The 56181-nt window shown below is 66.0% G+C and carries 55 protein-coding genes (2 of these 55 cut by a window edge); 26 read left to right on the forward strand and 29 right to left on the reverse strand.

Features of this window, described 5'->3' with window-relative positions:
- Positions 1-947 carry the 5' portion of a C4-dicarboxylic acid transporter DauA gene (dauA, locus tag C7443_RS03250; RefSeq protein WP_110017144.1) on the reverse strand. Its footprint begins 820 nt before the window's first position, so only the first 947 of its 1767 coding nucleotides appear in the window; its start codon is at positions 945-947; its stop codon lies off the left edge, out of view.
- A gap of 422 nt (positions 948-1369) precedes the next feature.
- Here dauA and C7443_RS03255 point away from each other — a divergent pair, with 422 nt between their 5' ends.
- The 4 genes from C7443_RS03255 to C7443_RS03270 all read left to right on the forward strand — a co-directional run bounded on the left by C7443_RS03255 (position 1370) and on the right by C7443_RS03270 (position 5578).
- Complete coding sequence (locus C7443_RS03255) at positions 1370-2392, forward strand: amino acid ABC transporter substrate-binding protein (RefSeq protein ID WP_110017145.1); 1023 nt, start codon at positions 1370-1372, stop codon at positions 2390-2392.
- A gap of 91 nt (positions 2393-2483) precedes the next feature.
- Positions 2484-3671 carry an amino acid ABC transporter permease gene (locus C7443_RS03260; RefSeq protein ID WP_110017146.1) on the forward strand — a complete coding sequence of 396 codons (1188 nt, stop codon included), beginning with the start codon at positions 2484-2486 and terminating at the stop codon, positions 3669-3671.
- A 1-nt stretch (position 3672) separates the two neighbouring features.
- The gene (locus C7443_RS03265) at positions 3673-4776 is read left to right on the forward strand and encodes an amino acid ABC transporter permease (RefSeq protein WP_110017147.1); all 1104 of its coding nucleotides are present in this window, start codon (positions 3673-3675) and stop codon (positions 4774-4776) included.
- Between the two features lie 28 nt (positions 4777-4804).
- On the forward strand, positions 4805-5578 hold the full coding sequence (locus C7443_RS03270; RefSeq protein WP_281279373.1) for an amino acid ABC transporter ATP-binding protein: 774 nt from the start codon (positions 4805-4807) through the stop codon (positions 5576-5578).
- A gap of 57 nt (positions 5579-5635) precedes the next feature.
- Here the strand turns inward: C7443_RS03270 and C7443_RS03275 are convergent, their stop codons facing one another.
- The 6 genes from C7443_RS03275 to C7443_RS03300 form a co-directional block, all read right to left on the reverse strand.
- The gene (locus tag C7443_RS03275; RefSeq protein ID WP_110017148.1) at positions 5636-6250 is read right to left on the reverse strand and encodes a trimeric intracellular cation channel family protein; all 615 of its coding nucleotides are present in this window, start codon (positions 6248-6250) and stop codon (positions 5636-5638) included.
- A 12-nt stretch (positions 6251-6262) separates the two neighbouring features.
- Positions 6263-7852 (reverse strand): ABC-F family ATPase, encoded by a 1590-nt coding sequence (locus C7443_RS03280; protein ID WP_110017149.1) that lies wholly within the window; start codon positions 7850-7852, stop codon positions 6263-6265.
- Between the two features lie 114 nt (positions 7853-7966).
- Positions 7967-10231: an arginine/lysine/ornithine decarboxylase gene (locus C7443_RS03285; protein WP_110017150.1), complete on the reverse strand. Its 2265-nt coding sequence runs from the start codon at positions 10229-10231 to the stop codon at positions 7967-7969.
- A gap of 195 nt (positions 10232-10426) precedes the next feature.
- Positions 10427-10969, reverse strand: coding sequence for a phosphatase PAP2 family protein (locus C7443_RS03290; RefSeq protein ID WP_110017151.1), 543 nt, complete (start codon positions 10967-10969; stop codon positions 10427-10429).
- The gene (locus tag C7443_RS03295; protein WP_110017152.1) at positions 10923-12155 is read right to left on the reverse strand and encodes a glycosyltransferase family 4 protein; all 1233 of its coding nucleotides are present in this window, start codon (positions 12153-12155) and stop codon (positions 10923-10925) included. The genes C7443_RS03290 and C7443_RS03295 overlap by 47 nt, the downstream gene beginning before the upstream one ends.
- 84 nt (positions 12156-12239) lie before the next feature.
- Complete coding sequence (locus tag C7443_RS03300) at positions 12240-12782, reverse strand: MarR family winged helix-turn-helix transcriptional regulator (RefSeq protein ID WP_110017153.1); 543 nt, start codon at positions 12780-12782, stop codon at positions 12240-12242.
- 92 nt (positions 12783-12874) lie between these two features.
- Between C7443_RS03300 and C7443_RS03305 the strand changes: the two genes are divergently transcribed.
- Entirely contained in the window at positions 12875-13789 is a 915-nt protein-coding gene (locus C7443_RS03305) for a DMT family transporter (protein ID WP_110017154.1), read from the forward strand.
- Between the two features lie 55 nt (positions 13790-13844).
- Here C7443_RS03305 and sodC read toward each other — a convergent pair whose 3' ends face one another.
- Positions 13845-14369 (reverse strand): superoxide dismutase family protein, encoded by a 525-nt coding sequence (gene sodC / locus C7443_RS03310; protein ID WP_110017155.1) that lies wholly within the window; start codon positions 14367-14369, stop codon positions 13845-13847.
- 219 nt (positions 14370-14588) lie between these two features.
- On the opposite strand from sodC, the gene C7443_RS03315 reads away from it, so the two are divergent.
- Both C7443_RS03315 and C7443_RS03320 read left to right on the forward strand, forming a co-directional pair.
- A complete protein-coding gene (locus C7443_RS03315) occupies positions 14589-15269 on the forward strand; it encodes a DUF2076 domain-containing protein (RefSeq protein ID WP_110017156.1) in 681 nt (226 codons plus the stop codon).
- Positions 15270-15399: 130 nt separating this feature from the next.
- Positions 15400-16689 carry an AmpG family muropeptide MFS transporter gene (locus C7443_RS03320; protein WP_110017157.1) on the forward strand — a complete coding sequence of 430 codons (1290 nt, stop codon included), beginning with the start codon at positions 15400-15402 and terminating at the stop codon, positions 16687-16689.
- Positions 16690-16692: 3 nt separating this feature from the next.
- Here the strand turns inward: C7443_RS03320 and dapA are convergent, their stop codons facing one another.
- The 4 genes from dapA to C7443_RS03335 form a co-directional block, all read right to left on the reverse strand.
- Positions 16693-17586 (reverse strand): 4-hydroxy-tetrahydrodipicolinate synthase, encoded by an 894-nt coding sequence (gene dapA / locus C7443_RS03325; RefSeq protein WP_110017158.1) that lies wholly within the window; start codon positions 17584-17586, stop codon positions 16693-16695.
- A gap of 145 nt (positions 17587-17731) precedes the next feature.
- Complete coding sequence (locus C7443_RS20055; protein WP_170123471.1) at positions 17732-17869, reverse strand: hypothetical protein; 138 nt, start codon at positions 17867-17869, stop codon at positions 17732-17734.
- 24 nt (positions 17870-17893) lie between these two features.
- Positions 17894-18688, reverse strand: coding sequence for an exodeoxyribonuclease III (locus C7443_RS03330; protein WP_110017159.1), 795 nt, complete (start codon positions 18686-18688; stop codon positions 17894-17896).
- 71 nt (positions 18689-18759) lie between these two features.
- On the reverse strand, positions 18760-20766 hold the full coding sequence (locus C7443_RS03335) for a bifunctional metallophosphatase/5'-nucleotidase (protein ID WP_110017160.1): 2007 nt from the start codon (positions 20764-20766) through the stop codon (positions 18760-18762).
- A 138-nt stretch (positions 20767-20904) separates the two neighbouring features.
- On the opposite strand from C7443_RS03335, the gene pyrE reads away from it, so the two are divergent.
- Together pyrE and C7443_RS03345 are read left to right on the forward strand one after the other, a co-directional pair.
- The gene (gene pyrE, locus C7443_RS03340) at positions 20905-21546 is read left to right on the forward strand and encodes an orotate phosphoribosyltransferase (RefSeq protein ID WP_110017161.1); all 642 of its coding nucleotides are present in this window, start codon (positions 20905-20907) and stop codon (positions 21544-21546) included.
- Between the two features lie 113 nt (positions 21547-21659).
- Complete coding sequence (locus tag C7443_RS03345) at positions 21660-22553, forward strand: UDP-2,3-diacylglucosamine diphosphatase (protein ID WP_110017162.1); 894 nt, start codon at positions 21660-21662, stop codon at positions 22551-22553.
- 58 nt (positions 22554-22611) lie between these two features.
- Here C7443_RS03345 and ilvA read toward each other — a convergent pair whose 3' ends face one another.
- Positions 22612-23853: a threonine ammonia-lyase gene (gene ilvA / locus C7443_RS03350; protein ID WP_246004527.1), complete on the reverse strand. Its 1242-nt coding sequence runs from the start codon at positions 23851-23853 to the stop codon at positions 22612-22614.
- 324 nt (positions 23854-24177) lie between these two features.
- Here ilvA and phbB point away from each other — a divergent pair, with 324 nt between their 5' ends.
- Complete coding sequence (phbB, locus tag C7443_RS03355) at positions 24178-24918, forward strand: acetoacetyl-CoA reductase (protein ID WP_110017163.1); 741 nt, start codon at positions 24178-24180, stop codon at positions 24916-24918.
- A 66-nt stretch (positions 24919-24984) separates the two neighbouring features.
- Here the strand turns inward: phbB and C7443_RS03360 are convergent, their stop codons facing one another.
- Positions 24985-25785 (reverse strand): NAD-dependent protein deacylase, encoded by an 801-nt coding sequence (locus C7443_RS03360; RefSeq protein ID WP_425467065.1) that lies wholly within the window; start codon positions 25783-25785, stop codon positions 24985-24987.
- 93 nt (positions 25786-25878) lie between these two features.
- Here C7443_RS03360 and C7443_RS03365 point away from each other — a divergent pair, with 93 nt between their 5' ends.
- Together C7443_RS03365 and C7443_RS03370 are read left to right on the forward strand one after the other, a co-directional pair.
- Entirely contained in the window at positions 25879-27057 is a 1179-nt protein-coding gene (locus tag C7443_RS03365) for a glycosyltransferase (RefSeq protein ID WP_110017164.1), read from the forward strand.
- 52 nt (positions 27058-27109) lie between these two features.
- Complete coding sequence (locus C7443_RS03370; RefSeq protein WP_110017165.1) at positions 27110-27520, forward strand: VOC family protein; 411 nt, start codon at positions 27110-27112, stop codon at positions 27518-27520.
- A gap of 129 nt (positions 27521-27649) precedes the next feature.
- Here the strand turns inward: C7443_RS03370 and C7443_RS03375 are convergent, their stop codons facing one another.
- Entirely contained in the window at positions 27650-28174 is a 525-nt protein-coding gene (locus C7443_RS03375) for a cysteine hydrolase family protein (RefSeq protein ID WP_110017166.1), read from the reverse strand.
- A gap of 117 nt (positions 28175-28291) precedes the next feature.
- Between C7443_RS03375 and C7443_RS03380 the strand changes: the two genes are divergently transcribed.
- On the forward strand, positions 28292-29263 hold the full coding sequence (locus C7443_RS03380; protein ID WP_110017167.1) for a helix-turn-helix domain-containing protein: 972 nt from the start codon (positions 28292-28294) through the stop codon (positions 29261-29263).
- A 137-nt stretch (positions 29264-29400) separates the two neighbouring features.
- On the opposite strand, the gene C7443_RS03385 is transcribed toward C7443_RS03380, so the two are convergent.
- From C7443_RS03385 to C7443_RS03425, 9 genes are all read right to left on the reverse strand, one after another.
- Positions 29401-33255: a DUF3683 domain-containing protein gene (locus C7443_RS03385; protein WP_110017168.1), complete on the reverse strand. Its 3855-nt coding sequence runs from the start codon at positions 33253-33255 to the stop codon at positions 29401-29403.
- Between the two features lie 194 nt (positions 33256-33449).
- Positions 33450-34463 carry a porin gene (locus C7443_RS03390; protein WP_110017169.1) on the reverse strand — a complete coding sequence of 338 codons (1014 nt, stop codon included), beginning with the start codon at positions 34461-34463 and terminating at the stop codon, positions 33450-33452.
- Positions 34464-34684: 221 nt separating this feature from the next.
- On the reverse strand, positions 34685-35698 hold the full coding sequence (locus C7443_RS03395) for a porin (RefSeq protein WP_170123472.1): 1014 nt from the start codon (positions 35696-35698) through the stop codon (positions 34685-34687).
- Between the two features lie 235 nt (positions 35699-35933).
- Positions 35934-36956, reverse strand: coding sequence for a porin (locus C7443_RS03400; protein ID WP_110017171.1), 1023 nt, complete (start codon positions 36954-36956; stop codon positions 35934-35936).
- A gap of 208 nt (positions 36957-37164) precedes the next feature.
- Entirely contained in the window at positions 37165-38058 is an 894-nt protein-coding gene (argB, locus tag C7443_RS03405; protein ID WP_110017172.1) for an acetylglutamate kinase, read from the reverse strand.
- Positions 38059-38076: 18 nt separating this feature from the next.
- A complete protein-coding gene (locus C7443_RS03410) occupies positions 38077-39432 on the reverse strand; it encodes a phosphomannomutase/phosphoglucomutase (RefSeq protein ID WP_110017173.1) in 1356 nt (451 codons plus the stop codon).
- Positions 39432-39887: a dUTP diphosphatase gene (gene dut, locus C7443_RS03415; protein WP_110017174.1), complete on the reverse strand. Its 456-nt coding sequence runs from the start codon at positions 39885-39887 to the stop codon at positions 39432-39434. Before dut ends, C7443_RS03410 begins: the two co-directional genes overlap by 1 nt.
- Positions 39888-39899: 12 nt before the next feature.
- Positions 39900-41111 carry a bifunctional phosphopantothenoylcysteine decarboxylase/phosphopantothenate--cysteine ligase CoaBC gene (gene coaBC, locus C7443_RS03420; protein WP_110017175.1) on the reverse strand — a complete coding sequence of 404 codons (1212 nt, stop codon included), beginning with the start codon at positions 41109-41111 and terminating at the stop codon, positions 39900-39902.
- 39 nt (positions 41112-41150) lie between these two features.
- Positions 41151-41708, reverse strand: coding sequence for an acyloxyacyl hydrolase (locus tag C7443_RS03425; RefSeq protein ID WP_170123473.1), 558 nt, complete (start codon positions 41706-41708; stop codon positions 41151-41153).
- 88 nt (positions 41709-41796) lie between these two features.
- On the opposite strand from C7443_RS03425, the gene radC reads away from it, so the two are divergent.
- The 9 genes from radC to C7443_RS03470 all read left to right on the forward strand — a co-directional run bounded on the left by radC (position 41797) and on the right by C7443_RS03470 (position 49189).
- Positions 41797-42471 carry a RadC family protein gene (gene radC / locus C7443_RS03430; RefSeq protein WP_110017177.1) on the forward strand — a complete coding sequence of 225 codons (675 nt, stop codon included), beginning with the start codon at positions 41797-41799 and terminating at the stop codon, positions 42469-42471.
- A 244-nt stretch (positions 42472-42715) separates the two neighbouring features.
- Positions 42716-42952 carry a 50S ribosomal protein L28 gene (gene rpmB, locus C7443_RS03435; RefSeq protein WP_110017178.1) on the forward strand — a complete coding sequence of 79 codons (237 nt, stop codon included), beginning with the start codon at positions 42716-42718 and terminating at the stop codon, positions 42950-42952.
- A gap of 13 nt (positions 42953-42965) precedes the next feature.
- Entirely contained in the window at positions 42966-43121 is a 156-nt protein-coding gene (gene rpmG / locus C7443_RS03440) for a 50S ribosomal protein L33 (RefSeq protein ID WP_110017179.1), read from the forward strand.
- A 92-nt stretch (positions 43122-43213) separates the two neighbouring features.
- On the forward strand, positions 43214-44029 hold the full coding sequence (gene mutM / locus C7443_RS03445) for a bifunctional DNA-formamidopyrimidine glycosylase/DNA-(apurinic or apyrimidinic site) lyase (RefSeq protein WP_110017180.1): 816 nt from the start codon (positions 43214-43216) through the stop codon (positions 44027-44029).
- Between the two features lie 215 nt (positions 44030-44244).
- Entirely contained in the window at positions 44245-45357 is a 1113-nt protein-coding gene (gene potA / locus C7443_RS03450) for a spermidine/putrescine ABC transporter ATP-binding protein PotA (protein ID WP_110017181.1), read from the forward strand.
- On the forward strand, positions 45350-46204 hold the full coding sequence (gene potB, locus C7443_RS03455; RefSeq protein WP_110017182.1) for a spermidine/putrescine ABC transporter permease PotB: 855 nt from the start codon (positions 45350-45352) through the stop codon (positions 46202-46204). Before potA ends, potB begins: the two co-directional genes overlap by 8 nt.
- A 1-nt stretch (position 46205) precedes the next feature.
- Positions 46206-46973 (forward strand): spermidine/putrescine ABC transporter permease PotC, encoded by a 768-nt coding sequence (potC, locus tag C7443_RS03460; RefSeq protein ID WP_110017183.1) that lies wholly within the window; start codon positions 46206-46208, stop codon positions 46971-46973.
- Positions 46970-48004, forward strand: coding sequence for an ABC transporter substrate-binding protein (locus C7443_RS03465; protein ID WP_110017184.1), 1035 nt, complete (start codon positions 46970-46972; stop codon positions 48002-48004). Before potC ends, C7443_RS03465 begins: the two co-directional genes overlap by 4 nt.
- 150 nt (positions 48005-48154) lie before the next feature.
- On the forward strand, positions 48155-49189 hold the full coding sequence (locus C7443_RS03470; RefSeq protein WP_110017185.1) for a polyamine ABC transporter substrate-binding protein: 1035 nt from the start codon (positions 48155-48157) through the stop codon (positions 49187-49189).
- Between the two features lie 47 nt (positions 49190-49236).
- Here the strand turns inward: C7443_RS03470 and C7443_RS03475 are convergent, their stop codons facing one another.
- From C7443_RS03475 to rsmD, 4 genes are all read right to left on the reverse strand, one after another.
- Positions 49237-49740: a TIGR00645 family protein gene (locus tag C7443_RS03475; RefSeq protein ID WP_110017186.1), complete on the reverse strand. Its 504-nt coding sequence runs from the start codon at positions 49738-49740 to the stop codon at positions 49237-49239.
- Between the two features lie 82 nt (positions 49741-49822).
- Entirely contained in the window at positions 49823-50077 is a 255-nt protein-coding gene (locus C7443_RS03480) for a YfhL family 4Fe-4S dicluster ferredoxin (protein ID WP_110017187.1), read from the reverse strand.
- A gap of 50 nt (positions 50078-50127) precedes the next feature.
- Complete coding sequence (coaD, locus tag C7443_RS03485; RefSeq protein ID WP_110017188.1) at positions 50128-50613, reverse strand: pantetheine-phosphate adenylyltransferase; 486 nt, start codon at positions 50611-50613, stop codon at positions 50128-50130.
- 59 nt (positions 50614-50672) lie between these two features.
- Positions 50673-51236: a 16S rRNA (guanine(966)-N(2))-methyltransferase RsmD gene (gene rsmD / locus C7443_RS03490; protein WP_110017189.1), complete on the reverse strand. Its 564-nt coding sequence runs from the start codon at positions 51234-51236 to the stop codon at positions 50673-50675.
- Between the two features lie 41 nt (positions 51237-51277).
- Between rsmD and ftsY the strand changes: the two genes are divergently transcribed.
- From ftsY to C7443_RS03510, 4 genes are all read left to right on the forward strand, one after another.
- Positions 51278-52258, forward strand: a complete 981-nt coding sequence (gene ftsY / locus C7443_RS03495; RefSeq protein WP_110017190.1) for a signal recognition particle-docking protein FtsY — start codon at positions 51278-51280, stop codon at positions 52256-52258.
- 102 nt (positions 52259-52360) lie between these two features.
- Positions 52361-53224 (forward strand): RNA polymerase sigma factor RpoH, encoded by an 864-nt coding sequence (gene rpoH / locus C7443_RS03500; RefSeq protein ID WP_170123474.1) that lies wholly within the window; start codon positions 52361-52363, stop codon positions 53222-53224.
- 147 nt (positions 53225-53371) lie between these two features.
- On the forward strand, positions 53372-54985 hold the full coding sequence (locus tag C7443_RS03505) for a potassium channel family protein (protein ID WP_110017192.1): 1614 nt from the start codon (positions 53372-53374) through the stop codon (positions 54983-54985).
- Positions 54982-55698, forward strand: a complete 717-nt coding sequence (locus C7443_RS03510; RefSeq protein ID WP_110017193.1) for a potassium channel family protein — start codon at positions 54982-54984, stop codon at positions 55696-55698. Before C7443_RS03505 ends, C7443_RS03510 begins: the two co-directional genes overlap by 4 nt.
- 6 nt (positions 55699-55704) lie before the next feature.
- Here C7443_RS03510 and C7443_RS03515 read toward each other — a convergent pair whose 3' ends face one another.
- Positions 55705-56181: the 3' portion of a hypothetical protein gene (locus C7443_RS03515; protein WP_110017194.1), read on the reverse strand. The gene runs 105 nt beyond the window's last position; 477 of the gene's 582 nt are visible here — the last part of the coding sequence; its start codon lies beyond the right edge, outside the window; its stop codon occupies positions 55705-55707.

The raw sequence follows: 56181 nt of genomic DNA on the forward strand, positions 1-56181 counted from the left end.
TCGGCATCGGGATTGTGCTTGGTGCCGGTCATGCCATCGGCGACCACCGCGCACAGCAGCGATTCGATGGCGCCGAGCAGCGCGATCGCCATCGCCGGGCCGATCAGTTCCTTGATCACGCCGAGCGACAGGCCGAGCGGTGCGCCATCCGGTCCCGGCAGCTGCCAGGGCCAGACGAACTGCGGCGGCAGCGGCGGAATGCCACCGTGCAACACGCCATCGAGGCTGTAGGAAAAGCGCGAGGCGATCGTCGCCACCTGGAAGCCATCGACCGTCTGGCTCAGTCCCCAGGCCAGCAGCGTGGCGATGGCGAGCGCGGCGAGGTGCTGCGGTATCGGCGTGCGCAACCGCGGCCACAGCAGCAGCACTGCCAGCGTCAGCACGCCGATCAGCAGATCCGGACCGTGGAAGCCCGGCAGCGCGGCGACGACGGCCTGCATGCGTTCGAAAAAGCTTTCTGGCGAATGCGCGAGCGTCAGCCCGAAGAAATCCTTGAACTGCAGACTGGCGATGACCACGCCGATGCCCGCGGTAAAGCCGGTGGTCACCGGGTAAGGGATGAACTGGATCAGCCGGCCCATGCGCGCCAGCCCCATCGACAGCAGCATCAGTCCCGACAGCAGGCTGGCCAGCACCAGCCCGCCCATGCCGAACTGGGCCGCGATCGGGTGCAGGATGACGATGAACGCCGCCGTCGGCCCCGAGACGCTGAAACGCGCACCGCCGCAGATCGCGATCAGCAGGCCGGCGACGATGGTCGTGTACAAGCCGTACTGCGGCGGCACGCCGGCGCCGATCGCCAGCGCCATCGCCAGCGGCACGGCGACGATGCCGACGGTGATGCCGGCCAGCAGGTCGGCGCGCAGATCGGCGCCGCGGTAGCCGCGCCGCAAAGTCTCCCGCAAGGCGGTGGCGAACGGCACGCCGCCCCGCTGCTCCGTGGTCATTTTCATCCTCTGTCCCGTCTTTTGGTGGCGAGGCCGTGTGCGCCTTGCCTTGGTGCAGCCGCCCGGTCTTCGCGCCGGGATGGGCGGCGCGATCGTAGCACGCACAGTCGGGCACCTCCGCTGCACTGCCGCAAAGCGCTGGTATGCCGCTGATTTGCAGCCCTGACGCTATTCATGGCATGCATGATGCTTAAATCAGTGGATTGCCGGCCTTCCAGTCAAACCGGCAGTTGTCACGCTGAATTGCCGTCGACTTGATCGGCCGCCACTGTCCACGGATTTGCCGCCGACTAGACTTTGTCGTCGGCAGGCTTCGCAAATCCGATAGTTGCGGTTGTGAACTGCCATTCAGCGTTCCGTCGGCCAGCGTCGTCGTCAAGCTTTCATGACAACGTGAGCCGACTCATTCTCCGGAGGTATTCATGAGCAAGCTCCAACACTGCGCACTCAGCGCCGCCATCCTGCTGGCCGTGGCCGGCACTGCCCACGCAGGCGCCACGCTCGACGCCATCAAGCAGAAGGGATTCGTCCAATGTGGCGTCAGTGACGGCTTGCCGGGCTTCTCCTACACCGATGACAAGGGCAACGTCATCGGTATCGACGCCGACTTCTGCCGTGCCGTTGCCGCCGCGGTGTTCGGCGACGCGACCAAGGTCAAGTTCACCCCGCTGACCGCCAAGGAGCGCTTCACCGCGCTGCAGTCCGGTGAAATCGACGTGCTCTCGCGCAATTCGACCTGGACCTCCTCGCGCGACAGCGCGCTGGGCCTGAACTTCACCGGCGTCACCTACTACGACGGTCAGGGCTTCCTGGTGAACAAGAAGCTCGGCGTGAAGAGCGCCAAGGAACTCGACGGCGCCGCGGTCTGCATCCAGGCCGGCACCACCACCGAGCTCAACCTCGCCGACTACTTCCGCACCCACAACATGAAGTTCACGCCGATCACCTACGACAAGTCCGACGAGTCGGCGAAGTCGCTGGAGGCCGGCCGCTGCGACGTGCTCACCTCCGACCAGTCGCAGCTCTATGCCCAGCGCATCAAGCTGGCCGCACCGGACGACTACATCGTGCTGCCGGAAGTCATCTCCAAAGAGCCGCTGGGTCCGGTGGTTCGCCACGGCGACGACGAGTGGTTCGACATCGTCAAGTGGACGCTGTTTGCCCAGGTCAATGCCGAAGAGCTCGGTGTGACCTCGAAGAACGTCGAGCAGATGGTCAAGACCTCGACCAACCCGGACGTCAAGCGCCTGCTCGGCGTCGAGGGCGACAAGGGCAAGGATCTCGGCCTGCCCAATGACTGGGTGGTGAAGATCGTCAAGCAGGTCGGCAACTACGGCGAGATGTTCGACCGCAACGTCGGCGAAGGCAGCCCGCTGAAGATCGCCCGCGGCCTCAACGCCCTGTGGAATCAGGGCGGCCTGCAGTACGCGCCGCCGATCCGCTGACCCGCGGCCCTGGCACGCTTGCGGTCGCGTACGCCTGCGCGGCCGCAAGCGTTGGTGCTCCGTCTCGCGCTGACTTTCTGCAGGAGCGGTCATGAACAATCCCAACAAGGGGCTCACCCCGACCAAGCCGCCGCTCTGGAACGACCCCACGGTTCGTGCCGTGGTGTTCCAGGTCATCACCCTGCTCGCGGTGATCGCCTTCGGCTGGTACCTCTTCGAAAACACCCGCCACAACCTGGAAAGTCGCGGTATCGCCTCAGGATTCGGCTTCCTCGATTCAACCGCCGGTTTCGGCATCGTCCAGTCGCTGATTCCCTACGGGGCCTCGGACACCTACGGCTACGTGTTCTGGGTCGGCCTGCTCAACACGCTGCTGGTCACAGTGCTCGGCATCGCGCTGGCCACCGCCATCGGCTTCACGCTCGGCATCGCCCGTCTGTCGAAGAACTGGCTGATCTCGCGGCTGGCGATGATCTACGTCGAGACCTTCCGCAACATCCCGCTGCTGCTGCAGATCTTCTTCTGGTATTTCGCGGTGCTGCGCAACATGCCGGCGCCGCGCGACTCGATGAGCCTCGGTGACAGCGTGTTCCTCAACATCCGCGGCCTGTACGTGCCGCGGCCGATCTTCGGCGAGCACTTCAGCTGGGTCGTCGTCGCGCTCGGCGTGGCCATCGTCGCCGCACTGCTGGTGCGACGCTGGGCACAGCGCCGCCAGGAGGCCACCGGGCAGCCGTTCCACACCCTCTGGGCGATGCTCGGGCTGATCGTCGGCCTGCCGCTGATCGTTTATTTCCTCTCCGGCCAGCCGCTGAGCTGGGAGGTGCCGCACCTCGCCGGCTTCAACTTCCGCGGCGGCTGGGTGGTGATCCCCGAGCTGGCGGCACTGCTGACAGCGCTGAGCATCTACACCGCGGCGTTCATCGCCGAGACGGTGCGCGCCGGCATCCTCGCCGTCAGCCACGGCCAGACCGAGGCCGCCGGCGCGCTCGGCCTGCGTCCGGGCCTGACGCTGCGTCTGATCATCATCCCGCAGGCAATGCGCGTGATCATTCCGCCGCTGACCAGCCAGTACCTGAATCTGGCGAAGAACTCGACGCTCGCCGCCGCGATCGGCTACCCGGACCTGGTCTCCACCTTCGCCGGCACCGTGCTCAACCAGACCGGCCAGGCGATCGAGACCATTGCCATCACCATGTCGGTGTACCTGGCGCTGTCGCTGGCGATCTCGACGCTGATGAACTGGTACAACAAGCGCATGGCGCTGGTGGAGCGCTGAGATGAGCCAGAGCACGCATGTTCCGCATCCCGACCTGCCACCGCCGAGCGCCTCGACCGGCGTCATCGGCTGGCTGCGCGCCAATCTGTTCTCCTCGCCGCTGAACAGCGCGCTGACGCTGCTCGGCCTGTACCTGATCTGGCTGCTGCTGCCGCCGGCACTGAACTGGCTGCTGTTCAAGGCCGACTGGAGCGGCAGCGACCGCAGCGCCTGCCACGGCGAAGGCGCCTGCTGGGTGTTCATCAAGGTGCGCCTCGATCAGTTCCTGTATGGCTTCTTCCCGGCCGAGGAACGCTGGCGCATCCAGCTGTCGTGGCTGCTCGCCGTCGTCGGCGCCGCACCGCTGTTCATGAAGCGCAATCCGCTGCGCATGCCCTCGGCGCTGTTCATGCTCTTCGCCTATCCGCTGATCGCCTACGGCCTCTACACCGGTCCGCTGTTCGGCCTGCCGCTGGTCGAAACCTCGCAGTGGGGCGGCCTGATGCTGACGCTGACGATCGCCGTCGTCGGCATCGCCGGCAGCCTGCCCGGCGGCATCCTGCTGGCGCTCGGCCGGCGCTCGAAGATGCCGATCATCCGCAGCGTCTGCGTGGTCATCATCGAGTTCTGGCGCGGCGTGCCGCTGATCACCGTGCTGTTCATGTCCTCGGTGATGCTGCCGCTGTTCCTGCCCGAGGGCATGAACTTCGACAAGCTGCTGCGCGCGCTGATCGGCGTGGTGCTGTTCGAGTCGGCCTACATCGCCGAGGTGGTGCGCGGCGGCCTGCAGGCGATTCCGAAGGGGCAGTACGAAGCGGCCGATGCGCTCGGCCTCAACTACCCCAAGGCGATGGGGCTGATCATCCTGCCGCAGGCGCTGAAGCTGGTGATCCCCGGCATCGTCAACACCATGATCGCGCTGTTCAAGGACACTTCGCTGGTCATCATCATCGGCCTCTACGACCTGCTCAACAGCATCCAGGCCGCCGCCGTCGACCCCAACTGGCTCGGCTTCGCCACCGAGGGTTACGTCTTTGCGGCGCTGATGTACTGGGTGTTCTGCTTCAGCATGTCGCGCTACAGCCAGGCACTGGAGCGTCGTCTGCACACCGGCCACAAGCGCTGAGCCGCTTCACTTTCAGGAGACTCCGACCATGACCGCAAGCGCAGTCACGCCGGGCATCACCGACAAGGTGATGATCGAAATGAAGGGCGTACACAAGTGGTACGGCCAGTTCCACGTCCTCAAGGACATCAACCTCACCGTGCAGCAGGGCGAGCGCATCGTGCTCTGCGGCCCCTCGGGTTCGGGCAAGTCGACGACGATCCGCTGCATCAACCGCCTCGAAGAACACCAGCAGGGGCAGATCATCGTCGACGGCACCGAGCTGACCAGCAACGTCAAGCACATCGAGGCGATCCGCCGCGAAGTCGGCATGGTGTTCCAGCACTTCAACCTGTTCCCGCATCTGACGGTGCTGGAAAACTGCGTGCTGGCGCCCATCTGGGTGCGCAAGATGCCGCGCCGAGAGGCCGAGGCGCTCGGCATGAAATACCTTGAACGGGTCAAGATCCCCGATCAGGCGAAGAAGTACCCCGGCCAGCTCTCCGGCGGCCAGCAGCAGCGCGTGGCGATCGCCCGCAGCCTGTGCATGCAGCCGAAGATCATGCTGTTCGACGAGCCGACCTCGGCGCTCGACCCGGAAATGGTCAAGGAAGTGCTCGACACCATGGTCAGTCTGGCCGAGGACGGCATGACCATGCTCTGCGTGACCCACGAGATGGGCTTCGCCAAGCAGGTCGCCAACCGCGTGATCTTCATGGACCGCGGCGAGATCATCGAACAGAACGACCCGCAGACCTTCTTCAACCATCCGCAGAACGAGCGCACCAAGCTGTTCCTCAGCCAGATCATCAGCAATCACTGAGGCGCGGAGCATTCGTCGCAAAAAAAGCCGGCGCAAGCCGGCTTTTTCATTGGCGTATCAGTCATCCTCGCCGCGCAGCACGAAGCGCGGCAGATGCCAGTCGCAGAAGATCGCGCCGAGGCGCAGCACCACGATCAACCCGCCGCCGGCGAGCAGACCGATACCCGGCGCCACCGCCAGACGGTCCATCGCCAGCAGCAGCGTGCAGCCGGCGGCCGCAGCCGTGGCATAGACATCCTGACGCAGCACCATCGGCACCTCGGCGCAAAGCACGTCGCGGATCAGGCCGCCGCAGGCACCGCTCATCACGCCGAGGATCACCGCAATCACCCCGCTCTGCCCGGCTTCGAGCGCGATACGCGTGCCGACGACGCAGAACACGCCGAGGCCGATGGCGTCGGCGACGGCCAGCGCATGCCGCGGCAACGGCCGCCAGCGGCACCACAGTACACTGAGCAGCACCGCGGCGAGCACCGCCAGCAGCGGCGTGGCATCGCCGAACCAGCCGAGCGGATGACGGTCGAGCAGCACGTCGCGCAGGGTACCGCCCCCGAGCGCCGTCACCGTCGCCAGCACCAGCGCGCCGAACAGATCCAGCTGCTTGCGCGCCGCCACCGCGGCGCCGCTGATGGCGAAGACGAACACGCCGAACAGATCGAGCACCTGCAGCACGGCGGCCGGCCGTCAGTTGATGCCCTGGCTGCGCAGGTAATCCTCGTAGCTGCCGGTGAAGTCGACCAGGCCGTCGGCGGTGAACTCGATGATGCGCGTCGCCAGCGAGGAGACGAACTCGCGGTCGTGGCTGACGAAGACCAGCGTGCCCGGGTAGTTCTCCAGCGCCAGGTTCAGCGCCTCGATCGATTCCATGTCGAGGTGGTTGGTCGGCTCGTCGAGCAGCATGACGTTGGGTCGCGTCAGCGTCAGCTTGCCGAACAGCATGCGGCCCTGCTCGCCACCGGAGAGCACCTTCACCGACTTGCCGATCTCGTCGCCGGAAAACAGCATGCGGCCGAGTGCGCCGCGCACGATCTGATCGTCACCACGGGTCCAGAGCGCCATCCACTCGAACAGCGTCGCCTCCTCGGCGAAGTCATCGGCGTGGTCCTGCGCGTAGTAACCGATATCCGCGCCCTCGGCCCATTTGACCTCGCCGGCATCCGGTGTCAGCTCGCCCACCAGGCAGCGCAACAGCGTGGTCTTGCCGGCGCCGTTGGGGCCGATGACCGCCACCCGCTCGCCGGCGTCGATGCGCAGGCTGAGCTTCTCGAACAGCGGCCGCCCCGGCTCGTAACCCTTGCTGACGGACTCCAGCGTCACCGCCTGGCGGTGCAGCTTCTTGTGCTGCTCGAAGCGGATGAACGGGCTGACACGGCTCGACGGCTTGACCTCTTCGAGCTTGATCTTTTCGATCTGCCGCGCCCGCGAGGTGGCCTGACGCGCCTTCGAGGCGTTCGCCGAGAAGCGGCTGACGAAGGACTGCAGCTCGGCGATCTGCGCCTTCTTCTTGGCGTTGTCGGCGAGCAGGCGTTCGCGCGCCTGCGTCGAGGCGGTCATGTAGTCGTCGTAGTTGCCGGGGTAGATGCGCAGCTCGCCGTAATCGAGATCCGCCATGTGCGTGCACACGCTGTTGAGGAAGTGGCGGTCGTGGGAAATGATGATCATCGTGCTGTTGCGGGCATTGATGACGCCCTCCAGCCAGCGGATGGTATTGATGTCGAGGTGGTTGGTCGGCTCGTCGAGCAGCAGCACGTCGGGGTCGGCGAACAGCGCCTGCGCCAGCAGCACGCGCAGCTTCCAGCCCGGCGCGACCGCGCTCATCGGCCCGCAGTGCAGATCCTCGCTGATGCCGACACCGAGCAGCAGCTCGCCGGCGCGCGCCTCGGCGGTATAGCCGTCCATCTCGGCGAACTGCACCTCCAGCTCGGCGACGGCCATGCCGTCTTCCTCGCTCATCTCGGGCAGCGCGTAGATGCGGTCGCGCTCGGCTTTGACCCGTGCCAGCTCGGCATGCCCCATGATCACCGTGTCGATGACGGTCTGCTCTTCATAGGCGAACTGGTCCTGGCGCAGTTTGCCGAGGCGCACATTGGGTTCGAGCATGACGATGCCGGCGCTGGGGTCGAGGTCGCCGCCGAGGATCTTCATGAACGTCGACTTGCCGCAGCCGTTGGCCCCGATCAGGCCATAGCGGTTGCCATTGCCGAATTTGACACTGACGTTCTCGAACAGCGGCTTGGCGCCGAACTGCATCGTGATGTTGGCGGTGGAAATCATCTACGGGTCCCGCAATCAGGTTGGATCTGAAGAATGCGCCGGACGCGGCCGGCCCCAAAAAAACAGACCGGCCCGCAGGCTGCGGGCCGGTCGAAAAAACGGCTGCGAACAGCGTCAGCGCTGGGCGACGCAGTCGACGAAGTAGTGCTTCTCGCCGTCGATCTCCTCGACGACGAGGCCGTGGATATCGGTCTCGAAGCCGGGGAAGCGGGCGTTGAAATCCCGCGCGAACTGCAGGTAGCGCATGATCGTGCGGTTGAAGCGCTCACCGGGAATCAGCAGCGGAATGCCCGGCGGATACGGCGTCAGCAGGATGCTGGTGATGCGGTCTTCGAGCTCGTCGATCGGCACGCGGTCGATTTCCTCGTGCACCTGGGCGGCGAAGGCATCGGTCGGCTTCATCGCCGGCTCGATCGCCGAGACGTACATCTCGGTGGTCAGACGAGCGATGTCGTGCTCGTGGTAGACACCGTGGATCTGCCGGCAGAGATCGCGCAGGCCGATGCGCTCGTATTTCGGGAAACGGGCGACGAATTCCGGCAGCACGCGCCACAGCGGCTGGTTGTTGTCGTAGTCGTCCTTGAACTGCTGCAGCTCGGTGACCAGCGTGTTCCAGCGGCCCTTGGTGATGCCGATGGTGAACATGATGAAGAACGAGTACAGCCCGGTCTTCTCGACGATGATGCCGTGCTCGGCGAGGTACTTGGTGACGATGCCGGCCGGGATGCCGCGCTCGGCGAAACTGCCGTCGACGTCGAGTCCGGGCGTGATGATCGTCGCCTTGATCGGATCGAGCATGTTGTAGCCGTCGGTCAGCTTGTCGAAGCCGTGCCAGCGGTCCTCGGGCCGCAGCACCCAGTCCTCGCGCGTGCCGATGCCCTCCTCGGCCAGCCGATCCGGCCCCCACACCTTGAACCACCAGGAGTCGGCGCCGAATTCATCCTCGACGGCACGCATCGCGCGACGGAACTCCAGCGCCTCGGAGATCGACTCCTCGACCAGCGCGGTGCCGCCGGGCGGCTCCATCATCGCCGCGGCGACGTCGCAGCTGGCGATGATCGCGTACTGCGGCGAGGTCGAGGTGTGCATCAGATAGGCTTCGTTGAAGCGATGGCGGTCAAGCTTTCGCGTCATCGAATCCTGCACGACGATCTGCGAGGCCTGCGACAGGCCGGCGAGCAGCTTGTGCGTCGAATGCGTGGCGAACACCATCGCGTTTTCCGGCCGCGGCCGGTCGGTGCCGATGGCATGCATGTCGCGGTAGAAGGAATGGAAGGCCGCGTGCGGCAGCCAGGCTTCGTCGAAATGCAGATTGTCGACCGAGTCGCCGAGCATCTCCTTGATCATCTCGACGTTGTAGAGCACGCCGTCATAGGTCGACTGCGTCAGCGTCAGGATGCGCGGCTTGCGCTCCGGGTGTTTGGCCTGCGCCTCGCGGGCGAAGGGATTGGCCTCGATCTTCTTGCGGATGTTGTCCGGCTTGAAGGCCTTGAGCGGAATCGGGCCGATGATGCCGTAGTGATTGCGCGTCGGTGTCAGGAACACCGGGATCGCCCCGGTCATCGTGATCGCATGCAGGATCGACTTGTGGCAGTTGCGGTCGACGACGACGATGTCGCCCGGCGCGACGGTGGCGTGCCAGACGATCTTGTTCGAGGTCGAAGTGCCGTTGGTGACGAAGAACAGGTGATCGGCATTGAAGATGCGCGCGGCATTGCGCTCGCTCGCCGCCACCGGGCCGGTGTGATCGAGCAGCTGGCCGAGCTCATCGACGGCATTGCAGACGTCGGCGCGCAGCATGTTCTCGCCGAAGAACTGGTGGAACATCTGGCCGACCGGGCTCTTGAGGAAAGCCACGCCGCCGGAGTGCCCCGGGCAGTGCCAGGAATACGAACCGTCCTGCGCGTAGTGCGTCAGCGCGCGGAAGAACGGCGGCGCCAGCGAGTCGAGGTAGTTCTTCGCCTCGCGGATGATGTAGCGGGCGACGAACTCCGGCGTGTCCTCGAACATGTGGATGAAGCCGTGCAGCTCGCGCAGCACGCTGTTGGGAATATGCCGCGTGGTCCGCGTCTCGCCGTAGAGGAAGATCGGTATATCACTGTTACGAAAGCGGATTTCCTCGACGAACGTGCTCAGCTGGCCGACCGCCTTCCCGGCGGCCTCCGGCGAGCTGAACTCCTCGTCATCGATCGACAGGATGAACGCGCTGGCGCGCGACTGCTGCTGCGCGAAGCTCGACAGATCGCCGTAGCTGGTCACACCGAGCACTTCCATTCCCTCGTCCTCGATCGCCTTGGCGAGCGCGCGGATACCGAGGCCGCTGGCGTTCTCCGAGCGGAAGTCTTCGTCGATGATGACGACGGGAAAGCGAAATCTCATGGGCGTCTCCTGAAGACGACAGGGAGAGGAAGACGGGATGCGGGGACGCTGCGGGCCGGCGCGCGAAGCGGCGCAATTTAGCACGATGCCCCCCCCGCTGCGCGGTTTCCGTAAGAGTGCGGCAAAGCCTTGCAGAACAGTCCCTTGCACAGGGACCGTGAGATCCCTCCGAGGTTCGCCGGGGGGCGCCGTGATTCAGGCGAGGCCGAGCACCAGCGAGGCCAGGCCGCCACCGAGCAGGGCGCCGGCCAGCACATCGCTCGGGTAATGCAGACCGAGCACCAGCCGCGACACCGCCACCAGCACGGTGAACGGCAGCAGCAGCCACAGCAGCCCCGGATAGTGGGCGACGGCGACCACGGTGAAGGCCACCGCGTGCAGCGTGTGCCCGGACGGGAAGCTGAACTCGTCGAGCGGGGCGACGGTGACACGGATCGCCGGCGAGCGCGTGCACGGCCGCGGCCGCAGCGTGCGCCGCTTCAGCCATTTGTACAGCGCCAGGCCGAGGCCGCCGGCGAGCAGCATGCGCGCCACCGCCATCAGCGCCGGCAGGCCCTCCCAGGCCAGGATCACCGCCATCAGCGAATACCAGAACACGCCGTCGCCGAGGCGCGAGACCACGGCGAACAGGCGTTCGATGACACGGCGCTCGCCGGCCGAGTTGAAGCACCGGCAGACCGCCAGATCGAGATCACTCAGGCGCGCGATCCGCGCCGGCGACGGCAGTTGTGCGCTCATTGCCCACCTCCTGCGGCAGCAATAGGTCGAAGTAGGTGCTCTCCACGCTGAGCACGACGGCATCCCAGCCGCGCGCCTGCACACTGCCGGCCGCCGCCGCGCCGAGCCGCCGGCGCAGGTCCGCATCGGCGGCCAGCCGCACCGCGGCAGCAACGAACGCCGTCTCGTCGGCCGGCGCCACGGTCAGGCCGTTGCACCCGGACTCGATCACCTCGCCGGCGGCGGCACAGGCGTAGGCGAGCACCGCCACGCCGCTGGCCATCGCCTCCAGCGTGACGTTGCCGAAGGTCTCGGTCAGGCTCGGGAACAGGAACAGATCGGCGCTGGCATAACAGGCCGCCAGCCGCGTGGGGGGCAGTTCGCCGCAGAACAGGGCATCGGGCAGCGCGGCGCGCAGGCGCTCGTGCTCCGGCCCCTCACCGGCGATCACCATGCGCGCCTGCGGCACGGCGGCGCGGATCGCGTGGAATGCCCGCACGGCGAGCCCCCAGTTCTTCTCCGGTGCCAGGCGGCCGACGCCGAGCACCACCGGCGTGTCATCGCTCACGCCCCAGTCGGCGCGCAGCGCGGCATCGCGCCGCCCCGGATGAAACAGCGCGGTATCGATGCCGCGTGACATCACTTCGGTACGGCCAAAGCCGTCGGCAGCCAGCCGCGCCGCCAGCGCCGCGGTCGGCACCAGCGTCACGTCACAGCGGCGATGAAAGTGTCGCAGCCAGGCATTGATCGGTGCCGTCAGCCAGCGAAAACCGTAATAGCGGCTGTAGGCGTGAAAGTTGGTGTGGAAACCGCTCGCCACCGGCAGGCCGAGGCGGCGGGCGACCTGCAGCGCCGAAGCGCCGAGCGGCCCCTCGGTGGCGATGTGCACCAGGTCCGGACGCTGCTCGCCCCACAGGGCCTGCAACCGCCGCGCCGCCGGCAGCCCGAACTGCAGCTGGCGGTAGATCGGTAGGCGCCAGCCGGGCAGCGGCACGACGTGGATGTCATCGGCGGCGTGCTGCACAGCGGCCTCGCCGGGGCGGCGCGGCCGGATCAGCTGCACGCGATGACCACGGCGCAGCAGGCCGTCGACCAGGCGCGACAGCGTCATCGCCACCCCGTTGACTTCGGGTGGCCAGGTTTCGGTGACCAGCGCGACCGCCAGCGGGCGGGCGGCGGTCGCGGATAGGGCGGCGGCAGTTTGCATGCCGCGCACTATCAAACGCGGCGGCGACGCTTTGATGACTGGCCGATGAGCGAACGATGACGCCCCGGCGACAGGCGCCCGGCCTCAGTCGCCGCCGTCGTCCGCCCCCGTCGGCGCGGGCGCGTGCAGCCCCGCCAGCAGCTTCGCCAGCAGGGCGTTCAGCATCTGCTGTTCGGCGGCACTGAGCACCGCGAGGATGCTGCGCTGGTTGTCAACGTGTACCGGCAGAGCCGCGTCGATCAGCTGCTTACCGGCCTCGCTGAGCACCACCAGCGTGCCGCGGCGATCGCTCGGATGCTTATGGCGCTCGATCAGCCCGGCCTTTTCCAGACGGTCGATGCGCGCGGTCATGCCGCCGGACGACATCATCATCGCCTCGTACAGCGCCGTCGGCGTCAGCGCGTAGGGCGTACCGGCGCGACGCAGCGTTGCCAGCACGTCGAAGTCGCCACTCTGCAGGCCGAAGCGCGCGAACAGCGGCGCGAGGCGGTCGCGGGTGATCAGCAGGGCCAGTTCGCCGAGGCGGCCCAGCACTTCCATCGGAAAGGGATCGACGTCAGGACGTTCGCTCCGCCACTGGCGGGCGGCCAGCGCGGCGCGATCTTCGGGGATCAGGGATTCGGTCATTGTCTTGATATAAAGATACTTGATGTATAGATTGTTGCCGGGGTGCCCCACCAACACTCACCCATGATCTGAGCTGCTTTCAAGGAAATCCGATGAACGCACACGCCCCCGGCGTGGCCGCCCGCAGCGGGCCGGCCGCGCTGTCCTCCCTGTTTTGCCTGCTCGCCACCGGCAGCCTGCTCGGCATCAGCACGCTGCTGGCCGGGCTCGCCATCCGCAGCGGCTGGGAGCCGCTCACGTTTCTGTTCTGGTCGACCCTCGGCGGCGGGCTGCTGCTGCTTGTCGGCAGCCGGCTGCGCGGTCAGCGCCTGCAGGTGTCGCGCGCGCTGCTGCCTTACGCCGTCATCGCCGGCCTGCTCAGCTTCGCCCTGCCCAATCTGCTGTCGTTCAGCGCCATCCCGCACGTCGGCGCCGGCTTCATCGCGCTGTGCCTGGCGTTTCCGCCGCTGCTGACCTACGCCATCGCCGTGCCCATCGGCATGGACCGCCTCTCGCTGGCCGGCATCGCCGGCATGGCCTGCGGCCTCGGCGGTGCGCTGCTGCTGGCGCGCTCGGCGCCGCTCGCCGCCACCGACCCCCAGTTCTGGACCGCGCTGGCGATGGCCGCGCCGCTGATCATCGCGCTGGGCAACATCTATCGCAGTCTGGCGTGGCCGCGCGGCGCCTCGCCCGGCGTACTGGCGCCGGCAATGCTGTTGGCCTCGGCCGGTCTCATCGCGATCGCCAGCGCCGCCGTCGGCAGCTCGCTGGCCACGCCACTGCTGCTCGGTACGGCCGGTCTGCTGCTCGGCGCCCAGGCCGTAGTGATCGCCGCCACCTACGTGCTTTATTTCCTGCTCCAGCAATTGAGCGGCCCGGTCGGCCTCAGCCAGATCGGCTGGATCGCCGCCGGCGTCGGCAAGGCGCTCGCCGTCATCATCCTCGGCGAGGCCATTCCGGGCATCCTGCTGCCGGCCTGCGCCGCAATCCTCGCCGGTATCGCGCTGCTGAGCCGCCGGCCGCGCTGAGCGCGCAGGCGCAGGGATGGCCGGCGCAGGCGCCGCCATCCCCCTCCCTCCCCGGCTACGGCACCACGCCGCAGGCCACGCGTGCGCCGCCACCGCCGAGCGGTGCCGGATGATCGCTGTGATTGTCACCACCGGCGTGGATCATCAGCGAGCGGCCCTTGAGATCGGCCAGCTTGAGGCGCGGCGCCAGCACCGGCTGCGTGGCCTTGCCATCGGCGCCCACGTACAGCGCCGGCAGGTCGCCGAGATGACCGGCACCGTACGGACCTTCATGCTTGCCGGTCTTTTCCGGGTCGTAATGACCACCGGCGGCACCGCCCGGCACCGTCTTGCCGTCCTTCTCGCTCGGCCCGCAGTCGGGCTTTTCGTGGACGTGGAAACCATGGATGCCGGGCGCGAGCCCGCTCAGCTCGGGGGTGAAGATGACGCCATAAGGGCTGCTGCTCGCGCTGATCGAACCGATCGGCGCCGACGCCCCGCTGGCATCGAGGGCATTCATCGGGATCTTCAGCGCTTCCTCAGCATGAGCGGCGAAGCTGCCGGTGCACAGCGCGAGCAGCAGAGCGAGTCGATGCTTCATCGGGGAGTCCTCCTTGGGTGGATTGAGCAGACGACACCCCGGCGCTGACCACGTCACGAGGCTGGCGTTCAGCGTAGCTGCGGGTATTGAACCCGGGGTGTCGATTACGAGTCTCAGCGACAAGTACGCTATCGCGTATTGACTTACATGTAATACATCAAGCGAAATAGAGCCACCCCATCCAGTGATGGACCGTCGACCCGAAGAGGACACCCAGACGTGGACGTGAACGAAAAAGCGATGATCGATGATCTGTTCAGCCGCCTGCAGCAGGCCGAGACCAAGACCGGTCCGCGCGATGCACAGGCCGAAGGCGCGATCCGCGAAGCGCTGGCCAAGCAGCCGGCTGCGCCGTACTACATGGCGCAGGCGATGCTGGTGCAGGAACACGCCCTCAAGCAGCTCAACGAGCGCGTGCGCCAGCTCGAAACCGAAATGGCCAACCGCCCGGCCGGCGGCGGCGGTTTTCTCTCCGGCCTGTTCGGCGGCGGCCAGCAGCAGCAGGCAATGCCCTCGCGCATGCAGCCGCAGCCGGGACCGTTTCAGCAGGCGCCGCGTTCGAGCTTCCTCGGCGGCGCGCTGCAGACCGCGGCCGGCGTCGCCGGCGGCATGCTGCTCGGCCATGCGCTGATGGGCATGTTCTCCGACGTGTTCGGTGACGCCGGCAGCGAAGCGGTCGCCGCCGCGGTACCGGAAGCCGCCAGCGATGCGCTCGGCGGGGACGCGCTGGCCGCGGCCGTGCCCGACATGTCGGCCGCCGACTCCAGCTTCCTCAGCGGCGCCGATGCCAACCCCTTCGGCAGTGTCGGCAGCTTCAGTGACGACCAGCAGGCCAGCTCCGGCGGCTTCTTCGACGGCGGCAGCGACTTCGGCGGCGATGACGACGACAGCTTCGTCTAAGCCCCGCGACTGAAGCCGTCAGCCGACGGCAACTGCGCGCCCCGCGTGTGCTCCGGCCGCGCGGGGCACGCCGCGTGACGGCCCGGAATTTGCGGTTAAGCTAGCCGCTCGCCTGTATCCGGAGACCCTCATGAGCCAAGACTGGCGCGCCGCCTGCACTGTCTACCTGCGCCCGCGCCTGCTCGCCATCCTGGCGATGGGCTTTGCCAGCGGCCTGCCGCAGCTGCTGACGCTGTCGACCCTCTCCTACTGGCTGCGCAAGCTCGGGGTCGACAAGACCACCATCGGTCTCGCCGCCCTGCTCGGCCTGCCGTACACGCTGAAGTTTCTCTGGGCGCCGCTGCTCGACCAGACACCGCCGCCGGGCCTGCGCCGCCTCGGCCGCCGGCGCGGCTGGCTGCTGCCGATCCAGCTGGCGCTGGCGGGTGCCGTCTACGCCCTCGGCCACACCGACCCGCTGGCCGCGCCGCTGGCCACCGGCCTGGTCGCCCTGCTGATCGCCTTCCTCTCGGCCAGTCAGGACATCGTCATCGATGCCTACCGCATCGAGATTCTCGCGGAGGATGAACAGGGTGCCGGTGCCGGCGCCACCCAGCTCGGCTACCGCATCGGCCTGCTCGCCGCCGGCGCCGGCGCCATCGCGCTGTCGGACTTCCTGCCATGGGCCACGGTGTTCGCCAGCCTGGCGGCGCTGAGCGCGGTCAACGTCGTCGTCACCCTGCTCGCCCCGGAGCCCGCACGGGCACCGGCACCGAGCGTGCGCCTGAGTTTCAGCACCCGCCTGCAGGCGGCGGTGATCGAGCCGTTCCGCGATTTCGCCCGTCGCGCGCACTGGCCGGCGATCATCGCCTTCGTGCTGCTGTACAAGTTCGGTGATGCGCTGTCCGGCGGCATGGCCAATCCGTTCTACGTCGAGATGGGCTTCTCCGGCAGCGAGATCGCGGCGATCGCCAAGGTGTTCGGCATCTGGGCGACGATCGCCGGCGGCCTGCTCGGCGGCATCATCGTCGCCCGCCTCGGCGTGGTGCCGACGCTCGCGCTCGGCGGCGTCCTGCAGGCGCTGACCAATCTGCTGTTCGCGGCGCTGGCGCTGCGCGGCCACGACCTGCTGTGGCTGACGCTGGCGATCGGCGCCGACAACCTCGCCGGCGGCCTGGCCTCGGCGGCCTTCGTCGCCTACCTCTCCGGCCTGTGCGCCGCCGCTTATACCGCCACCCAGTACGCGCTGCTGACCTCGCTGATGGCGGTCGGCATGCGTCTGTTCGCCGCCGGCGGCGGCTGGCTCGCCGAGCAGCTCGGCTGGGTGTGGTTCTGGAGCGGCTCGGCGCTGCTGGCCGTGCCCGGCCTGCTGCTGCTGTGGTGGCTGCAGCGCGCGCCGCTCACGCCAGTCCCGCTGCACGGCGCGCGCGAGCGGGCCTGAACCTCAGACAGCGGCGTCGAGCTCGGCCAGCGCCGCCACCAGCCGCGCCTGCAGCGCCGCGCTGGCCGGCGTCATCGGCAGGCGCAGCGCACCATCGGCGATCAGCCCCTGATGGGCCAGCAGGGCCTTGACCGGCGCCGGGTTGGGCTCGGCGAACAGCAGGCGGATCAGCGGCAGCATCGCGTAGAACAGCGTATTCGCCGCCGCCTGCTCGCCGGCTTCGAGCAGCCGCCACAGCCGCACCCACAGCTCGGGGCGGATGTGCACCGCCGCGGCGATGGCACCGGCGCCGCCGAGCGCGTGGTTGACGCCGATGTGCGCATCCTCGCCGGCGAGGATCGCCAGCGGCGTGTGGGCGATCAGGTCCATCGTCAGCAGCAGGCTGCCGCCGCAGTCCTTCACCGCCTGGATGCGCGGGTGCTCGGCCAGCGCGCGGAAGGTATCGAACTCGATGGCCACGCCGGTGCGGTACGGAATGTTGTAAACCACGATCGGCACCGCCGCGGCCTCGGCCAGCGCCAGGAAGTGCTGGCGCAGCCCTTCCTGCGACGGACGCACGTAGTACGGCGCGGCGATCAGCAGCCCGGCGATGGCGCGCTGCTGCACGCTGTCGAGCCCGGCGCACATGCCGCGCGTGTCGTTGCCGCTGACGCCCATCACCACCGGGCAGCCGGCGGCGACTTCGAGCACGGCATCGAGCACGCCGAGACGCTCGGCCGGACTCAGCGTCGCCGGCTCGCCGGTGGTGCCGCAGACCACCAGGCCATCGACGCCGGCGTCGATGTAATGACGTGCCAGGCGCTGCACGCCGGCATAGTCGACGGCCTCGCCGGCAAACGGCGTGACCAGGGGCACCCAGATTCCATGAAACGGACTGGCGGTAGGGTTGGCAATCATCTCCTGCACCTCGAAATCGCATTCAGGCCGGCATGCGGCCGCTAGATCCGCCGGATTCGTCAGCAGGAGGGGCGCGAGGCGTGGGAGAGGGTTGACTGCGCTTCGTGTCCCGCCGGCTTCTCATCCGGACGGGACGACAGCCCGTTCAGATGAGCGGCTGCTTCTTCGCTTTTTTGCCGAACGCGCACGCGCGCGCCTGCGGTGCAGAGACCGCAATGGACGAGGCGCTGGAACGGGTACGGGTCGGATTCATGATCGGCGGGACAGCGAAGAAGGCGACCATTGTCGACAGTCATGCGGCAGCGCGTCAACTGGCCGGCGCATCGGCTTGCGCATAGTCGACACTCAACGGTGCATGGTCGGAAAAGCGCTGCTCCTTGTAGACACTGGCGGCGCGGATGCACTCGGCGATGCCCGGCGTGAGCACCTGATAATCCAGGCGCCAGCCGACGTTCTTCGCCCAGGCCTGGCCGCGGTTGGACCACCACGTGTAGCAGGCGTCGCCGTCGTCGGTGTACAGCCGCCGCCAGGCATCGACCCAGCCGGCCTCACCGAACAATTTATCCATCCAGGCGCGCTCCTCGGGCAGGAAGCCGGAGTTCTTCTGGTTGCCACGCCAGTTCTTCAGATCGGCGGCGGTGTGGGCGATGTTCCAGTCGCCGCAGACGACGTACTCGCGGCCGCTCGCCCGCCACTCGCCGAGCCGCTGCAGGAAGCGCTCCATGAACGAGAACTTCACCTGCTGGCGCTCCTCGCTGCTCGAACCCGACGGCAGATACAGCGACACCACCGACAGCGCGCCGAAGCGCGCCTCGATGTAACGGCCCTCGGCATCCATGTCGGCGAAGCCGTCGCCGAGCGCCGTCAGCACCTGCTCCGGCTCACGCTTCGACAGAATCGCCACGCCGCTGTAGCCGGGCTTGAGCGCATCGACGTAATGGCAGTGCCAGCCCGCGGGGCGGAACTCGGCCCCGCGCTGATGCTCCTGCGACTTGGTCTCCTGCAGACAGACGACATCGGCCTGCTGCGTAGCGAGCCATTCGAAAAAACCCTTGCGGGCGGCGGCGCGGATGCCGTTGCAGTTGAGCGAAATGATGCGCATGGCGAAAGCGCTCGGCGGCGGAATGGGGTCACGATTGTCCCCGCTGCCGCCACCGTGGCGAAAGCCCTGACTCAGGCGGCGCGGCGGCGGCCGACGTAGCCGGCCAGCAGGCCGAACGGCAGCAGCCACAGTGCCGACGGCGCCGGCACCGCCACCGCCAGGTCGACCAGCCGGCCCTCGCGGTCGTAAGGGTTGGCAACGCCGTAGCGGTCGGCACTGATGACGCCGCCGAGGCCGCCGTCGGCGGTCGCCGCGGTGATGTAGTTCAGCAGCGCCTCCTGATAGATGAGGGTGTCGACCAGCGCTTCGGGCTTGAGGCCGAGCAGCGCGAACGGGTAGCCGTCACCGCCGTTGGCGGTGAAGTCGATGGTGCCGAGCGAAACCCGGCGGGCGCTGGCGTTGACCACGCCGTTTTCGACCAGCCTGGTGCCGTCATCGAGCGTGATCGACAGAATGCGGCCACCGCTGACGGCGTTGCCGTCGGCATCGAGCACCAGCGCGTCACGGCGCGTGTCGTAGACGATGCTCATGCCGGAGACCTGCGCGAAGCGGCCGTTGGCGGCGCCGTCGGGCGAGGCGGTGGCCAGCGAATACTCCATCAGCTTCCACACCTGCTCGGCGCTGAGGTCCTTGAGCTGCACCACCAGATTGGTGAACGGCAGCACGTTGAAGGTATCGCCGACGGAAACGTCGCCGGCGTTGATCGAGGCGCGGATGCCGCCGCCGTTCTGGATGGCGATGTCAGTCTTGGCGGTAAAGCGCACGGCGTCGGCGACCAGATCGCCGAGGTTGGTCTCACTGTTGCGCACGCCGAACTGGATCGCCGCCGCTGCGGTCGGCGCCGAGCCGCGGGTACCGTCGAGCACCATGTCGCTGTGACCGATGATCTGCTGGTTGAGCGCGGCGATGTACTCGCGCACCGGCGTCACCACCTGCGCATCGATCACCGGATCGGGGGCGACGAAGTCGGGATCGGCCGGGTTGCCGCTGACGCGCAGCATGCCGCTGCCATCGCCGACCACCGGCACGCCGGCGGCATCGCGCACGACGCGGCCCTGATCGTCGAGCGACAAGTTGAGCTCGCCGAGGTAGCGATTGCCGAAGTTCGAGGTCACGCCGAGCACCTTGCTGCCGTCATCGAGCGTGACCACCTGCGGGTAGCCGTCGATCACCGGCAGCTCGCCGCGGATCGTCGGCTCACCGGGGTCGCTCATCAGCTCGTGGCCGCCGCCGGAGACGAAGACGTCGAGACCGCTCAGCTTCGGCACCAGCTTGAGTTCGTTCTGGTAGTTCTGCAGGTGGCTGACCAGCACCACCGCGGTGGCACCATCGGCGCGTGCCTGGTCGATCTGAGCCTGCAGCAGCGGCACCATCGCCAGCAGATTGCTGTCGGCATCGGCGGCCGGGTCGAGGTTCTTGACGCTGACGCCATCGGGCGAGGAGATCGTCGGCAGCAGCGGCGTGGTGGCTCCGACGATGGCGATCTTGTTGCCCTTGCTGGTCTCGACGATGAGGCTCGGCGCGATCTTCTGCTGGTCGACCAGCGCCTGCAGCGCGGCGTTGCCGGAAAAGTCGAGGTTGGCCGACAGATAAGGCGTGTTCGCGGCGGCGACGAACTGCGCGGTGACGCTGGAGCCGAGGTCGAATTCGTGGTTGCCGAAGGTCACGCTGTCGAAGCCGAGCTGGCGCAGCACGATGGCATCGTAGAAGTCCTGGCCGCCGCCCGGCGCGGCGTTGGCGAGATTGGCGAAACTCGCCGTCAACCGCGGCCCCGGCAGGAAGGCGTCGCCGGCGTTGACCGCCAGCACGCTGCGCCCGGCGGCCAGCGCTTCGCTGCGCTCGTTCTGCATCAGCGTCGCCAGCCGCGCGGCACCGCCGTAGTAGCTCAGCGCATCGCTCGGCGCGTCATACAGATTGCCCTGCGCGCTGATCAGCCAGGACTCCTGATCGCCGACGTGAAACAGCGTGATGTCCTCGGCGGTCGGCACCGCATACGCCGGCCAGGCCAGCGCCAGGGATACGGCGAGGGCGAGGCGGCATCGCCAGCGGTCAGTCGTCGGCAACAGCTTGAACGTCATGATTAGCCTCCAGAAAGTAAATATTTGTTAGGGTGTGGAGGCAGCATGTCGGCTGACGATGAAACCGCCGTTGCAATCCGGTGACAGGGCTTGCGGCATAATGCGCCGCCCGATTCCTCGCCCGTGCGGAGCATCCACATGCAGGCTTATCAACGCGAATTCCTCGACTTCGCCATTGCGCAGGGCGTGCTGCGCTTTGGCGAGTTCACCCTGAAATCCGGCCGCCAGAGCCCGTATTTCTTCAACGCCGGCCTGTTCAACGGCGGCGCCGCCCTCGCCCGCCTCGGGCGTGCCTACGCCCAGGCGATCCGTGAATCCGGCATCGGCTTCGAGCTGCTGTTCGGCCCGGCCTACAAGGGCATTCCGCTGGCCGCGGCCACTGCCGTGCAGCTGTTCGAACAGCATGGCCTCGATACGCCGTGGTGCTTCAACCGCAAAGAGGCCAAGGACCACGGCGAAGGCGGCAACACCGTCGGCGCACCGCTCGCCGGGCGCGTGCTGATCATCGACGACGTCATCACCGCCGGCACGGCGATCCGCGAGTCGATGCGGCTGATCGAGGCGCACGGCGCGCAGGCCGCCGGCGTGGTCATCGCGCTCAATCGTCAGGAGCGCGGCCAGGGTGCGCTGTCGGCGATCCAGGAAGTCGAGCGCGACTACGGCATCCCGGTGGTCAGCATCATCCGTCTCGCCGAGCTGATCGAGTACGTCGGCGAGCACGCCGAGTTCGCCCGCCACGCCGGGGCGATCGCCGCCTACCGCGCGCAGTACGGTATCTGAGTCACCGGAACGCCATCGTGCCGACATGCGCGCGCAGTGCGCGCGTCATGCCGGTTTCATCCACGCCCCGGAAACTCGCGCCGACCTTTCAAGACCCTGTTTGAGGCGGCGCGATGCGCGAGCGCACTTTTCGGAGCATCTGGATCTCCGACATCCATCTCGGTTTCAAGGACTGCCAGGCCGGCTTCCTGCTCGACTTTCTGCAGCACTGCCAGTGCGAGCAGCTGTACCTGGTCGGCGACGTCATCGATTTCTGGGACCTCGGCAAGCGCCAGCGCTGGCCGGCGGCGCACAGTGGTGTGCTGCAGCGGCTGATCGGCCTCGCCGCCGAGGGCACCCGCGTGGTCTACGTGCCGGGCAATCACGACGAGCTGGTGCGCGCCTACGCCGGGCAGTTCTTCGGCGGCATCGAGGTGTGCAACGAGACCGTCCACACCACCGCCGACGGCCGCCGCCTGCTGGTGATGCACGGTGACGGCTTCGATACGCAGGTGCGCGGCGGGCGCTGGCTGGAGCTGATCGGCGATGGCGCCTACGACCTGCTGCTGTTCCTCAACCGCTGGTTCAACCGCGCCCGCCGGCTGGCCGGCCTGCCGTACTGGTCGCTGGCGACCCGGCTGAAGACCGGCATCGAGCTGGCGGCGCGCGCCATCGACCGCTTCGAGCAGGCCGCCGCGCAGGAAGCCCGCCACCGCGAGCTCGACGGCATCATCTGCGGCCACATCCACAAGGCCGAGATGCGCGAGATCGACGGCACGCTCTACTGCAACGACGGCGACTGGGTCGAAAGCTGCACGGCGCTGGTCGAGCACCTCGACGGCCGTCTGGAAATCCTGCACTGGGCCGATGCCCGCCAGGTCACCCACCGTGAGCCCGGCGTGGTCCCCGAGCCACTGCCGCTGCCGGCGGCGGCCTGCGAGGCGGTCGAGCCGGTCGCCGGCGTGCCGGCCTGGGCCATGCACACTGCCAGCGCCCGCCTCGGCGCCTTCGCGCCCTCGCGCAGCTGACGCCGCCCGCGCGGCACCGCTTTCCTGCTCCCCGCTGCGGCGGGGTTCTTTTTGCGCCTCACTTGACGCGCAGCCCCTGCGCCCGCAGCGCCGCGACGATTTCCTCGACGTGATCGCGGCCGCGCGTTTCCAGCGCGAGTTCGAGCTCCGCCTCGCGCAGGCCGACTTCGGCCGCGTCGCGGCGCTGGCTGATCTGCAGGATGTTGGCGCGGGCGCGGGCAACGATCGCGGCCACCTCGGCCACCGCGCCGGGGCGGTCGCCGACCAGCACCCGCAGATGCGCGAGGCGGCCGTCCTGCTCCAGGCCGCGGCCGATCAGCTTGGCCAGCTCGATCGGGTCGATGTTGCCACCGCTGAGCACGGCGACCACGCGCTTGCCGGCCAGGTCTTCGACGGCGCCTTCGAGCAGAGCAGCGACGCCGACGGCCCCGGCGCCTTCGGCGAGCAGTTTTTCCTGCTCCAGCAGCGCCAGGATGGCGCGGGCGATGGCCTCTTCATCGACGCTGACGACCTCGTCGAGGAAGGCTTCGGCCTGGGCGAAGGTGTACTGGCCGACGCGCGCCACGGCGATGCCGTCGGCCAGCGTCGCCGCCGGCTCGATCGCCGTCAGCGCCCCGGCGCGCAGGCTGGCGAGCATGCCGGGCACGCGCGCGGTCTGCACGCCGATGACGCGCACGCCCGGACGCACCTGCTTGATCACCGTCGCGATGCCGCCGACCAGTCCGCCGCCGCCGACCGGCACCAGCACCGCGTCGAAATCGGCGAGCTGTTCGAGCAGCTCCAGCGCCACCGAGCCCTGCCCGGCCATCACGCCGGGATCGTCGAAGGCATGGATGAAGGTCGCCCCGCTCTCGCGCTGCAACTCGACGGCACGGGCGTAGGCGGCATCGTAGTTGTTGCCGACCAGCACGATGCGCGCACCGAACGCCGCGGTGCCGCGCACCTTGGCGAGCGGTGCGGTTTCCGGCATGACGATGGTCGCCGGGATGCCGAGCCGCTGCGCGGCGTAGGCCACGCCCTGCGCATGATTGCCGGCCGAGGCGGCGATGACGCCGGCGGCCTGTTCAGCGGCGGTCAGCTGCAGCATGCGCGCCAGTGCGCCGCGCACTTTGAACGAGCCGGTCATCTGCAGATTTTCGCATTTGAGGAACAGCTCGCAGCCGCTGCGCGCCGACAACTGCACGGCGCGGGCACAGGGCGTGACCGGCAAAGTGTCGCGGATGCGACGCTGGGCACGGACGATGTCATCGAGCGTCACCGGCACGTTTTCAATAGGTGAACGGCGTACCGAATCGCGCAAAAATACCTTTTCTATCATTTGCTTGAAAAAAAAGTAACGTTCTCGAAACAATTTGCGCGGTGTGCCGTGGCAGCCGGCGACAGGGGCGACCATACTAGCTCGGTCGCCATGATCGGGGAGGCGGTGCCGTTCTCTACGGCGTAATAGTGGGTATGTCCTATCGCTTCAGCAGCGCCGGGCCACCGGCCGTTCGCCTCCCCGTGCGACTTCAGTCTAAACACAACGTGCCACCGCCGTGGACGGCCTCGCAGGCGTCCGCCGGACAAGACCGCCACAGGCGGCAGGCGCGACATCCCTGAATCGAGCTTAAGTGAGGAGCAGACAATGGCACGATTGGCAGTAGTGACCGGCGGCATGGGCGGCCTTGGGGAGGCGATCTGCCTCAAGCTGGCGGCGCTGGGCGACACGGTTGTCGCGACCTACTCGCCTGGCAACAACAAGGCTGCCGACTGGCTGGAGAAGATGAAGGCTCAGGGCTACAACTTCTACGCCTATCCGGTCGATGTCACCGACTTCGACTCCTGCGTCAGCTGCGTCAAGCAGATCACCGAAGAAGTCGGTCCGATCGATGTCCTGGTCAACAACGCGGGCATCACCCGTGACATGACCTTCAAGAAGATGACGAAGGCAGACTGGGACGCCGTCATCCACACCAACCTCGACTCCGTGTTCAACATGACCAAGCAGGTCATGGACGACATGATGGCGCGCGGCTGGGGACGGATCGTCAATATCTCCTCGGTCAACGGCAGCAAGGGTGCCTTCGGCCAGACCAACTACGCGGCCGCCAAGGCCGGCATGCACGGCTTCACCAAGTCGCTGGCGCTGGAGGTCTGCAAGAAGGGCGTGACCGTCAACACCATCTCGCCGGGCTACATCGGCACCAAGATGGTCCGCGCGATCCCGCAGGAAGTGCTCGACTCGAAGATCCTGCCGCAGATCCCGATGGGCCGCCTCGGCGAGCCGAACGAAGTCGCCGGCCTGGTCGCCTACCTGTGCTCCGAGGAAGCTGCCTTCCTGACCGGCGCCAACATCGCGATCAACGGCGGTCAGCACATGTTCTGAGGCTGGCGATCGCCGCTGAAAACGGCCGGCGCGGGTGGCTGCGCCGGCTTTTTTGCGCCTGTGGAATCAGGCGAACAGGCGATCGTGCAGCGTCGACAGCGCCAGCGCCGCGCCGCTGCGGATGCGGATGTCGACGATGCCGGAGACGCGCGTATCACCGGGATTGATCTCGATGGTCGGCACGCCGGACTGCGCGGCGATCAGCACCGGCCCGGCGATATACGGGAACACGCTGGTGGTGCCGATGCTGAACACGGCATCGAAGCCGTCGTCGAGCTCGCGGTAGTAATGGGCGATGGCGTGATCCGGCAGGTTCTCGCCGAACAGCACCACGCGCGGGCGCACCAGTGCCGCACAGCGCGGACAGCTCGGCGGAATCCCCGGCAGCTCACTGAAGTCGCGGATGGTGGCGTTCCACTCGCACTCGGTGCAGTAGACGTCGTGGATGTCGCCGTGGATCTCGATCAGGTTGCGACTGCCGGCGGCGCGGTGGAAACCGTCGATGTTCTGCGTCAGCACGCACACATGCGCGAAATGCCGCTCGAAGGCCGCGATCGCCGCGTGCGCGGCATTGAACTTCGCGCCACGGCAGGCACCCTCGATCTCGGCGAGGTACTTCCAGGTGATCTCCGGCCGGCGATACAGCATCGGCCCCGACAGGGCCCGCTCGATCGGGATGTCGTCGTCGGTGTGGCGATCGTCGTAGAGCCCGCCGATGCCGCGGTAGGTCGGCAGCCCGGAGTCGGCGGAAATGCCGGCACCGGTGATGAACAGCAGGCGCCGCGCGCCCGACAGCACCTCGATGGTCGCCGCGATCGCCGCCTCGAAGGCGTCATTCGCTGCATTGTCCTGTTGATCGTCGGCCACGCTCCCTCCCCCGTCGTCGCCGCTTCGCGAAACGGCAACCTTGCGGTCATACGCTGGACGCGCATCCACACTCTGCGAGCACGCGCCTTACCCATGAAGATCCTGATGCTTTCGGACGTGTACTTTCCGCGCGTCAACGGCGTATCGACGTCGATCCGCACCTTTCGCCGCGCACTGATCGCCCAGGGGCATGAAGTCTGCCTGATCGCACCGCGCTACAGCGAGGATGATACGGTCGAAGACGACCTGCTGCGCATCCCCGCGCGCCGCGTCATCGTCGACCCCGAAGACCGCATGATGCGCGTCGGCGCCGTGCTGGCGCTGACCGAAACCCTGCGCGCGCGCCGCTTCGACCTGATCCACGTGCAGACGCCCTTCGTCGCCCACTGGCTCGGCGTGCGCCTCGGCCGCCGCCTCGGCCTGCCGGTGGTCGAGAGCTACCACACCTTCTTCGAGGAATACCTGTTCCACTACCTGCCGTGGCTGCCGCGCGAGTGGTCACGGGCCGCCGCCCGGCGTTTTTCGCGCACGCAGTGCAATGAACTCGACGCGCTGGTGGTGCCCTCGCAGGCAATGCTCGACGTGCTGCGCGGCTACGGCGTCGCCGCCGCCGCGCAGGTGATCCCGACCGGACTCGAACCCGGCGCACTGCGCCCCGGCGACGGCGCCGCCTTCCGCCGCCGCCACGGCATCGCCACCGAACGCCCGCTGCTGGTACACATCGGCCGCGTCGCCCATGAAAAGAACATCGACTTCCTGCTGCACATGCTCGCCGTGCTGCGTCGCCAGCTCAGCGAGGTGCTGCTGGTGATCGCCGGCGAGGGGCCGGCACGCGAGCACCTGCGCCGGCTGAGCAACCGCCTCGGGCTGGAACAGCACGTGCTGTTCGTCGGCTACCTCGATCGCGGCCATGACCTGCCGGACTGCTACTGCGCCGGCGACGCCTTCGTCTTCGCCTCGCGCACCGAAACCCAGGGCCTGGTGCTGCTGGAGGCGATGAGCCTCGGCGTGCCGGTGGTATCGACGGCGGTCATGGGCACGCGCGACATCGTCGGCCAGGCACGCGGAGCGCTGGTCGCCGAGGAGGACGTCGAACACTTTGCCGGGCAATGCGCACGCCTGCTCGGCGACGCCTCGCTGCGCCGGCGCCTGGCCGATGAGGCCGTCGACTTCGCCGGCGAGTGGTCGGCGGCGGCGATGGCGACGGCGCTGGCCGAGTTCTACGCCACGCGGCTGCCGGTGTCCGCGCGGGTGGCGCTGGCCGAGGGTTAAGCGCGGCGGCAGGCGTATGCTGCGCCTTCGCCTCGCCCCCCGGAGCCCGCCGATGCCACCCTTTCATTACGCCTTCCTGGTCACCGACCTCGACACCACGCGCGCCTTTTACTGTGAGCTGCTCGGCTGCCGTGAAGGCCGCAGCACGGCGAGCTGGGTCGACTTCGAGTTTTTCGGCCACCAGCTCTCGGCGCATCTCGGCCGCCCGGCAGCCACCGACGCCTACGGCGAAGTCGACGGCAAGGCGGTGCCGATGCCGCACTTCGGCGCGATCCTCGACTGGGATGCGTTTCAGGCGCTGGCTGCGCGGCTGCGTGCGCGGGCCGTGCATTTCGTGCTCGAACCGCAGGTGCGCTTCGTCGGCCAGCCCGGCGAGCAGGCGACGATGTTCCTGCTCGACCCGAGCGGCAACGCGCTGGAGTTCAAGGCCTTTCGCCGCGAGCAGGAAATCTTCGCGCACTGAGCGGCAGATCCCGCACCGCCGAGCCTGAACGGCAGGCGCCGGTGCCCGACAGGACTGTCGTCATGCGCGGTGCGCCGCCTGACATTCACGAACATCCGGGCGCTGCCGCCAGTGGCGGTCGGCTCACGGTCAACCGAGTACTTCGTCGACCGAGGCCAGCGTCACCCGCCGCGCCAGCGCCCCCAGGGCGATCCGCTGCAGAATCTCGCTGACCGTGGCCGTGGCGTCACTCAGCACCGTGACCCGCGCGTAGTCATCGGCGCAGCGGGACAGGGCGGTATGGGTGACGCAGTTATGCGTCATCATCCCGCACAGGATCAGCTCGTCGACGCCGAGCGCCTGCAGCGTTTCCTGCAGCACGGTGCCATCGAAGCTGTCGGCGTAGCGCTTGACGACGACGGGCGCCTGCGCGGCGGCGGCGAGGATACGCGGGTGGATCTTCACGCCCTGCGTATCGGCGTTGAAGAACGGGGCCTTGCCTGCCACCGGATCGACGACGTGCTGGATGAGGACCACCGGCAAGGCTCGCGCCTGCGCCTTGCGGATCGCCCGTTCGACGGCCTCCAGGGTCGGCTCGGCATTGCACAGCGGGAAGGCGCCGTCGGCGAAGTAGTCGTTCTGCAGATCGATGATGATCAACGCGGGCTGGCTCATGGCAGTGCTCTGTTGCGACTTCGGAGAGCGCATTGTTCGCCGCGCAGGACAGGCACACCATTGGCCCGATCGCCCGCCATCGGCAAGAATGGGCCATTCTCGTCACGGAGCCCGCCAATGCCTGCCGCTGTCGCCGACACCGCCCGCGCGCTGCGTATCGCGGTCGTCGCCTTCGATGGCATCAGCCCCTTCCACCTCGCGGTGCCCTGCGTCGTCTTCGGTGACGAGCGTCCCGGCAGCCAGACCTTCGAGCTCAAAGTCTGCGCGGCCGAGACGAAGCCACTGCAGACCACGGCCGGCTTCGCCATCGCCGTCGAGCATGGACTCTCGGTACTGGAGCAGGCCGATCTGGTGATCGTGCCAAGCTGGCGCGAACCCGGCGAACGACCCGCTGCAGACCTGCTGCAGGCCTTGAACGCAGCCCATCGGCGCGGCGCGACCCTGGTCGGCCTGTGCCTGGGCGCTTACGTGCTCGCCGAGGCCGGCCTGCTCGACGGGCGCGCCGCCACCACACACTGGGCCTACGCGCAGGACTTTGCCGCGCGTTATCCGGCGGTCCGCCTCGATGCCGACGTCCTCTACGTCGAGGCGGATGGAGTCGTCACCTCCGCCGGCACCGCTGCGGGTATCGATTGCTGCCTGTACCTGCTGCGCCAGCGCTGCGGGGCGGAAGTGGCCAACAGCGCGGCCCGGCGACTGGTGGTGCCGCCGCACCGTCAGGGTGGTCAGGCGCAGTTCATCGAACAGCCGATCCCCGAGAGTCGCGCGAATTCGCGGCTCTCGGAGCTGTTCGACTGGGTGCGGGCCAACCTCGGCTCGACGCACAGCGTCGACAGCATGGCCGCGCGGGCGCAGATGAGCCGCCGCAGCTTCACGCGGCAGTTCAAGCAGCTCACCGGCACGAGCTTCCTGCCCTGGCTGCTCGCCGCCCGCCTCGCCTATGTGCAGCGCCTGCTGGAGGCGACGGACGCCAGCATCGAGCGTGTCGCCGAGAAAGCCGGATTCGGCTCGCCGGAAGCGCTGCGATGGCACTTCCGCCGTCAGTTCGGCGTCTCGCCGACGCAATGGCGAAAACTCTTCCGCGAGTAATGGCCACGCCGCGAACCGCGCACGCCGCACCGCCCCCCTCCCGACCCGCAGACACTCCCGCAAACGAAAAACGGGCGACCGTTCGACGGCCGCCCGCAGATCACCACCGCGCCCCGCAGCGCGCGTCGAGCAGGCGCTTAGAGCAGCACTTTTTCGATACCGCCCTGGTTGGCGCGCTCGATGAAGCGCTGCTGCCAGCCCTCCCCCAGCTGGCGGTTGGCCAGCTCGACGACGATGTAGTCGGTGTCGAGGCCGGTGTCGTCGGCGTAGCGGCTCAGGCCCTGCTGGCAGGCCGGGCAGGAGGTCAGCAGCTTGACGTTGCCGTCGATGACACGCTCGGCGCCGCTGAGCGCCGCGATGCCCTGCTTGAGCTCGGCCTCCTTGCGGAAGCGCACCTGCGTGGCGATATCCGGGCGTGAGACGGCGAGCGTGCCGGCCTCGCCGCAGCAACGCTCCGACAGGCGCACCTCGGCGCCGCCGAGCAGCCTGGAGGCCACCTGCACCGGGTTGTGGACCTTCATCGGGGTGTGGCAGGGATCGTGGTAGAGGTATTTGACGCCGGGCACGCCGGCGAGCGACACGCCCTTCTCCATCAGGTACTCGTGGATGTCGAGCAAGCGGCAGCCGGGGAAGATGCGCTCGAACTCGTACTTCAGCAGCTGATCCATGCAGGTGCCGCAGGAGACGATCACGGTCTTGATGTCGAGATAGTTCAGCGTGTTGGCGACGCGGTGGAACAGCACCCGGTTTTCGGTGGTGATCACCTCACCCTTGGCCTGCTGGCCGCCGGCGGTCTGCGGATAACCGCAGCACAGGTAGCCCGGCGGCAGCACCGTCTGCGTACCGACCTCGTAGAGCATCGCCAGCGTCGCCAGACCGACCTGGCTGAACAGGCGCTCCGAACCGCAGCCGGGGAAATAGAACACCGCGTCGGCGTCGTCGGCGGTCTTCACCGGATCGCGGATGATCGGCACGATCTTCGGATCTTCCAGACCGAGCAGCTGGCGCGTGGTGCGGCTGGGCAGGCCGCGCGGCATCGGCTTTTTGACGAAGTGCACCACCTGCGCCTTGATCGACATGCCGCCGGTGGTGGAATGCGGCTGCTCCGGCTTGCCGGAGAGGCCGAACTTCTTCGCCAGCTCGTAGCCGAGCACCTGTGCCTTGGCGCCCCACTCGACCACACCCTTGTGCAGCCAGTGCACGCTGCGCGGGTCTTTGGCATTGAGGAAGGCCATCGCCGCCTGGGTCGCCAGACGGCTGTGCTTCTGCCCGCGCTCGGTAAGGATCTTGCGCATGCGGATCGACACGTCGCCGAAGTCGATGTCGACCGGGCACGGGTTCTCGCACTTGTGGCAGACCGTGCAGTGGTCGGCGACGTCGTTCATCTCGTCGAAGTGACGCACCGAAATACCGCGCCGTGTCTGCTCCTCGTAGAGGAAGGCTTCGATGATCAGGCCGGTGGCGAGGATCTTGTTGCGCGGTGAATAGAGCAGGTTGGCGCGCGGGATGTGCGTGTTGCACACCGACTTGCACTTGCCGCAGCGCAGGCAGTTCTTGATGTCTTCGTTGAGGGCGCCGAGTTCGCTCTGTTCGAGGATCAGCGCTTCCTGCTCGACCAGGCGCAGGGACGGTGTGTAGGCATTGCCCAGCCCCGAGCCCGGCATCAGCTTGCCGCGGTTGAAATGCCCCGCGGGGTCGATCCTGGCCTTGTAGCTGGCAAAGGCGTCGACCGCCGCCGGATCGAGATACTGGATCTTGGTCAGGCCGATGCCGTGCTCACCGGAGATCACGCCATCGAGCGAACGCGCCAGCGCCATGATGCGCGCCACGACGCGCTCGGCCTCGTGCATCATCTCGTAGTCGTTGGAATGCACCGGGATGTTGGTGTGCACGTTGCCGTCGCCGGCATGCATGTGCAGCGCGACGAACAGGCGGCTGGTGCGGTGCTCGGCATGGATCGCGTCGAGACGCTTGCGCACGGCGTCGAGATCCTGACCACCGAAGATCTCCTTCAGCGCCCGCTCGACCTCGCGGCGGTAGGACACGCGCAGGTCGCGGCGCAGCAGCAGATCGAGCACGCGGTCCTGCGGCCGCAGCCTGGCCTGCACCTCCGCCCCCAGCACGTCGGCATGCGCCGCAGCGGGCGCGTCCATCTGTTCGAGCAGCACCGTCCAGCGCGCACGCACCGATTCCAGCCGTGCCCGCGCTGCCGCGCGCTTGGCGTCGAGGATCGCGTCGCCTTCGGCGCTGGCCTCGAAATCCGCACTGCGTCGCGCCTCGGGCAGCTCGCCGGCGAGGTAACCGAGCACGGCATCGATGGTCTGCAGCTTGTTGCGGATCGACTGCTCGATGTTGATGCGCTCGATGCCCTGGTTGTACTCGTTGAGCCGGTCGAGCGGGATGACGACGTCTTCGTTGATCTTGAAGGCGTTGGTGTGGCGCGAGATCGCGGCGGTGCGCGAACGGTCGAGCCAGAAGCGCTTGCGCGCCTCCGGGCTGACGGCGATGAAGCCTTCACCGTCGCGGGCGTTGACCAAGCGCACGACCTGCGAGGCGGCCTCGCCGACCAGGGTTTCGTCGTCCGAGGCGATGTCGGCGATCAGCACCATCTTCGGACGCTCGTGCCGCGCGGCCTTGGTCATGTACTTGACCGCCTTGACGTAGCGCTCGTCGAGGTGTTCGAGGCCGGACATCACCACGCCTTCCTTGCGATCGAGGTAGTCTTTGATCTCGACGATGGCCGGCACGGCCTGCGCCAGATCGGTGCCGAAGAACTCCAGGCAGACCGTGCGCAGGTACTTGGGCATGCGGTGCAGCACGAACACGCCGGAGGTAATCAGGCCGTCGCAGCCTTCCTTCTGCACACCCGGCAGACCGCCGAGGAATTTGTCGGTGACGTCCTTGCCCAGCCCCGCCTTGCGCAGACTGGCACCCGGCATGCTCAGCAGCTCGGGCTCGCCGAGCACGGTGACGCCATCGGGTGCATAGCGGCTCAGGCGGAAACTCACGGTTTCCTGATCGTGGATGCGACCGAGGTTGTGATTGAGGCGCTCGACTTCGAGCCAGTTGCCGTCCGGCGTCACCATGCGCCAGGACACCAGATTGTCCAGCGTCGTGCCCCACAGCACCGCCTTCTTGCCACCGGCGTTCATCGCGATGTTGCCGCCGATGGTGCTGGCGTCCTGCGAGGTCGGGTCGACCGCGAACACCAGCCCCTGCGTCGCCGCCAGGTCGGATACGCGACGCGTCACCACGCCGGCCTCGGCGCGCACGGTGGCCACGCGGGCATCGACGCCCGGCAGCTCGCCATAGGCCACGGCCGACAGCGCTTCGAGTTTTTCGGTATTGATGACGGCCGACTTCGCATCCAGCGGGATCGCGCCGCCGGTGTAGCCGGTGCCACCGCCCCGCGGCACGATGGTCAGGCCAAGCTCGATGCAGGCGGCAACGATCGGCGCGACCTCGGCTTCGGTGTCCGGGCAGAGCACGACGAACGGGTACTCGACGCGCCAGTCAGTGGCATCGGTCACGTGGGAAACCCGCGCCAGGCCGTCGAACTGAATGTTGTCCTTGCGCGTGACGCCGCTCAGGCGCTTCATCACGGCATGGCGCAGAGCCTCCTGCTCCGGGAACCAGCGCTCGAAGCGCGCCACCGCACGCTCGGTCTCGCTGATCAGCTCCAGCGCCAGCGCGTTGCCATCGGCACGCCCGCGCATCTGCGCCAGACGATGATGCAACGCACCGATCAGCGCGTCCCGACGCTTCGGATTCTCCAGCAGATCGTCCTGCAGGTACGGATTGCGGTCGACGACCCACATGTCACCCAGGATTTCGAACAGCATCCGTGCCGAGCGTCCAGTGCGCCGGGTCTCGCGCAGGGCCTCGATCGTCCGCCAAGTGGACTCACCGAGATAACGGATGGCGATCTCACGGTCGGAGAACGAGGTGTAGTTGTACGGAATCTCGCGAATGCGGGCCGGCTGACTGCTCATGACGCCACTCTGCTTGCGCGCAGTGCGCAGGTGAATTCGAGGGAACCGCCGATTATCGACAGGCTCACCGGCTGACACAACAACAGCGTCGACGCAAAGCGGTGCCCTGCCAGACGGCACCGGTAAACTCCGGACAAAACAAGACGGGCACCCGAAGGTGCCCGTCGTGGGTCGATCCGTCGTCGGCGACGGGATCAGAAGTCGTGGCGCATGCCGATCGACAGCCAGCTGGTGTCGTACTGCGTGGCCTTATCGGCGCCGGCGTTGGTCTGGTCGGCGTATTCAACCCACAGGCGGGTGCGCTTGCTCAGGTTGTACTGGTAGCCGAGCTTCCAGACGTCGGTGTCATCAGCCTTGGTGTCGTGGTCATAGGACGAGTAACCGGCACGCACGACATTGTTGCCGAAAGTGTACTCACCGATGACGTCCCACACGGACGGATCGACTTCACTGCCATTGACGTTGTCGGAACCGTTGTCACGGGCGCTGTAGGTCGCCGCAACACGGAAATCCGCGAATTTGTAACCGGCGCCAGCGGTCCACTGGGTGTAGTCCAGCGCCTTGAAGTCACGATACGACGCACCAACTTCGAACCCGCCCAGCGTGTAGCCGGCAGCGATGTCGTAGGCATCGATGTCTTCACGGTTGGTGCTGCTGTTCTGGCCGTTGCCGTTCATGACGACAGCGCCAGCAGCCTGGAAGCCGGAGAAGTTCGGCGTGATGTAGGCCAGCACGTCGCTGACACGGTCGCCGCCGCCGCTGGTACCGGTGTTGTCATTGGTCAGGGAGCTCAAACGATTCCAGCCGATGCTGGTATCGAGCGCGCTGGAAGAGTTGAACACGTCAGTCAGGCGACCAACGAACAGATACGGCGCCGACCACATGCGACCAAGCTGGACGGTACCGAAACCACCAGTCAGGCCGAGGTAGCTCAGGCGCTGATTGAACGGGTTGCCGGAGCTGTTGCCGTCGATGTTGACACCAAATTCATACGTGTAGATGGCCTTCAGACCGCCACCCAGATCCTCTGAACCCTTGACACCCAGGCGCGAGGACTCGTTCTTGACGTCCCAGTTGCTCTTGCCCTTGTCCGGATCGGTGTAGGTCACACCGGCACGGGCGGAACCGTACAGCGTCGTTTCAGCATGCGCAGCGGCGGTGGCCGCGAGAGCACCAGCAACAGCCAGCGCGATTAGCTTCTTGTCCATGGAAATGCTCCCCGATCATGTTTGCATTAGAACAACAAAGCGGCTTGTTGTGCTTCGTTAGTGTGCTTTATATACACAGCGCGGCTAGAAAGCAACGTTTAGTAGCGATAAAAATACACACGTAGCTTTTCTGCAACAAAGTTCGGGCACGTACGGCTGTCTCGACGCATCAAACAAAAAAAGGGCGCCCGAAGGCGCCCTTTTCTGGTGAAGCAAGTAAATCAGAAGTCGTGACGCATACCGATCGACAGCCAGCTGGTGTCGTACTGCGAGCTCTTCACGGAGCCGGCATTGGACTCGTCAGCGTACTCAACCCACAGGCGGGTGCGCTTGCTCAGGTTGTACTGGTAGCCGAGCTTCCACTCGTCGGTGTCATCAGCCTTGGTATCGTGGTCATACGAAGAATAACCGGCACGGATGACATTGTTGCCGAAGGTGTATTCGGCAAGAGCTTCCCACACGGACGGATCAGTTTCCTTGCCGTTGACGTTGTCGGAACCGTTGTCACGGGCGCTGTAGGTCGCCGCAACACGGAAATCGCCAAACTTGTAGCCGGCACCGGCGGTCCACTGGGTGTAGTCCAGCGCCTTGAAGTCACGATACGACGCACCGACCTGCAGGCCGCCCATCGTGTAACCGGCAGCGATGTCATAGGCATCGATGTCTTCGCGGTTGGTGCTGCTGTTCTGGCCGTCACCATTCATGACAACTGCCGCAGCGCCTGAAAAGCCAGAGAAATTCGGCGTGATGTAGGCCACCACGTCGCTGACACGGTCAGCACCGTTGATGGTGCCGGTATTGCCGTTGATCGTTGAGTTCAAACGATCCCAGCCGATGTTCGTGCCACCAGCGCTGGCGGAGTTGAACACATCAGTCAGGCTACCGACATACACGTACGGAGCCGACCACATGCGACCGATCTGGACGGTACCGAAACCACCAGTCAGGCCGACATAGCTCAGGCGCTGATTGAACGGGTTGCCGGTGCTGCTGCCGTCGATGTTGACGCCGAACTCATACGTATAAATGGCCTTCAGACCACCACCCAGGTCTTCCGAACCCTTGACACCCAGGCGCGAGGCTTCGTTCTTGACGTCCCAGTTGCTCTTGCCCTTGTCCGGATCGGTATAGGTCACGCCGGCACGGGCGGAACCATACAGCGTTGTCTCGGCGTGAGCAGCAGAGGCCGCTACGAGGGCGCTGGCAACGGCCAGTGCAACGAGATTCTTATTCATGGATTGCACTCCCAGATGGTGTTGTATTTTTACAACAAAGCAAATTATTGCGCTTCGTTGAAGGGCTTTATATACATGCATCATCCAAAAAGCAACGCCAAGTCGCAAAAAAAATACATCAGTGTCTTTGTTGCAACACAGCATGCAATCGTAAATTTCCCTGCTGCGCAAAAAGAAAGGGCGCCGCAGGCGCCCTTTCCATGGTCCGACTGAAAAAGTCTAAGCAGATAATTGCTTAGAAGTCGTGCCGCATACCGACAGTGAAGTACTTGCCGCCTTCGTCGTCGAAGCTGCCGACATAGTACGGCTGGTCGCTGTCGACGTACTCGACATAAGCCATCGTACGCTTGCTCAGGCGGTGCTCGAAGCCGACGCCCCACGTATCCATGTTGTCGTTATACACCTTGTCCCAGTCGAAGCGGCCCCAGGTGGCACGAACCGTATCGTTCGCCGTCACGTCGTAGCCGAGGACGACACCGTAGCCCTGGATGTTACCGAGCTCGGACTTGTCGAAGTCAGTGTATTCATACGAGAAGCCGCCGGTGAAACCACCGATGGTGTAGCTGCCGCCGATACCGTAGTGGTTGAACTTGGCACCGAACACGTTATCGACAGAGGCCACCGCAGCGCCGCCATCCGGCTGGTACGAATACGACAGACCGATGTTCAGACCGCCGTTGCTGTAGCCCAGGCCCATTTCGAACGCGTCGAGGTCTTCGCGGTTCGAGTTGACGCTCGGATACTTATTGTTCTGGCCATTGCCGTTCATGATCACCGCGGCAGCAGCGGAGAAACCGCTGAAGTCCGGGGTGACATAGGCGAGGGCATCGCTGACGCGCTGATTCTCAGAGGTCAGCGAGTAGGGGTTGGTGATGTTGCCGTTGAAAATGTCGGTGTACTGGCTGACGTACAGGTAGGCCGGACGGTACTGGCGACCGATCGTCACGCTACCGAAACCGCCCTTCAAGCCGACGAAGCTCAGGCGCTGGCTGAACGGGCTACCGTCGCTCGAACCGTCGATCTTGACGCCGAACTCGTACTGATAGATGGCGCTCAGGCCACCACCCAGGTCCTCAGAACCCTTCACGCCGAGACGCGAGGCCTGGTTGGCGACGTCCCACGACGACAGGTCGCTGTCACCCTTGCCCTGGGTGTATTCGACGCCGGCACGGGCAGAACCGTAGAGGGTGGTCTCGGCCTGGGCAGCGGTAGCGGCCAGGGCACCGAGAACGGCGAGGGCGAGCATGCTCTTGTTCATGGAAGGCTCCTTTATGAAGACGCTTGAGGCGTGACCGCAACAGCGGTGTTGGGAGAATTTATACGCTGCCGCAGCGCAACATGCAAGCAAGTTTACAACAAAATTTCAGCAATCTGTTGCGGTACTGCAACGCTCAAGCGATGACAAAGCCGATGAGAGACCGCTACTTGTCAGCTTCATGACAAACAGCAGCAGGTTTCATTGCCGATCACCCACGAATCAGCGTGCCGACACCCTCGTCGGTAAACAGCTCCACCAGCACCGAATGGGGAACGCGCCCATCGAGGATCAACGAGGTTTTCACGCCACCGCGTACGGCATCGAGCGCACAGCGGACCTTTGGCAACATGCCGCCATAGATCGTGCCGTCGGCGATCAGTTCATCGACCTGCCGGGCCGACATGCCGGTCAGCAGGTTGCCCTCTTTATCGAGAATGCCGCTGATGTTGGTGAGCAGCATGAACTTCTCGGCCTTGAGGGCTTCAGCCACTTTGCCCGCGACGGTATCGGCATTGATGTTGTAGGCCCGGCCGTTCGGCCCGACGCCGGTCGGCGCGATGACCGGGATGAAATCGCCGGCGACGAGCATCTGGATGATCGATGCATCGATCGATTCGACCTCACCGACATGGCCCAGGTCGATGATTTCCGGCGTATTCATCTCCGGTGTCTTGCGGCTGTAGGCCAGTTTGCGGGCGCGGATCAAGTCTGCGTCCTTGCCGGTCAGACCGACCGCCTTGCCGCCGTGCTTGTTGATCAGGCTGACGATCTGCTTGTTGACCAGGCCGCCAAGCACCATTTCGACAACGTCCATGGTCTCGGCGTCGGTCACCCGCAGGCCGTCGACGAAACGGCTTTCCTTGCCCAGGGCTTTGAGCAGTGTGCCGATCTGCGGACCGCCGCCGTGCACGACGACCGGGTTGATGCCGACGGTCTTCATCAGCACGACATCACGCGCGAAGCTCGACTGAACCTCCTCGCTCTCCATCGCGTTGCCACCGAACTTGATGACGATGGTCTTGCCGTAATAGCGCTGAATGTAGGGCAGGGCTTCGGTGAGGATATGGGCGACCTTCATCGCCGCGTCGGTTGTCAGGGGCATCGGCCACCTCTCGAAAATTTACTCAGGAAGCTTCAGGGACGGGTCGAGTTGCGCCAGAGCAACAGCGAGACGCGCCTTGATCGCTGCCAGTGTATCCGCATCACCGGCTTCGGCACGCAGCACCAGACAGGGTTCAGTGTTGGATGCCCGCAACAGTCCCCAGCCGTCGGACCATTCGACGCGCAGGCCGTCGATCGTGACCACCCGGGCGTCAGGCCAGTGCAGCTCTGCCAGGGCCCGCTCGACCAGCGCGTGCGGCGCCGCGCACGCCACCCGCAGCTCCGGTGTGGCGACACCGGTACGGTAATCGGCGAACAGCGCGCTGGCGCTGCGCCCGTCCCGCGCCAGCAGATCGACGAGGCGCAAGCCGGCATACAACGCGTCATCGATGCCGAACCAGTCGGCAAAACACAGATGACCGCTGAATTCGCCGGCAAAGGGCGCATCCAGCTCACGGCGACGCGCCTTGATCAGGCTGTGACCGGTCCGCCACAGCTCGGGGCACCCGCCGCATTCGCGCACCTGCTGGGCCAGTCGCGCCGAACATTTCACATCGAACACGATCGGCGCGCCCGGATGGCAGCGCAGCACCGCGCAGGCCAGCGCCATCATCACCCGGTCCGGCCAGATGATTTCACCGTCATCGGTGACGACGCCGAGGCGATCAGCGTCGCCGTCGAATGCCAGGCCCAGCGCCGCGCCGGTTTCGACGACACGCTGCTGCAGCAAGGCCAGATTCGCCGGCACCAGCGGGTCCGGGTGATGCACCGGAAAGCTGCCATCGACCTCACAGCACACTTCGACGACCTCGCAGCCGAGCCGGCGCAGCGCCGCCGGCGCCGTCAGCGCGGCGACGCCGCTGCCGGCATCGACGACGACTTTCAACGGCTTGGCCAGTGCAAAACCGGCGACCAGCCGATCAAGGTACTCCGGCAGGCACTCCAGCGGCCGTTCACGGCCGCGGCCGACGGCGTAATCCCGCGCCTCGATGCGCCGGCGCAGACTTTGAATCGCCTCGCCATACAGCGCTGCACCGTCGAAGACGATCTTGAAGCCATTGTCGGCCGGCGGGTTGTGCGAGCCGGTGACCATCACACCGGCCCCCTGCCCGCTCAGCTGCGCGGCGACATACAGCGCCGGCGTCGTCAGCATGCCGGCGTCGTAGACGTCGACCCCGCTGGCCATCAGCCCTTCACGCAACCCCGTCGCCAAACTCGGACTGGAGCGGCGGCCATCGCGGCCGACGACGATCAGACCGACGCCACGCGCCTGCGCCTCGCTGCCGATGGCCTGGCCGAGTTCATAGGCGAAGCCGGCGTTGAGCTCGCTGCCGGCCCGACCACGGATGTCATAAGCCCGGAACACATGCTCCATCAGTGCCGCCCCGAATGGCCGAAGCCACCGCTGCCGCGCGCCGAGTCGGCGAACTCATCGACGATCTCGAAATGCGCCTGCACCACCGGCACGATGACCATCTGTGCGATGCGCTCGCCGACTTCGACGGTGAAGGCTTCCCGGCCGCGATTCCACACCGAGACGAACAACTGCCCCTGGTAGTCGGAATCGATCAGGCCGACCAGATTGCCGAGCACGATGCCGTGCTTGTGGCCGAGGCCGGAGCGCGGCAGCAGCACCGCGGCGAGCCCCGGATCGCCGATATGCAGCGCAAAGCCGGTCGGGATCAGCACCGTGGCGCCCGGCTCGATGCACAGCGGTGCTTCAAGTGCGGCGCGCAGATCCATGCCGGCGGAGCCAGCGGTGGCATAGCCCGGCAGCGGAATATCCCGCCCCAGGCGCGGATCGAGCAGTTTGATCTGCAGTGTATGCATGAGGATTACCGCTCAGGCGCCGTGGCTGGCGTGATAACGTTCAATGATGACGTCGAGCAGCGCATTGGCGAGCTCACGCTTGCCCTGCCGCGGCAGCTCGACGCCACCGGCGTCCCACAGCACATGCAAGGCATTGTCGTCCGCCTCGAAGCCCTTGCCGCCGCCGACTTCGTTGGCGCAGATCAGGTCGAGGCGTTTGCGCTGCAGCTTGTCGCGCGCGTAGGCGATGACGTCGTGTGTTTCCGCCGCGAAGCCGACACAGAACGGGCGCCGTTCGCTGAGTGCGGCGACGCTCGCCAGGATGTCGGGATTGCGCACCAGCTCGATGCTGAGCGTCTCAGCGCTCTTTTTCAGCTTGCGCTCGGCCGGCTCGGCAGCCCGGTAGTCGGCGACGGCGGCGGTGGCGATGAACAGGTCGTGAGCCGGTGCCTGCTGCATCACCGCGGCATGCATCTGCGCCGCCGTCTCGACGTCGATGCGCGCCGCGCCGGGCGGCGTCGGCAGGTTCACCGGGCCGGCGACCAGCGTCACCTGCGCACCGGCCGCCAGGCAGGCTTCGGCGATCGCAAACCCCTGCTGGCCGGTCGAGCGGTTGGTGATGAAACGCACCGGATCGAGCGGCTCGCGGGTCGGCCCGGCAGTGATCAGCACCCGATGACCGACCAGACGATCATCGCGCGCAAAATGCTCGATGACGCGCGCACGCAGTTCGAGCGCTTCGAGCATGCGCCCGGCGCCGACTTCACCGCAGGCCTGGTCGCCGCTGCCCGGCCCCCAGATCAACACGCCGCGCGCGCGCAGCTGCTCGACGTTGGCCTGCGTCGCCGCGTGCGCCCACATCTGCCGATTCATCGCCGGCGCCACCGCCAGCGGCCGGTCGCTGGCCAGACACAGCGTGCTCAGCAGATCGTTGGCGAGACCGGCGGCCAGGCGCGCCAGCACGTCGGCAGACGCGGGGGCGATCAGCACCAGGTCGGCCCAGCGCGCCAGTTCGATGTGGCTCATGCCGGCCTCGGCAGCCGGATCGAGCAGATCGACGCTGACCGCGCGCCCGGACACTGCCTGGAAAGTCAGCGGTGCGACGAAACTCGTTGCCGCCGGCGTCATCACCACATGCACCTCGGCACCGGCTTCACGCAGGCGGCGCACGAGATCGGCACTTTTATAGGCGGCAATGCCGCCGCTCACGCCGAGCAACACCCGACGGTTGGCGAGTACGGACACGGGAAAGCTCCTTGGCTTGTGGCCGTCGGCTGACGGCACTCAGGGCAGGCGATACCCCAGATGCAGCAGATGCAGGTTCATGCCGGAATTGTCGCCGGCGAGACCGGCATTGGAGAGATGCTGAAAGCGGTAACCGATATCGAAGGCTTGGTGCTGGCCGAACGTCACACCGAAACCGATGTGATCGCCGAACTGGAAACTCTCACCGAACTTGCGCTGATCGTTCAGCCGCGTATTCGACAGAAAGTGCAAGCCGACGCCGAGCTCGGCATACGGCGAGATGCCGTCCTGATGCGTTTGCTGCAGGCGGAACACCGGTGTCAGGCCGACCTCGGTGATGTCCTTGTGCCCCGGCTTGTCCTGCGTCGACCACCAGCGCCCCAGCTCCGCCTCCCAGTAGCCACCGAGATACCAGTCACCGTCGGCGAACCAGCGCGACTGCCAGTCCCAGGTCGCACCGATGCGGGTGACGCCACGCAGATTGTCGCCACCACCCAGCTCCACCACCACGCGATCCACCGCCATCGCCGAACCGCTGAGTGTCAGCGTCATCCCCAACAGCAGGGCACGCCAGCCGGCCTGCCTTCGCTTTCGCATGTGATCTCCTCCGCAGTCGCCATGTTTTGGATGAGTCATCCTACCCGACCTGTTCGACGATTCAGCGCGCACACGGAGGTTGAGCTGCATGTCGATCCGAGACTGGCCTGAAAGCGAGCGCCCGCGCGAGAAACTGCTTGAACGCGGGCCGCACGCCTTATCCGATGCTGAACTGCTCGCCATTTTCCTGCGCACCGGCCTGCCGGGGCGCAGCGCGGTGGACCTCGCCCGCGACCTGCTCAGCGAGTTCGGCGGTTTGCGCCCCCTGCTCGAAGCCGACCTCGCCCGCTTCAGTCGCGGCCCCGGGCTGGGCACCGCGAAATACGTGCAGCTGCAGGCCGTCATGGAACTCGCCCGCCGCCACATGGAGGCCGAACTGTGCCGCGGCGAGACCTTCAGCAGCGTCTCGGCGACGCGCCGCTATCTGTCCGCGCGCCTGCGCCATCAACCGCACGAGGTCTTCGCAGTGCTGTTTCTCGACACGCGCCACCGCATGATCGCCTACGAAGAGCTGTTCTTCGGCACCATCGACGGCACGTCGGTGCATCCGCGCCAGGTCGTCAAGCGCGCACTGCACCACAATGCCGCCGCCGTCATCCTCGCCCACAATCATCCGTCCGGCGTCGCCGAACCGAGCCTGGCCGACGAAACCATCACCCAGCGCCTGCGCGATGCGCTGGCGCTGGTCGATGTCCGCGTGCTCGATCACTGCATCATCGGCGACACGCAGGTCACCTCGTTTGCTGAACGCGGCCTGCTGTGAGCGGGCATCCGCCGCGCATCCGCTTGTTTCGTCGACGGCTCTCTGCTATAAAGCCTGCCCTTTCGCGGCCCAACGGGCAGTCGTCCGTTGCGTGCCCGTACCGAACGCAGAAAGACGAGGTGCGCACGTCGGTGCGGTGCAGTCCATGCGGCAGACGCATGGAAAACGCCACCGAGGCAGGCAGCTCGTCCACCATGGACGCCCTGGGCGTCCGCTCAAGCAGAATTGAACGGAGGTTTTTCCCATGTCCAGAGTCTGTGAGGTGACGGGCAAGCGTCCGACCACCGGCAACAACGTCTCGCACGCCAACAACAAGACCCGTCGCCGTTTCCTGCCGAACCTGCACGAGCACCGCTTCTGGGTCGAGAGCGAGAACCGCTTCGTGCGGTTGCGCGTCTCGTCGGCCGGCATGCGTGTGATCGACAAGCGCGGCATCGACGCCGTGCTCGCCGAAATCCGCGCCCGCGGCAGCAACGTCTGAGGAGCCCGCCACCATGCGTGACAAGATCAAGCTCGTTTCGTCGGCCGGCACCGGCCACTTCTACACCACGACGAAGAACAAGCGCACGATGCCGGAAAAGATGGAAATCAAGAAGTTCGATCCGGTAGTGCGCAAGCACGTCGTCTACAAGGAAGCGAAGATCAAGTAAGCGATCTTCACCTCCCGGAAAAAGCCCGCCTTGCGCGGGTTTTTTCTTGCCTGTGATTCAAGCGTTCCGTGACTGAGAGGAGATCGCCCGCCGTGCCCGAACTTCCGGAAGTCGAAACCACGCGCCGCGGCATCGCCCCTCACCTGCTCGGCCACGTCATCGAACGCGTCATCGTCCGCGAACCCCGGCTGCGCTGGCCGGTGACGGCGGCGTTCAGCGACGGGCTGCAGGGGCGGGTCATCGAACGTGTCGAGCGCCGCGGCAAATACCTGCTGCTGAGCAACGCCGCCGGCACCGCGCTGCTGCACCTGGGCATGTCCGGTTCGCTGCGCGTGCTAGCAGCCGATGCGCCGCCTGGCAAGCACGATCATCTCGATCTCGTTCTCGATAATGAACGCTGTCTGCGCCTCACCGATCCGCGCCGTTTTGGTGCAGCGCTGTGGGCTGGCGCACAGCCGCTCACCCACCCGCTGCTGGCGGCGCTCGGTCCGGAACCGCTGGAAACGGACTTCACCGCCAAGTATCTGCACGCCCGCGCCGCCGGACGCAGCACCCCGATCAAACCCTTCCTGATGGACAGCCACGTCGTCGTCGGCGTCGGCAACATCTATGCATCGGAATCGCTGTTCATGGCCAGCATCGACCCGCGCCGCGCGGCCGGACGCATCTCGCTCGAACGCTGCGCCCGCCTGGTGAGCGCCATACGCGAAGTGCTGCTGGCCGCCATCGAACAGGGGGGAACGACCTTGCGTGATTTCGTCGGCAGCGAGGGCAAGCCGGGGTATTTCCGCCAGCGCCTGCAGGTCTACGATTGCGCCGGCCAGCCCTGCCCGCGCTGCGGCACCAGCGTGGTGCAATTGCGCCAGGCGCAGCGCTCGACCTATTTTTGCCCGCACTGCCAGCGCTGACCGCTGCCTTTTTCGCTTGCCGCGAGGCGCGCTGATGCAGCTTGGAGAGCCGTCAAATTCGTGTATTTTAGCTTCGATATCGTTGTAATTCCGGCCGGTATTCCGCTTGCCGGCGCTTCCCCAACCGTTCGCTTTGCGGATCTGTAGCGATCACCGTGGACGCCGCCGCCCAGGATGGAGCCGCGCGCCCTTCAACGCTTTCGCTGCCAGGGATCATGAGCGAGCACGTCATCGAGCTTAAGAACGTCACCAAGGCCTACGGCAAACAGACGGTACTGCACGGCATCGACCTGCAGGTTCGCCGCGGTGAATTCCTCACGCTGCTCGGCCCTTCCGGCTGCGGCAAGACCACGATCCTGCGGCTGCTGGCCGGCTTCGAATCCGCCAGTAGCGGTCAGGTCATCATCGACGGCCAGGACGTTTCGGCTTCGCCGCCGGAAGATCGTCACGTCAACACCGTGTTTCAGAGCTACGCACTGTTTCCGCACATGACGGTGTTCGACAACGTCGCCTTCGGCCCCAAGATCCGCGGCGTCAAGGGGCCGGAGCTGGAAGCCGCTGTCATGGAGGCGCTGCGCACAGTCAAACTCGACGGCTTTGCCCAGCGCCTGCCGGCGCAACTCTCCGGCGGCCAGCAGCAGCGTGTGGCAATCGCCCGCGCGCTGGTCAACAAGCCACTGGTGCTGCTGCTCGACGAATCGCTGTCGGCACTCGACTACAAGCTGCGCAAGGCCATGCAGATCGAGCTCAAGCAGCTGCAGCGCCAGCTCGGCATCACCTTCGTCTTCGTCACCCACGATCAGGAAGAAGCGCTGTCGATGTCGGATCGCATCGTGGTGATGAATACCGGGCGCATCCAGCAGATCGGCTCACCGCGCGAGGTCTACGAAACGCCGAACAATCTGTTCGTCGCCAAGTTCGTCGGTGAAATCAACACGCTGGTCGGCAGCGTCAAGGCCGTCCACGGTGAAGGCAAGTACGACATCGACCTGTCCGGTCACGTGATCGATCTTGAGGCCCGGCGCAGCTTCGTTGCCGGCCAGGAAGTCAGCGTGCTGATCCGCCCCGAGGATCTGCGCATCTGGCGCGAGGGCGAAGGCACCGCCGAGGACCTCGCCGATCTGTTCCCGGCGACTGTCGAGGAGGTCATCTACAAGGGCACCACCGTCGATCTGATCGTGCGCCTGTGCGAGACCGATGAGCTGCTGTCGACAACGCAGTTCTTCAACGAGGACGATGCCTCGGGCAGCCTGCTCGACTACCGCATCGGCGAGCGCGTCCATGTCGACTGGGTGCACGGCTGGGAGGTCACCCTCCCCCATGACTGACAAGACCGTGTTCAAGCGTTTCGCCATCGGCATCATCGCCATCTGGCTGGTGCTGTTCGCGCTGGTGCCCAACCTGATGGTCATCATCGCCAGCTTCATGACCCAGGGCGAGAGCGAGTTCATCGTCTGGACACCGAGCATCAGCAGCTATCAGCGCATGCTCGATCCGCTGTATCTGCAGGTGTTCTGGAACTCATTCTACCTGTCGGCCTTCACCACCGTGCTGTGTCTGCTGATCGGCTATCCCTTCGCCTATCTGATCGCCCGCGCCGGCCCCAAGGCACGGCCGATCCTGCTGCTGCTGGTCATCGTGCCGTTCTGGACCAGCTCGCTGGTGCGCACCTACGCGATGATCATCATCCTCAACGCCAACGGTCTGCTCAACTCGACCCTGCTCGGGCTCGGCCTGATCAATGAGCCGCTGCAGATCCTCTACACCGACACCGCGGTCATCGCCGGCCTGGTGTACACGCTGCTGCCGTTCATGGTGCTGCCGCTGTATGCGGCAATCGAGAAGCTCGACTGGCGGCTGGTCGAGGCCGCGCGCGACCTCGGTGCGCGCAAGGTGCGCACTTTCGTCTCGGTGATCATCCCGCTGACGATGCCGGGCATCGTCGCCGGCTCGATGCTGGTGTTCCTGCCCGGCCTCGGCATGTTCTACATCGCCGACTTCCTCGGCGGCTCGAAGACCACGCTGATCGGCAACCTGATCCAGCGCCAGTTCCTGTCGGCGCGCGACTGGCCGTTCGGCTCCGCGGCCAGTGTGACGCTGACGGTGACGATGGGCGTGATGATCTGGATCTACCTGCTCAGCGCCAAGCGCGCCAACGCCAAGGTCGAGGTGTGAGATGAAAGGACTCGGCCGCTCCTCCTATCTCGCGCTGGTCTTCGGCTTTCTCTACCTGCCGATCGCGGTGCTGATCATCTATTCCTTCAACGACGCGAAGTATTCGCTGGAGTGGAAGGGGTTTACCTGGAACTGGTACCAGACGCTGTGGCAGAACGACGATCTGATCGAGGTCGCGCTGCACTCGCTGACGATCGCGCTGCTGTCGGCAACGCTGGCGACGATCGTCGGCACGCTCGGCGCCGTGGCGCTGTACCGCTACCAGTTTTCCGGCAAAAAGCTGCTCAACGGGCTGATCTTCATCCTGATCATGTCGCCCGAGATCGTCATGGGCATCTCGCTGCTGCTGCTGTTCGTCACCCTCGGCATGGATCTGGGCTTTTCCACGCTGCTGCTGTCTCATACGACGTTCTCGATCCCGTTCGTCGTCGTCACTGTGCTCAGCCGCATGAGCGGCTTTGACAAGTTCCTCATCGAGGCTGCCAAGGATCTCGGCGCCACCGAGTTTCAGACCTTCATCAAGGTGATCCTGCCGCTGCTGATGCCGGCGGTGGTCGCCGGCTGGCTGCTGTCATTCACCCTGTCGATGGATGACGTCATCATCAGTTTCTTCGTCACCGGCCCGGACTATGAAGTCCTGCCCCTCAAGGTCTATTCCATGGTGCGACTTGGCGTGAAGCCGGAAATCAACGCGCTTTCCACCGTCATGTTCGCGCTGACCCTGGTGCTCGTGCTGCTCGCGCAGTTCTTCTTGAAGGAAAAGAAATGAAGAAACTCCTGATCGCCGTTGCGCTCGCTGGCGTACTCGGCTCCGCAAATGCCGCGGAAGAAAAAGTCCTGAATCTGTACAACTGGACCGAGTACATGCCCAAGGAGGTCCTCAAGGCCTTCACCAAGGAAACCGGCATCAAGGTCAAGGAATCGAACTACGCCAGCACCGAGGAGATGTACGCCAAGCTCAAGGCGGGCGGTGGTGGTTACGATCTGGTCGTGCCCTCGACCTACTTCGTGCAGCGCATGGCGCGCGAGGGCCTGCTCGAACCCCTCGATCACACCAAGCTGCCGAACCTGAAGAACGTCGACCCGAAATTCCTCGACCAGCCCTTCGATCCGGGCAACCAGCACAGCGTGCCGTACCTGCTGTCCTCGGTCGGCATCACCGTCGACAGCGCCAAGGTCGACCCGAAGACGATCACCAGCTGGCTCGACCTGTGGAAGCCCGAATACAAGGGCAACGTGCTGCTGATGGACGTCGCCCGCGAGACCTTCGCCGTGGTGCAGAAGGCGCTCGGCTATTCGGCAAACGACACCGATCCGGCACACATCGAGGCTGCCTTCAACAAGATGAAGGAGCTGCTGCCAAGCGTGAAGCTGTTCAATGCCGAATCGCCGAAGGTCAGCTTCATCCAAGGCGAAGTCAGTGTCGGCATCACCTGGAACGGCGAAGCCTTCATGGGCCAGCAGGAAAAGAAATCGCTGACCTTCGTTTACCCGAAGGAAGGCGTGATCCTGGCGATGGACACGATGGCGATCCCGAAGGGCGCCAAGCATCCGGATAACGCCCACAAGTTCCTGAACTTCGTGATGCGCCCGGAAATCGCCGCAAAGATTTCCGAAAGCCTGGGCTACGGCACGCTGAATGCCGAAGCCATCAAACTGCTGCCGAAGGAACTGGCCAGCAACCGCATCGTTTACCCGACCGCCGACGATCTGAAGAACGCCGAGCTGCTCGAAGACATTCCGACCGAAACACAGGGACTGTATGAGAAGTACTGGTCGGAGCTGAAAACCGCGAAGTAAGCCCATGCCCGCATGAACCAAGGCCCCGCTCCGCCTCGCGCGGTTGCGGGGCCTGTGTTTTTGGTGCCAAGGCCGAGCCTGTGGTCGACCATCGTGCGACGTCCCCTGCCACGCTCGACGCCGCCCACGCTTCAAGAGAGGGGTTTACCGATGATCCGCTGGTTATCGTTGCTGCTACTCGCCGTATTCAGCATCGGCGTCCACGCCGCGGAGCGCACGCTGGTGCTCTACAACTGGGCCGAATACATGCCGAAATCGGTCCTGCGCCAGTTCACCAAGGAAACCGGCATCAAGGTCCGCTATTCGACCTACGACAACAACGAGGCGATGCTCGCCAAGCTGAAAACCGTTGAGAAATCCGGCGGCTACGACCTCGTCGTGCCGTCGAGCTACATCGTCGAGCGCATGCGCGCGCAGGACATGCTGCTGGCGCTCGACAAGTCCCAGCTGCCCAATCTGAAGAACATCGACCCGAACCTGCTCGACCAGCCCTACGATCCCGGCAACACCTACAGCGTGCCGTATCTGTGGGGCAGCAGCGGCATCGCCGTCGACACCAAGAAGATCGACCCGTCGACGATCCACGCCTGGGCCGACCTCTGGCGCCCGGAATACAAGGGCAAGCTGATGTTGCTCGACGACATGCGTGAGGTCATGGGGGTGGCGCTGCGCGTGCTCGGCTACTCGGTCAACAGCCGTGACCCGGAACAGATCCGCGCCGCCTACGCCAAGCTTGAGGAGCTGCGCCCGAGCGTGAAAGTGTTCAATGCCGAATCGCCGAAATCCGTGATGCTGTCCGGCGAAGTCGCCATCGGCCAGATGTACAACGGCGAGGCCTACATGGCCGCGCAGGAAAACCCGCGCATCCAGTTCATCTACCCGAAGGAAGGGCCGATGCTGTGGGTCGACAATCTGGTCATTCCGAAGACCGCCCGTCACGTCCCCGAGGCACATGCCTTCATCAACTTCGTGCTGCGGCCCGACATCGCCAAGACCATCGCCGAGGACATCGGCTACACCTCGCCCAACACCGCAGCCCGGGCGCTGATGTCGAAGAAACTGCGCGAAAACCGCACCGCCAATCCGACCACGGAGGACACCGCCGGCGGCGAGTTCCAGAGCGATGTCGGCGATGCGCTGTCGCTGTACGAAGAGCTGTGGTCGAAGCTCAAGACCAGCGAGTAGCACCGCCTCACGGCATCGGGGTGGCGGCCGCCTGTGCCGCCACCAGCTCAGTGCTCGCGATGCGCGGCAAAGGCCAGCCGATCGACCCAGGCCATCAGCAGCGCTGAGATGACGAACACCAGGTGGATCGCTGAATACCAGAACAGCTGGCGATCATCGTACTTGCCGATGTTCATGAACACTTTGAGCAGATGGATCGAAGACACTGCGACGATCGAGGCCGCGAGCTTGATCTTCACGGTGCCGGCGTCGACCTTGCCCAGCCAGGACGGCTTGTCCTCGCCCGCCACATCGATGCGTGAGACGAACGCCTCATAGCCGGACAGAATCACCATCACCAGCAGGTTCGCCACCAGCACGAAGTCGACAAGTCCGAGAATGCCGAGCAGCAGATCGATCTCGCTCGTCGCAAAACCGCTCTCGAACAGATGCACGATCTCCTGGATGGCCTTTGCCGAAAACAGCACCAGAATCGCTGCCAGACCGAGATAGAGCGGCACCAGCAGCCAGCGGCTGCCGAATACCAGCGTCTCGATGAAACGCTCAATCATCGCTGTACTCCTCACATCATTGCGCCAGGGCCATTAAAAAGGCCCCTGAGTAAGGGGCCTTGTCAGCGCTCAGCGCGAACACTCATCCAACCAGTCCCGACAGACGCTTGTATTTGGTCATCAGCTGTTCAGACGATTCAGCGTGCTCGGGGTCGTTCGGAATGCAATCGACCGGGCAGACCAGCCGGCACTGCGGCTCATCGAAGTGGCCTACACACTCGGTGCACAGGTTCGAGTCGATCACATAGATCTCGTCACCCTGGGAAATCGCACCATTCGGGCATTCCGGTTCGCAGACATCGCAGTTAATGCATTCGTCGGTAATCATCAGCGCCATTGCGCACGCTCCTCACGACCCATCGGGGTCATAACACTCTCGGGGGGAAATCAACTCCTGAGCAGCTTTTCGGCCAGGGCCCGATCGACGATCGGACTGACGAAGGCGGACACGTCACCACCGAATTTCGCCACCTCGCGCACCAGCGTCGAGGAAATGAAGGAGTACTGTTCAGCCGGTGTCAGAAACACTGTTTCGATCGCCGGATGCAGGCGGCGGTTCATGCTGGCGAGCTGGAATTCGTATTCGAAGTCGGACACCGCCCGCAGGCCGCGCAGGATCACGTTCACGCCGAGCTGCTTGGCGAAATTCACCAGCAGGATATCGAAGCCCATGACGTCGACGTTCGGCAGGTGGCCGACGACTTCACGCACGTGTTCGACCCGCTCTTCCAGCGAAAACATCGGTCCTTTGCCGGGGTTCGCGGCGACCGCAACGATCAGGCGGTCGAACATCCGCGCACCGCGTTCGATCAGATCCTGGTGACCGTTAGTCAGTGGATCGAAGGTTCCCGGATACAAGGCTGTGACCGTCATGCGGAGCTACCGGTGGCGGCGAAAAGGAGCCGAATTATGCTGCGAAGCACCAGACGCGTTCAAGAAGCAATGTCCTGTCGGCTCAGCAATCTGTAACGCACCTGCCCGGCCGTTTTATCACGAAGAATGCTCCAGCCGGACGGCAGTTCCAGCGGCGCCTCCGATTCCACGTACACCCGCGCATCCGCCGTCAGCCAGCCCGCTGCGCTCAGGCGCGCCAGAGCGTCGGCCACCAGCCCGCCGGCGAACGGCGGGTCGAGGAAAACGATGTGAAACGGCTGCGCCGGGACGGTGCCGGTCCAGACCAGGGCATCGGCGTGTTCGATGCGTCCGCCCGTGGCACCGAGCAGTTCGAGGTTCTGGCGGATCTGGCGCACGGCATCGGCATTACGCTCGACGAAGGTCACCTGCCCGGCGCCCCGCGACAAGGCTTCGAAGCCGAGCGCACCGCTGCCGGCGAACAGGTCCAGGCAGCGTGCGCCGGCCAGCTGCGGGGCGAGCCAGTTGAACAGCGTCTCGCGCACGCGGTCCGGTGTCGGCCGCAGGCCGTCAACATCGGGAAAACTCAGCTTGCGACCGCGAAGGCGGCCACCGATCACGCGCAGTTGATTCAATCGAGCCACGACGGGTCCGCTTCTGTGGAAGGCCGGGGTGCGATGATACGATGGCGCCCCAGCCCACCGCTCCCCTGGAAGTTCCGCGTATGACCGGCAACGCCAACGACAGCTCCTGGTTCAGCCGTCTGAAACATCGCCTGAGCCGCACCCGCCACGGCCTGACCGACGGTCTGGCCAGCCTGTTCCTCGGCCGCCGGCAGATCGACGACGAACTGTTCGAGGAGCTGGAAACGCGCCTGCTGATGGCCGATGTCGGCATCGAAGCGACCGAGCATCTGATCCGCAAGCTGACCGAGCGCGTCTCGCGCCGCCAGCTCGCCGACCCCGCCGCGCTGATGGGCGCCCTGCGCGAGGAGATGACCGCGCTGCTGACCCCCTGCCAGCAGCCGCTCGAAATTGCCGGCCACAAACCGTTCGTCGTGCTGATGGTCGGCATCAACGGTGCCGGCAAGACCACGACGATCGGCAAGCTGGCCAAGTACTACCAGCAGGCCGGTCACTCGGTGATGCTCGCCGCCGGCGACACCTTCCGCGCCGCGGCGGTCGAACAGCTGCAGGCCTGGGGAGAGCGCAATGCCGTCCCGGTCATCGCCCAGGGCAGCGGCGCCGATTCGGCCTCAGTGATCTTCGACGCCGTGCAGTCGGCTGGCGCGCGCGGCACCGATCTGCTGATCGCCGACACCGCCGGGCGCCTGCATACGCAGCACAACCTGATGGACGAGCTGAAAAAGATCCGCCGCGTCATCGGCAAGGTCGATGCCAGCGCGCCGCACGAGGTGCTGCTGGTGCTCGACGCCGGCACCGGGCAGAACGCGCTCAATCAGGCACTGCAGTTCCACGAAGCCATCGGCGTCACCGGCCTGGTGCTGACCAAGCTCGACGGCACGGCCAAAGGCGGCATCATCTTCGCGATCGCCCGCCGCCTCGGCCTGCCGATCCGCTTCATCGGCGTCGGCGAAGGCATCGAGGATCTGCGCCCGTTCGAGGCCGCGGACTTCGTCACCGCGCTGCTCGGCAGCGACGAGTAAGCGACACAAAAAACTTCACTCCACGGAACCCTGCGCTGCTTTGGCACTCCTACCCACCGAGTGCTAACATCGGATCGTTCAGATCCCGAGGGTAATGTGGACATGAGCAACGCATTGGTACCGATGACTACCCAGCTTCCCGTCGCCGCCGGCGATCTGGATGGTTACATCCGGGCGGTCAACGGCATTCCCATGCTGGAGGCCGACGAGGAACAGCACCTCGCCCGCCGCCTCAAGGAGCATAACGATCTCGAAGCCGCGCGCCGGCTGATCCTGTCGCATCTGCGCTTCGTCGTGCATATCGCCCGCGGCTACCGCGGCTACGGCCTGCCGCTGTCCGACCTGGTGCAGGAAGGCAACGTCGGCCTGATGAAGGCCGTCAAGCGCTTCGACCCCGAGCACGGCGTGCGCCTGGTGTCGTTCGCGGTGCACTGGATCCGCGCCGAGATCCACGAATACATCCTGCGCAACTGGCGCATCGTCAAGGTGGCGACCACCAAGGCGCAGCGCAAGCTGTTCTTCAATCTGCGCAGCTCGAAGAAGCGTCTGGGCTGGTTCTCGCGCGAGGAAGTCGAAACCGTCGCCCGCGATCTCGGCGTGACGCCGGAATCGGTGCTGGAAATGGAAAGCCGGCTCGCCGGCAGCGACGTCTCGCTGGAGCCGGTCAATCACGACGACGAGCACGAGAGCGCCACGGCGCCGATCGCCTACCTGAGCGATGGCAGCGCCGATCCGCTGGCGCAGCTCGAAGCCGAAGACTGGGAGCAGAAGACCGGCGCCCGCCTGGGCAAGGCGCTGGCTGCGCTCGACCCGCGCTCGCGCGACATCCTGCAGCGGCGCTGGCTCGATGACGACAACAAGCCGACGCTACACGACCTGGCCGCCGAATACGGCGTCTCCGCCGAACGCATCCGCCAGATCGAAGCCGGTGCGATCAAGAAGCTGAAGGCCGCGATCGCTGCCTGAAAGCCGTCACACCCGGCCGAGGCCACCCGCAAGGGTGGCCTTTTACGTTGGAGCCGCCAGCGGTGCGGGCTCTGCAAGGTGCTGCGAGCCACGCCATACTCAGCGCCGTCACCCCTGTCGCGCCGCTGCGCCGAGCCTTGTCGGACCATGACGCCCGCTCCCGCCACCTGGATCATCCGCTTCTGCTACCGGCTCGACGCCAGCCCGGGTTACCACCGCGCCAAGCGCCGGGCCTACGACCTGCTCGAAAACCCGGACTCACGGCTGCGACCGTATTTCGACGTGGCGATGTGCGCACTGATCCTCGCCACCGTGGCGCTGATCATCCACGAGGTGCGCAATCCGCCGACGCGCTTCACGCTGGCCTTCGAAGACACGGTGATGCACATCTTCATCGCCGAGTACCTGGCGCGGATGTGGATCTGGAACGACTCGCACCGCATCATCCTCGATGCTTGGGAGCGCGCCGAATTCCTCGGCCTGCGCTTTCGCCTGCTGCCGGCACTGCGCTCTGTACTGCTGCACAAATGGCAGTACGCCAGCAGCCCGCTGGCGATCATCGACCTGCTGGCGATCCTGCCCTCGTACCGCCCACTGCGCGTGCTGCGTTTCTTCCTGCTGTTCCGCGTCTTCAAGCTGTTCCGCTATACGCGCTCGATCAACGAATTCGCCCGCGTGCTCGCGGAAAAGCGCTTCGAGCTGTACACGCTGGCGATTTTCATCGGCTTCGTCGTCTTCGCCTCGGCCACCGCGATCTACATCTTCGAAGCCCACGTCGAGACCAGCCACATCAACACCATGTTCGACGCGGTGTACTGGTCGGTGATCACCATCTTCACCGTCGGCTACGGCGACATCACGCCGAAGACGCCGGAGGGCAAAGCGGTGGCGATGGTGCTGGTGGTCGCCGGCGTGGCGATCATTTCCTTCTCGACCTCGATCGTCGTCAACGCCTTCGGCGAGAAGATGCAGCTGATGCGCGACCGGCGCCTGTTCGCCGAGACCGAAAAACTGCACGACTGCCTGATCGTCTGCGGTTACGGCCGGGTCGGTGAAGTCGTCGTCGACCGCCTGATCGCGCAGGAGCGCGCCTTCGTCATCATCGACCGCCACCCGAAGAACGTCGCCCGCGCCCGCGGCCTCGGCCTGCTGGCGATCTGCGACGACGCCGTGCGCGCCGAGCTGCTGGAGCGCGTCGGCATCAACCGCAACGCCAGCGTCGTGCTGTGCATCACCGGCGACGACGTCACCAACCTCTACATCACGCTGACGGCGCGGCAGATGAACCCGCACATCCGCATCGTCGCCCGTGCCAACCGCTCGGAAACCGCCAAGAAACTGCGCCTCGCCGGCGCCGATCAGGTGGTCATGCCCTATGAGGTAGTCGGCCTGATGGCCGCCGAGTACATCCACCAGCCGGTGGCGACCAACGCGCTGAGCGGCATCCTCTCCGGCGAGCGCGGCATGGCGATGGATGTCATCAACGCCGTACCGCGCTCGCTGCTCGACGGCGCGCGGCTGACCGAGCTTGGCCTCAGCAGCCGCCGCCTGACCCTGTTCGGCGTGCTCGAAGCCGCCGGCAGCGAACTGCGCCCGGCGCTGACGGTGTTCGACGTCGGCGGCCGGCGTTTCTACTTCAACCCGCCGGGCAGCTTCACGCTGCACGCCGGCGACCGTCTGGTCGTGCTCGGCAGGGAGATGGCCATCGCACACTTCCGTGAGCAGGTGCAGGCCAGCGCACTGCACGGGAGGGCGGCATGAAGCCGCGCCGCATCGCCATCTTCGGCTACAACAAGCTCGGCCAGGAAGTCGCCCGCCACCTCTGCCGCACGCCCTGCGAGCTGCTCATCGTCGACAACGATGCCGAGGCCCTCGCCCGCGCCGGCGAGCGCGGCTTCGACACGGTGCGCTGCGATTACACCGACGACAGCGAGCTGGCCCGCGTCGGCATCGGCCGCGACATCGACCTGATCTTCTGCCTGCTCGGTGACGAGGCGCAGAACGTGTTCCTGGTGATTTCGGTGCGCGCGCTGGCGCCGGACATGGTCATCGTCGCCGCCACCGACTCGATCGGCTCCGAACAGAAGCTGCGCGCCGCCGGCGCCGACAAAGTCATCGACCCGTTTGCGATCGCCGGCGCGCGCATCTCCGACCTGCTGGAGCGGCCGATGGTGATGGACATCCTCGAACAGACCGTCTTCGGCCAGGCCGATCTGGAGATGGCCGAGGTGCCGGTGGTGCGCGAAGGCGGCCTGGTCGGGCAGCGCCTGAGCGAAGTCAGCGTGCGCGGCGCCTGCAACCTGGTGGTGGTCGGCCTGGTGCGCAGCGGCGCCGACCGCGAGGTGCGCTTCGCCACCGAGGACTGGCATTACCGGCTGAGCGCCGGCGACATGCTGCTGCTGGTCGGCCCGGCTGCGGACCTCGAACGCTTTCGCGCCGAGGCCGCAGCGCTGGACGCCAGCCGCGGGCGCTGACGGCGGCTACTTCACCGCCGTCTCGACGCCGGCGAAATTCACGCCCTTGAGGAAGGTCTTCAGCGTCGCCTCGTCGACACCGTGCTCGCCCGACACCTCGACCAGCGCCTGATTACCGACCAGCACGCGGTAGGCGTTGTCGGACTTGTTGTAGATCGCCTTGCGCCCGTCGACGATCACCAGCTTGTTGTCGGCACCCATCGCCATCGGGTTGTTGAACACCATCGCCATCATCTGCAGCAGCGGCGAATTGCCGGTGATCGCCACCTTCACGCTCTGCTCGCCCTTGTGGTAGTTGCACTCGGCGTGGATGCCACCGACGATCGGTCCGACGCCACCCGCGGTCTGCGCCTCCTCGGCCTCCCAGCCGGCCGGCGGCGCCGGCAGCAGGCTGCCGAGCGACTCGGCCTTCATCTGCCGGATCAGGCTGGACGCGGCATCGAGCGCCGCGGCGGCGGTGCCGAGATCCTTGTTCTCGTACGC

This window comes from Plasticicumulans acidivorans, assembly GCF_003182095.1.
Taxonomy (GTDB): domain Bacteria; phylum Pseudomonadota; class Gammaproteobacteria; order Competibacterales; family Competibacteraceae; genus Plasticicumulans; species Plasticicumulans acidivorans.

Bases quoted from the DNA above. Each gene is read 5' to 3' on its own strand.
- C7443_RS03255 (WP_110017145.1), top strand. From the start codon at position 1,370: ATGAGCAAGCTCCAACACTGCGCACTCAGCGCCGCCATCCTGCTGGCC.
- C7443_RS03260 (WP_110017146.1), top strand. From the start codon at position 2,484: ATGAACAATCCCAACAAGGGGCTCACCCCGACCAAGCCGCCGCTCTGG.
- C7443_RS03265 (WP_110017147.1), top strand. From the start codon at position 3,673: ATGAGCCAGAGCACGCATGTTCCGCATCCCGACCTGCCACCGCCGAGC.
- C7443_RS03270 (WP_281279373.1), top strand. From the start codon at position 4,805: ATGACCGCAAGCGCAGTCACGCCGGGCATCACCGACAAGGTGATGATC.
- C7443_RS03280 (WP_110017149.1), bottom strand. From the start codon at position 7,852: ATGATTTCCACCGCCAACATCACGATGCAGTTCGGCGCCAAGCCGCTG.
- C7443_RS03285 (WP_110017150.1), bottom strand. From the start codon at position 10,231: ATGAGATTTCGCTTTCCCGTCGTCATCATCGACGAAGACTTCCGCTCG.
- C7443_RS03290 (WP_110017151.1), bottom strand. From the start codon at position 10,969: ATGAGCGCACAACTGCCGTCGCCGGCGCGGATCGCGCGCCTGAGTGAT.
- C7443_RS03295 (WP_110017152.1), bottom strand. From the start codon at position 12,155: ATGCAAACTGCCGCCGCCCTATCCGCGACCGCCGCCCGCCCGCTGGCG.
- C7443_RS03300 (WP_110017153.1), bottom strand. From the start codon at position 12,782: ATGACCGAATCCCTGATCCCCGAAGATCGCGCCGCGCTGGCCGCCCGC.
- C7443_RS03305 (WP_110017154.1), top strand. From the start codon at position 12,875: ATGAACGCACACGCCCCCGGCGTGGCCGCCCGCAGCGGGCCGGCCGCG.
- sodC (WP_110017155.1), bottom strand. From the start codon at position 14,369: ATGAAGCATCGACTCGCTCTGCTGCTCGCGCTGTGCACCGGCAGCTTC.
- C7443_RS03320 (WP_110017157.1), top strand. From the start codon at position 15,400: ATGAGCCAAGACTGGCGCGCCGCCTGCACTGTCTACCTGCGCCCGCGC.
- dapA (WP_110017158.1), bottom strand. From the start codon at position 17,586: ATGATTGCCAACCCTACCGCCAGTCCGTTTCATGGAATCTGGGTGCCC.
- C7443_RS20055 (WP_170123471.1), bottom strand. From the start codon at position 17,869: ATGGTCGCCTTCTTCGCTGTCCCGCCGATCATGAATCCGACCCGTACC.
- C7443_RS03330 (WP_110017159.1), bottom strand. From the start codon at position 18,688: ATGCGCATCATTTCGCTCAACTGCAACGGCATCCGCGCCGCCGCCCGC.
- C7443_RS03335 (WP_110017160.1), bottom strand. From the start codon at position 20,766: ATGACGTTCAAGCTGTTGCCGACGACTGACCGCTGGCGATGCCGCCTC.
- pyrE (WP_110017161.1), top strand. From the start codon at position 20,905: ATGCAGGCTTATCAACGCGAATTCCTCGACTTCGCCATTGCGCAGGGC.
- C7443_RS03345 (WP_110017162.1), top strand. From the start codon at position 21,660: ATGCGCGAGCGCACTTTTCGGAGCATCTGGATCTCCGACATCCATCTC.
- phbB (WP_110017163.1), top strand. From the start codon at position 24,178: ATGGCACGATTGGCAGTAGTGACCGGCGGCATGGGCGGCCTTGGGGAG.
- C7443_RS03365 (WP_110017164.1), top strand. From the start codon at position 25,879: ATGAAGATCCTGATGCTTTCGGACGTGTACTTTCCGCGCGTCAACGGC.
- C7443_RS03370 (WP_110017165.1), top strand. From the start codon at position 27,110: ATGCCACCCTTTCATTACGCCTTCCTGGTCACCGACCTCGACACCACG.
- C7443_RS03375 (WP_110017166.1), bottom strand. From the start codon at position 28,174: ATGAGCCAGCCCGCGTTGATCATCATCGATCTGCAGAACGACTACTTC.
- C7443_RS03380 (WP_110017167.1), top strand. From the start codon at position 28,292: ATGCCTGCCGCTGTCGCCGACACCGCCCGCGCGCTGCGTATCGCGGTC.
- C7443_RS03385 (WP_110017168.1), bottom strand. From the start codon at position 33,255: ATGAGCAGTCAGCCGGCCCGCATTCGCGAGATTCCGTACAACTACACC.
- C7443_RS03390 (WP_110017169.1), bottom strand. From the start codon at position 34,463: ATGGACAAGAAGCTAATCGCGCTGGCTGTTGCTGGTGCTCTCGCGGCC.
- C7443_RS03395 (WP_170123472.1), bottom strand. From the start codon at position 35,698: ATGAATAAGAATCTCGTTGCACTGGCCGTTGCCAGCGCCCTCGTAGCG.
- C7443_RS03400 (WP_110017171.1), bottom strand. From the start codon at position 36,956: ATGAACAAGAGCATGCTCGCCCTCGCCGTTCTCGGTGCCCTGGCCGCT.
- argB (WP_110017172.1), bottom strand. From the start codon at position 38,058: ATGCCCCTGACAACCGACGCGGCGATGAAGGTCGCCCATATCCTCACC.
- C7443_RS03410 (WP_110017173.1), bottom strand. From the start codon at position 39,432: ATGGAGCATGTGTTCCGGGCTTATGACATCCGTGGTCGGGCCGGCAGC.
- dut (WP_110017174.1), bottom strand. From the start codon at position 39,887: ATGCATACACTGCAGATCAAACTGCTCGATCCGCGCCTGGGGCGGGAT.
- C7443_RS03425 (WP_170123473.1), bottom strand. From the start codon at position 41,708: ATGCGAAAGCGAAGGCAGGCCGGCTGGCGTGCCCTGCTGTTGGGGATG.
- radC (WP_110017177.1), top strand. From the start codon at position 41,797: ATGTCGATCCGAGACTGGCCTGAAAGCGAGCGCCCGCGCGAGAAACTG.
- rpmB (WP_110017178.1), top strand. From the start codon at position 42,716: ATGTCCAGAGTCTGTGAGGTGACGGGCAAGCGTCCGACCACCGGCAAC.
- rpmG (WP_110017179.1), top strand. From the start codon at position 42,966: ATGCGTGACAAGATCAAGCTCGTTTCGTCGGCCGGCACCGGCCACTTC.
- potA (WP_110017181.1), top strand. From the start codon at position 44,245: ATGAGCGAGCACGTCATCGAGCTTAAGAACGTCACCAAGGCCTACGGC.
- potB (WP_110017182.1), top strand. From the start codon at position 45,350: ATGACTGACAAGACCGTGTTCAAGCGTTTCGCCATCGGCATCATCGCC.
- potC (WP_110017183.1), top strand. From the start codon at position 46,206: ATGAAAGGACTCGGCCGCTCCTCCTATCTCGCGCTGGTCTTCGGCTTT.
- C7443_RS03465 (WP_110017184.1), top strand. From the start codon at position 46,970: ATGAAGAAACTCCTGATCGCCGTTGCGCTCGCTGGCGTACTCGGCTCC.
- C7443_RS03470 (WP_110017185.1), top strand. From the start codon at position 48,155: ATGATCCGCTGGTTATCGTTGCTGCTACTCGCCGTATTCAGCATCGGC.
- C7443_RS03475 (WP_110017186.1), bottom strand. From the start codon at position 49,740: ATGATTGAGCGTTTCATCGAGACGCTGGTATTCGGCAGCCGCTGGCTG.
- C7443_RS03480 (WP_110017187.1), bottom strand. From the start codon at position 50,077: ATGGCGCTGATGATTACCGACGAATGCATTAACTGCGATGTCTGCGAA.
- coaD (WP_110017188.1), bottom strand. From the start codon at position 50,613: ATGACGGTCACAGCCTTGTATCCGGGAACCTTCGATCCACTGACTAAC.
- ftsY (WP_110017190.1), top strand. From the start codon at position 51,278: ATGGCGCCCCAGCCCACCGCTCCCCTGGAAGTTCCGCGTATGACCGGC.
- rpoH (WP_170123474.1), top strand. From the start codon at position 52,361: ATGAGCAACGCATTGGTACCGATGACTACCCAGCTTCCCGTCGCCGCC.
- C7443_RS03505 (WP_110017192.1), top strand. From the start codon at position 53,372: ATGACGCCCGCTCCCGCCACCTGGATCATCCGCTTCTGCTACCGGCTC.
- C7443_RS03510 (WP_110017193.1), top strand. From the start codon at position 54,982: ATGAAGCCGCGCCGCATCGCCATCTTCGGCTACAACAAGCTCGGCCAG.